Origin of the sequence: Crocosphaera sp. (assembly GCF_030064895.1) — a bacterium.
GTDB lineage: Bacteria > Cyanobacteriota > Cyanobacteriia > Cyanobacteriales > Microcystaceae > Crocosphaera.
Window position 1 is genome coordinate 1 of the sequence record NZ_JASJEB010000012.1, and the last position, 57,671, is coordinate 57,671.

Annotated in this window: 54 protein-coding genes (1 of these 54 running past the window's edge); 25 read left to right on the forward strand and 29 right to left on the reverse strand. The window is 36.5% G+C overall.

The genetic code is table 11. The annotated features are described in order from the left end of the window. Positions 1 to 365: 365 nt before the first annotated feature. The 5 genes from QNJ66_RS05175 to QNJ66_RS05195 all read left to right on the forward strand — a co-directional run bounded on the left by QNJ66_RS05175 (position 366) and on the right by QNJ66_RS05195 (position 7,655). Positions 366 to 1,862, forward strand: a complete 1,497-nt coding sequence (locus tag QNJ66_RS05175) for an ammonium transporter (RefSeq protein WP_300503688.1) — start codon at positions 366 to 368, stop codon at positions 1,860 to 1,862. A 174-nt stretch (positions 1,863 to 2,036) separates the two neighbouring features. Then, positions 2,037 to 3,221, forward strand: coding sequence for an aspartate aminotransferase (locus QNJ66_RS05180; RefSeq protein ID WP_300503797.1), 1,185 nt, complete (start codon positions 2,037 to 2,039; stop codon positions 3,219 to 3,221). 449 nt (positions 3,222 to 3,670) lie between these two features. Then, on the forward strand, positions 3,671 to 4,789 hold the full coding sequence (locus tag QNJ66_RS05185; protein WP_300503689.1) for an alanine--glyoxylate aminotransferase family protein: 1,119 nt from the start codon (positions 3,671 to 3,673) through the stop codon (positions 4,787 to 4,789). A 222-nt stretch (positions 4,790 to 5,011) separates the two neighbouring features. Further along, positions 5,012 to 6,523 carry a hypothetical protein gene (locus tag QNJ66_RS05190; RefSeq protein ID WP_300503691.1) on the forward strand — a complete coding sequence of 504 codons (1,512 nt, stop codon included), beginning with the start codon at positions 5,012 to 5,014 and terminating at the stop codon, positions 6,521 to 6,523. A gap of 259 nt (positions 6,524 to 6,782) precedes the next feature. After that, a complete protein-coding gene (locus QNJ66_RS05195) occupies positions 6,783 to 7,655 on the forward strand; it encodes an MnmC family methyltransferase (protein ID WP_300503693.1) in 873 nt (290 codons plus the stop codon). Positions 7,656 to 7,699: 44 nt separating this feature from the next. Here the strand turns inward: QNJ66_RS05195 and QNJ66_RS05200 are convergent, their stop codons facing one another. From QNJ66_RS05200 to QNJ66_RS05220, 5 genes are all read right to left on the reverse strand, one after another. Continuing rightward, positions 7,700 to 7,981 carry a DUF3288 family protein gene (locus tag QNJ66_RS05200; protein WP_300503695.1) on the reverse strand — a complete coding sequence of 94 codons (282 nt, stop codon included), beginning with the start codon at positions 7,979 to 7,981 and terminating at the stop codon, positions 7,700 to 7,702. Positions 7,982 to 7,984: 3 nt separating this feature from the next. Beyond that, positions 7,985 to 9,016, reverse strand: coding sequence for a WD40 repeat domain-containing protein (locus tag QNJ66_RS05205; protein WP_300503697.1), 1,032 nt, complete (start codon positions 9,014 to 9,016; stop codon positions 7,985 to 7,987). A gap of 120 nt (positions 9,017 to 9,136) precedes the next feature. Beyond that, complete coding sequence (locus QNJ66_RS05210; RefSeq protein WP_300503700.1) at positions 9,137 to 9,424, reverse strand: hypothetical protein; 288 nt, start codon at positions 9,422 to 9,424, stop codon at positions 9,137 to 9,139. Positions 9,425 to 9,693: 269 nt separating this feature from the next. Beyond that, on the reverse strand, positions 9,694 to 9,870 hold the full coding sequence (locus tag QNJ66_RS05215) for a hypothetical protein (protein WP_300503702.1): 177 nt from the start codon (positions 9,868 to 9,870) through the stop codon (positions 9,694 to 9,696). A gap of 161 nt (positions 9,871 to 10,031) precedes the next feature. After that, positions 10,032 to 10,760 (reverse strand): Bax inhibitor-1 family protein, encoded by a 729-nt coding sequence (locus tag QNJ66_RS05220; RefSeq protein WP_300503704.1) that lies wholly within the window; start codon positions 10,758 to 10,760, stop codon positions 10,032 to 10,034. A gap of 368 nt (positions 10,761 to 11,128) precedes the next feature. On the opposite strand from QNJ66_RS05220, the gene QNJ66_RS05225 reads away from it, so the two are divergent. The 3 genes from QNJ66_RS05225 to QNJ66_RS05235 all read left to right on the forward strand — a co-directional run bounded on the left by QNJ66_RS05225 (position 11,129) and on the right by QNJ66_RS05235 (position 14,785). Then, positions 11,129 to 11,911 carry an RNA polymerase sigma factor SigF gene (locus tag QNJ66_RS05225; protein ID WP_300503706.1) on the forward strand — a complete coding sequence of 261 codons (783 nt, stop codon included), beginning with the start codon at positions 11,129 to 11,131 and terminating at the stop codon, positions 11,909 to 11,911. 203 nt (positions 11,912 to 12,114) lie between these two features. Further along, entirely contained in the window at positions 12,115 to 12,327 is a 213-nt protein-coding gene (locus QNJ66_RS05230; RefSeq protein ID WP_300503708.1) for a hypothetical protein, read from the forward strand. Further along, positions 12,260 to 14,785: a mannose-1-phosphate guanyltransferase gene (locus QNJ66_RS05235; RefSeq protein WP_300503709.1), complete on the forward strand. Its 2,526-nt coding sequence runs from the start codon at positions 12,260 to 12,262 to the stop codon at positions 14,783 to 14,785. The genes QNJ66_RS05230 and QNJ66_RS05235 overlap by 68 nt, the downstream gene beginning before the upstream one ends. A gap of 34 nt (positions 14,786 to 14,819) precedes the next feature. Here the strand turns inward: QNJ66_RS05235 and QNJ66_RS05240 are convergent, their stop codons facing one another. The 3 genes from QNJ66_RS05240 to purE all read right to left on the reverse strand — a co-directional run bounded on the left by QNJ66_RS05240 (position 14,820) and on the right by purE (position 17,366). Continuing rightward, positions 14,820 to 16,391 (reverse strand): rhomboid family intramembrane serine protease, encoded by a 1,572-nt coding sequence (locus QNJ66_RS05240; protein ID WP_300503711.1) that lies wholly within the window; start codon positions 16,389 to 16,391, stop codon positions 14,820 to 14,822. A 106-nt stretch (positions 16,392 to 16,497) separates the two neighbouring features. Next, positions 16,498 to 16,674: a hypothetical protein gene (locus tag QNJ66_RS05245; protein WP_300503713.1), complete on the reverse strand. Its 177-nt coding sequence runs from the start codon at positions 16,672 to 16,674 to the stop codon at positions 16,498 to 16,500. A gap of 161 nt (positions 16,675 to 16,835) precedes the next feature. Next, complete coding sequence (gene purE, locus QNJ66_RS05250; protein WP_300503715.1) at positions 16,836 to 17,366, reverse strand: 5-(carboxyamino)imidazole ribonucleotide mutase; 531 nt, start codon at positions 17,364 to 17,366, stop codon at positions 16,836 to 16,838. A 174-nt stretch (positions 17,367 to 17,540) separates the two neighbouring features. Between purE and nagA the strand changes: the two genes are divergently transcribed. Next, positions 17,541 to 18,701, forward strand: a complete 1,161-nt coding sequence (nagA, locus tag QNJ66_RS05255; protein ID WP_300503717.1) for an N-acetylglucosamine-6-phosphate deacetylase — start codon at positions 17,541 to 17,543, stop codon at positions 18,699 to 18,701. Between the two features lie 85 nt (positions 18,702 to 18,786). Further along, entirely contained in the window at positions 18,787 to 19,890 is a 1,104-nt protein-coding gene (locus QNJ66_RS05260; protein WP_300503719.1) for a pentapeptide repeat-containing protein, read from the forward strand. A 54-nt stretch (positions 19,891 to 19,944) separates the two neighbouring features. On the opposite strand, the gene QNJ66_RS05265 is transcribed toward QNJ66_RS05260, so the two are convergent. Beyond that, positions 19,945 to 20,310 (reverse strand): hypothetical protein, encoded by a 366-nt coding sequence (locus QNJ66_RS05265; protein WP_300503721.1) that lies wholly within the window; start codon positions 20,308 to 20,310, stop codon positions 19,945 to 19,947. A gap of 23 nt (positions 20,311 to 20,333) precedes the next feature. Beyond that, the gene (locus QNJ66_RS05270) at positions 20,334 to 21,833 is read right to left on the reverse strand and encodes an FAD-dependent oxidoreductase (RefSeq protein WP_300503723.1); all 1,500 of its coding nucleotides are present in this window, start codon (positions 21,831 to 21,833) and stop codon (positions 20,334 to 20,336) included. A 422-nt stretch (positions 21,834 to 22,255) separates the two neighbouring features. On the opposite strand from QNJ66_RS05270, the gene QNJ66_RS05275 reads away from it, so the two are divergent. Together QNJ66_RS05275 and QNJ66_RS05280 are read left to right on the forward strand one after the other, a co-directional pair. Further along, a complete protein-coding gene (locus tag QNJ66_RS05275) occupies positions 22,256 to 22,561 on the forward strand; it encodes an SH3 domain-containing protein (protein ID WP_300503725.1) in 306 nt (101 codons plus the stop codon). Positions 22,562 to 22,602: 41 nt separating this feature from the next. Next, positions 22,603 to 23,775, forward strand: coding sequence for an ABC transporter permease (locus QNJ66_RS05280; protein WP_300503727.1), 1,173 nt, complete (start codon positions 22,603 to 22,605; stop codon positions 23,773 to 23,775). Between the two features lie 18 nt (positions 23,776 to 23,793). Here the strand turns inward: QNJ66_RS05280 and QNJ66_RS05285 are convergent, their stop codons facing one another. Then, on the reverse strand, positions 23,794 to 24,528 hold the full coding sequence (locus QNJ66_RS05285; RefSeq protein WP_300503730.1) for an ABC transporter ATP-binding protein: 735 nt from the start codon (positions 24,526 to 24,528) through the stop codon (positions 23,794 to 23,796). A gap of 209 nt (positions 24,529 to 24,737) precedes the next feature. Between QNJ66_RS05285 and QNJ66_RS05290 the strand changes: the two genes are divergently transcribed. After that, complete coding sequence (locus QNJ66_RS05290) at positions 24,738 to 26,129, forward strand: TolC family protein (RefSeq protein WP_300503732.1); 1,392 nt, start codon at positions 24,738 to 24,740, stop codon at positions 26,127 to 26,129. Between the two features lie 6 nt (positions 26,130 to 26,135). On the opposite strand, the gene QNJ66_RS05295 is transcribed toward QNJ66_RS05290, so the two are convergent. Continuing rightward, entirely contained in the window at positions 26,136 to 27,587 is a 1,452-nt protein-coding gene (locus QNJ66_RS05295; RefSeq protein WP_300503734.1) for an efflux RND transporter periplasmic adaptor subunit, read from the reverse strand. Between the two features lie 422 nt (positions 27,588 to 28,009). Here QNJ66_RS05295 and QNJ66_RS05300 point away from each other — a divergent pair, with 422 nt between their 5' ends. After that, positions 28,010 to 28,138 carry a hypothetical protein gene (locus tag QNJ66_RS05300; protein WP_300503735.1) on the forward strand — a complete coding sequence of 43 codons (129 nt, stop codon included), beginning with the start codon at positions 28,010 to 28,012 and terminating at the stop codon, positions 28,136 to 28,138. A gap of 16 nt (positions 28,139 to 28,154) precedes the next feature. On the opposite strand, the gene QNJ66_RS05305 is transcribed toward QNJ66_RS05300, so the two are convergent. The 5 genes from QNJ66_RS05305 to QNJ66_RS05325 form a co-directional block, all read right to left on the reverse strand. Continuing rightward, positions 28,155 to 28,829: a hypothetical protein gene (locus QNJ66_RS05305; protein WP_300503736.1), complete on the reverse strand. Its 675-nt coding sequence runs from the start codon at positions 28,827 to 28,829 to the stop codon at positions 28,155 to 28,157. Continuing rightward, positions 28,823 to 29,650 carry a hypothetical protein gene (locus tag QNJ66_RS05310; protein WP_300503738.1) on the reverse strand — a complete coding sequence of 276 codons (828 nt, stop codon included), beginning with the start codon at positions 29,648 to 29,650 and terminating at the stop codon, positions 28,823 to 28,825. The genes QNJ66_RS05305 and QNJ66_RS05310 overlap by 7 nt, the downstream gene beginning before the upstream one ends. A gap of 6 nt (positions 29,651 to 29,656) precedes the next feature. Then, positions 29,657 to 31,099: an ABC transporter substrate-binding protein gene (locus QNJ66_RS05315; RefSeq protein ID WP_300503740.1), complete on the reverse strand. Its 1,443-nt coding sequence runs from the start codon at positions 31,097 to 31,099 to the stop codon at positions 29,657 to 29,659. A gap of 170 nt (positions 31,100 to 31,269) precedes the next feature. Further along, complete coding sequence (locus QNJ66_RS05320; RefSeq protein ID WP_300503742.1) at positions 31,270 to 32,262, reverse strand: ABC transporter substrate-binding protein; 993 nt, start codon at positions 32,260 to 32,262, stop codon at positions 31,270 to 31,272. A 303-nt stretch (positions 32,263 to 32,565) separates the two neighbouring features. After that, positions 32,566 to 33,897 (reverse strand): AAA-like domain-containing protein, encoded by a 1,332-nt coding sequence (locus QNJ66_RS05325; RefSeq protein WP_300503743.1) that lies wholly within the window; start codon positions 33,895 to 33,897, stop codon positions 32,566 to 32,568. Between the two features lie 125 nt (positions 33,898 to 34,022). On the opposite strand from QNJ66_RS05325, the gene QNJ66_RS05330 reads away from it, so the two are divergent. Together QNJ66_RS05330 and QNJ66_RS05335 are read left to right on the forward strand one after the other, a co-directional pair. Next, positions 34,023 to 34,211, forward strand: a complete 189-nt coding sequence (locus QNJ66_RS05330) for a hypothetical protein (RefSeq protein ID WP_300503745.1) — start codon at positions 34,023 to 34,025, stop codon at positions 34,209 to 34,211. Position 34,212: 1 nt separating this feature from the next. After that, positions 34,213 to 34,629: a hypothetical protein gene (locus QNJ66_RS05335; protein WP_300503746.1), complete on the forward strand. Its 417-nt coding sequence runs from the start codon at positions 34,213 to 34,215 to the stop codon at positions 34,627 to 34,629. Positions 34,630 to 34,695: 66 nt separating this feature from the next. Here QNJ66_RS05335 and QNJ66_RS05340 read toward each other — a convergent pair whose 3' ends face one another. The 3 genes from QNJ66_RS05340 to cax all read right to left on the reverse strand — a co-directional run bounded on the left by QNJ66_RS05340 (position 34,696) and on the right by cax (position 37,359). Then, entirely contained in the window at positions 34,696 to 35,313 is a 618-nt protein-coding gene (locus QNJ66_RS05340) for a class I SAM-dependent methyltransferase (protein WP_300503747.1), read from the reverse strand. Between the two features lie 11 nt (positions 35,314 to 35,324). Next, positions 35,325 to 36,065, reverse strand: a complete 741-nt coding sequence (locus QNJ66_RS05345; RefSeq protein WP_300503749.1) for an HAD family hydrolase — start codon at positions 36,063 to 36,065, stop codon at positions 35,325 to 35,327. Positions 36,066 to 36,267: 202 nt separating this feature from the next. After that, positions 36,268 to 37,359: a calcium/proton exchanger gene (gene cax / locus QNJ66_RS05350; protein ID WP_300503751.1), complete on the reverse strand. Its 1,092-nt coding sequence runs from the start codon at positions 37,357 to 37,359 to the stop codon at positions 36,268 to 36,270. A gap of 136 nt (positions 37,360 to 37,495) precedes the next feature. On the opposite strand from cax, the gene QNJ66_RS05355 reads away from it, so the two are divergent. After that, positions 37,496 to 38,380 (forward strand): ABC transporter permease, encoded by an 885-nt coding sequence (locus QNJ66_RS05355; RefSeq protein WP_300503753.1) that lies wholly within the window; start codon positions 37,496 to 37,498, stop codon positions 38,378 to 38,380. Between the two features lie 310 nt (positions 38,381 to 38,690). Further along, on the forward strand, positions 38,691 to 40,142 hold the full coding sequence (gene gltX / locus QNJ66_RS05360; protein WP_300503755.1) for a glutamate--tRNA ligase: 1,452 nt from the start codon (positions 38,691 to 38,693) through the stop codon (positions 40,140 to 40,142). A gap of 246 nt (positions 40,143 to 40,388) precedes the next feature. On the opposite strand, the gene QNJ66_RS05365 is transcribed toward gltX, so the two are convergent. Continuing rightward, the gene (locus QNJ66_RS05365) at positions 40,389 to 41,345 is read right to left on the reverse strand and encodes a glycosyltransferase family A protein (RefSeq protein WP_300503757.1); all 957 of its coding nucleotides are present in this window, start codon (positions 41,343 to 41,345) and stop codon (positions 40,389 to 40,391) included. Between the two features lie 321 nt (positions 41,346 to 41,666). Between QNJ66_RS05365 and QNJ66_RS05370 the strand changes: the two genes are divergently transcribed. Then, a complete protein-coding gene (locus QNJ66_RS05370) occupies positions 41,667 to 42,536 on the forward strand; it encodes a tetratricopeptide repeat protein (protein ID WP_300503759.1) in 870 nt (289 codons plus the stop codon). Here QNJ66_RS05370 and QNJ66_RS05375 read toward each other — a convergent pair. Both QNJ66_RS05375 and QNJ66_RS05380 read right to left on the reverse strand, forming a co-directional pair. Next, a complete protein-coding gene (locus tag QNJ66_RS05375; RefSeq protein WP_300503760.1) occupies positions 42,526 to 43,461 on the reverse strand; it encodes an SGNH/GDSL hydrolase family protein in 936 nt (311 codons plus the stop codon). The genes QNJ66_RS05370 and QNJ66_RS05375 overlap by 11 nt on opposite strands. Before the next feature lie 166 nt (positions 43,462 to 43,627). After that, positions 43,628 to 44,365, reverse strand: coding sequence for a thioredoxin domain-containing protein (locus tag QNJ66_RS05380; RefSeq protein ID WP_300503761.1), 738 nt, complete (start codon positions 44,363 to 44,365; stop codon positions 43,628 to 43,630). A 101-nt stretch (positions 44,366 to 44,466) separates the two neighbouring features. On the opposite strand from QNJ66_RS05380, the gene QNJ66_RS05385 reads away from it, so the two are divergent. Further along, positions 44,467 to 44,949: a CRR6 family NdhI maturation factor gene (locus QNJ66_RS05385; RefSeq protein ID WP_300503763.1), complete on the forward strand. Its 483-nt coding sequence runs from the start codon at positions 44,467 to 44,469 to the stop codon at positions 44,947 to 44,949. A 285-nt stretch (positions 44,950 to 45,234) separates the two neighbouring features. Here the strand turns inward: QNJ66_RS05385 and QNJ66_RS05390 are convergent, their stop codons facing one another. Next, positions 45,235 to 45,804, reverse strand: a complete 570-nt coding sequence (locus QNJ66_RS05390) for a PEP-CTERM sorting domain-containing protein (RefSeq protein ID WP_300503765.1) — start codon at positions 45,802 to 45,804, stop codon at positions 45,235 to 45,237. A 549-nt stretch (positions 45,805 to 46,353) separates the two neighbouring features. On the opposite strand from QNJ66_RS05390, the gene QNJ66_RS05395 reads away from it, so the two are divergent. Continuing rightward, positions 46,354 to 47,661, forward strand: coding sequence for an ABC transporter substrate-binding protein (locus tag QNJ66_RS05395; RefSeq protein ID WP_300503767.1), 1,308 nt, complete (start codon positions 46,354 to 46,356; stop codon positions 47,659 to 47,661). A gap of 216 nt (positions 47,662 to 47,877) precedes the next feature. Here the strand turns inward: QNJ66_RS05395 and QNJ66_RS05400 are convergent, their stop codons facing one another. Then, positions 47,878 to 49,068, reverse strand: a complete 1,191-nt coding sequence (locus QNJ66_RS05400; protein ID WP_300503769.1) for a cation:proton antiporter — start codon at positions 49,066 to 49,068, stop codon at positions 47,878 to 47,880. 195 nt (positions 49,069 to 49,263) lie between these two features. On the opposite strand from QNJ66_RS05400, the gene QNJ66_RS05405 reads away from it, so the two are divergent. After that, positions 49,264 to 49,422, forward strand: coding sequence for a hypothetical protein (locus QNJ66_RS05405; RefSeq protein ID WP_300503771.1), 159 nt, complete (start codon positions 49,264 to 49,266; stop codon positions 49,420 to 49,422). 9 nt (positions 49,423 to 49,431) lie between these two features. Here QNJ66_RS05405 and QNJ66_RS05410 read toward each other — a convergent pair whose 3' ends face one another. After that, a complete protein-coding gene (locus QNJ66_RS05410; protein WP_300503772.1) occupies positions 49,432 to 50,475 on the reverse strand; it encodes an FUSC family protein in 1,044 nt (347 codons plus the stop codon). A 7-nt stretch (positions 50,476 to 50,482) separates the two neighbouring features. Then, the gene (locus QNJ66_RS05415) at positions 50,483 to 51,583 is read right to left on the reverse strand and encodes a hypothetical protein (RefSeq protein ID WP_300503774.1); all 1,101 of its coding nucleotides are present in this window, start codon (positions 51,581 to 51,583) and stop codon (positions 50,483 to 50,485) included. Positions 51,584 to 51,757: 174 nt separating this feature from the next. Between QNJ66_RS05415 and QNJ66_RS05420 the strand changes: the two genes are divergently transcribed. Together QNJ66_RS05420 and QNJ66_RS05425 are read left to right on the forward strand one after the other, a co-directional pair. Then, positions 51,758 to 52,060, forward strand: a complete 303-nt coding sequence (locus QNJ66_RS05420) for a type II toxin-antitoxin system HigB family toxin (RefSeq protein ID WP_300503776.1) — start codon at positions 51,758 to 51,760, stop codon at positions 52,058 to 52,060. Beyond that, entirely contained in the window at positions 52,020 to 52,256 is a 237-nt protein-coding gene (locus QNJ66_RS05425) for a hypothetical protein (protein WP_300503778.1), read from the forward strand. Before QNJ66_RS05420 ends, QNJ66_RS05425 begins: the two co-directional genes overlap by 41 nt. Positions 52,257 to 52,265: 9 nt before the next feature. Here QNJ66_RS05425 and QNJ66_RS05430 read toward each other — a convergent pair whose 3' ends face one another. Continuing rightward, on the reverse strand, positions 52,266 to 53,765 hold the full coding sequence (locus tag QNJ66_RS05430; protein WP_300503780.1) for an NHLP bacteriocin system secretion protein: 1,500 nt from the start codon (positions 53,763 to 53,765) through the stop codon (positions 52,266 to 52,268). 506 nt (positions 53,766 to 54,271) lie between these two features. Here QNJ66_RS05430 and QNJ66_RS05435 point away from each other — a divergent pair. Next, on the forward strand, positions 54,272 to 56,896 hold the full coding sequence (locus QNJ66_RS05435; protein ID WP_300503782.1) for a DNA polymerase III subunit alpha: 2,625 nt from the start codon (positions 54,272 to 54,274) through the stop codon (positions 56,894 to 56,896). Between the two features lie 74 nt (positions 56,897 to 56,970). On the opposite strand, the gene QNJ66_RS05440 is transcribed toward QNJ66_RS05435, so the two are convergent. Beyond that, positions 56,971 to 57,671, reverse strand: the 3' portion of a protein-coding gene (locus tag QNJ66_RS05440; protein WP_300503784.1) for a mechanosensitive ion channel domain-containing protein. Its footprint extends 322 nt past the window's final position; the window shows 701 of its 1,023 coding nt (coding positions 323–1,023); the start codon falls outside the window, past its right edge; the stop codon is at positions 56,971 to 56,973.

Below are 57,671 nucleotides of genomic sequence, written 5' to 3' on the forward strand. Positions count from 1 at the left end.
TATCATTTATCATTCGTTTGGAAGTAGGCTTGAAACCTCTCCCAAACTTCTTTCTCCCTAAAGGGAGAGGCTTGAAACCAAAATGTTCAATGTTTAATGTTCAATGTTCAATGTTTGGTAAATGGTTAATTTCCTGTTCTCCCCAAGACGCTCTGACTAAGAAATGACGCAAACTATGGTAAGAGACATCGGAAAAAGTTAAAGATTTTTAGGAAAATCTAGGGAAAATCCTTAAGTGACCTTGAGGAAATCCAGAAATTCTCTTTAGAGTTTATACACTAAAGAAGGAAATAACTGAACCAGAGATCCTTAACTCAATATTCAGTCATTTCCGGTGTTAATGATTTTCTTAATCATCTCCTAAAATGGTATCAACACGAACAAAAAAAGATGTCCCGGTCTGGCAACCGTTAAAAACAATCGCCAGATCCTTCTCTCCATATTGGATTGCTTGTATTCCCTTAGCAGCTATTATTACTATTGTTTGGAATAAGGCTGTTGTCGCTGAAAGTGTAGAAATCAACGTCCTAGAAGTTACTACGGAAAATGCTGACGCAGTTCTCCAACTACAAGGAACCCTCGACGCTATCTGGGTACTGATTGCAGCGATCCTCGTTATTTTCATGAATGCAGGTTTCGGGATGTTAGAAACCGGCTTTTGTCGTCACAAAAACGCCGTTAACATTCTCTCCAAAAACCTGATTGTTTTTGCCCTAGCAACTCTCGCTTATTGGGCGATCGGTTATTCTCTAATGTTTGGCGGCCCTGAAAATCCCATTATTGGGTCTGGAGGATGGTTCCTCAGTGGAGAACCGGCAACCTACGGACTCGACCCCTTCCCTGCTGGACTGCCTGTTTCCGTAGCCTTCTTGTTCCAAGCAGCTTTTGCTGGAACCGCAGCCACCATCGTTTCTGGGGCAGTTGCCGAACGGATCAAGTTTAATGATTTCATAGTTTTCAGTTTATTGTTAGTAGGTATTTCCTATCCCATTACCGGCCACTGGGTTTGGAGTGGCGGTTGGTTAGGAAGCCTTGGCTTTAGTGACTTTGCTGGCTCTACAGTGGTTCACTCCGTTGGGGGTTGGGCTGCACTGATGGGGGCAGCTATCCTCGGGCCTAGAATGAATAAATATATTGATGGTCGTCCCCAAGCGATTCCCGGCCACAATATGAGTATTGCAACTTTAGGCTGTCTCATTCTTTGGATCGGCTGGTTTGGGTTTAACCCAGGTTCTCAGTTAGCTGCTGATGAAGCTGTTCCTTACATTGCTGTTACAACCAACTTAGCGGCCGCTGCCGGTGGTGTTGCAGCTACTTTCGTCGCTTGGGTTAAAGACGGTAAACCCGACCTCTCCATGATTATCAATGGTATTTTAGCAGGATTAGTGGGTATTACGGCCGGTTGTGATGGGGTATCCTACTGGGGTGCTGTGATCATCGGTGCTGTTGCTGGTGTAATCGTTGTTTATTCTGTTAGCATTATTGATTCCGTTCTCAAAATCGATGACCCCGTTGGAGCGATTTCTGTCCACTTAGTCAATGGTATCTGGGGAACCCTAGCAGTTGGCTTATTCAACACAGAAAGTGGCCTATTCTACGGTGGTGGTTTTGCTCAACTGGGAAGTCAAATCGTTGGTATTGTCGCCATTGGTGCATTTACAGCCATTTTCAGTGGCATTGTCTGGACGGCTCTCAAGGCAACCATGGGTATCCGTGTGAGTGCTGAAGAAGAACTCGAGGGTTTGGATATTGGAGAACATGGAATGGAAGCTTATGCTGGTTTTGCTAAAGAAACCGATGGTTTTGGCGGTTCCGGTTCTTCTACGGTTAATGAAGATGTTACCACAGGGGCTGGAATTTAGTTAATTTAACCCTTAAAGTAACCTAAGTCCGCTATCACTGCGGACTTTTTTTATCAGAAATGTGGAAAGACAATTTAGCCGCGATAAATTCCCTGATGACAGCCAGAACAGGAGTTGTGTGACAAATTTTGCTATGATAAAAAGTTGCTGGTAATTTGTAAAACTCCTGTGACTATGAGTTTGAGTTGGATGCGTCGTGCTGATCGCCTAGAAGCTTTGCCTACCTATGTTTTTGCTAGATTAGATGAACTCAAAGCTAAGGCCAGAGAACAGGGATTAGATTTGATCGATTTAGGTATGGGAAACCCCGATGGTATGGCACCGCAACCTGTCATACAAGGGGCGATCGCTGCTTTACAGAAGCCTCAAACCCACGGTTATCCACCCTTTGAAGGAACGGCAAGTTTTCGGGAAGCTATTACCGCTTGGTATCGTCGCTGTTATCGGGTGGATCTCGACCCCAGTAGCGAGGCGTTACCTTTAATCGGCTCCAAAGAAGGGTTAGGCCATTTAGCCTTAGCTTACATCAATCCGGGGGATGTTGTCTTAGTTCCTAGTCCTTCTTATCCAGCGCATTTTCGCGGGCCTTTAATTGCCGGGGCTGATCTTTATCCGCTTATTTTATCAGCCGAAAATGACTGGTTAATTGATCTTTCTACTATCCCTGAAAATGTTGCTCAAGCAGCGAAAATTTTATACTTTAATTATCCCAATAATCCCACTACAGCAACCGCACCCAGAGCTTTTTTTGAAGAGATTATTCAGTGGGCAACCCATTACGAAATTATGTTAGTTCATGATTTATGTTATGCGGAATTAGCTTTTGATGGTTATCAACCTACCAGTTTATTAGAAATTCCTGGGGGAAAAGAGATTGGTGTAGAATTTCATACCCTTTCTAAAACCTATAATATGGCTGGTTGGCGTGTGGGTTTTGTGGTAGGAAATTCGGAAATTATCCAGGGTTTAAGAACGTTAAAGACTAACCTAGATTATGGTATTTTTTCTGCGGTTCAAGCTGCTGCTGAGACTGCTTTAAACTTACCTCATAGTTATATTAAAAAAGTTCAAGAACGTTATCAAACGAGAAGAGATTTTTTGATTAAAGGGTTAGGAGAACTCGGCTGGAATATTAAACCCTCTCAAGCAACTATGTATCTTTGGGTTCCTTGTCCCACTAATACTAATTCTACAGATTTTGCTCTTGATGTTTTGCAAAAAACGGGTATTGTTTTTACTCCTGGAAATGCTTTTGGAGAAGGGGGTGAAGGGTATGTAAGAATTAGTTTAATTGCTGATTGTGATCTATTAGGAAAAGCGTTAAATCTTCTCAAGCAAGCAGGGATTTATTTTCAATAATAAATAATTACTTTATTGGAGAGATTTAAAATAAGTCTCGATGTATTTGGATCAGTACCTGCTCCAAAACTAAGAGATGGTTGGTACAAAAGCTCTATAATATTAACTTTACTTTAATTTTTCATGATATCAAATACTAATATAGTGTAGAAAAACATCAGAGAATAGTATGAATATGTCTTAATATAGCCTTTCTCGGACTCATGAGGTAAACCTAATATCTAACTCCGAACTCCGAACTCCGAACTCCTAAAACTAGAAAACTCTGTACCTCACAAGTATGAGAATTGCTATATATAGCTTTTACAGTTGAGTCGTGAACAGTGTAACACAAGCAGGATAATGGTTATAGCTTAGAAAGCTGTGTTACTGTTTGTCTATTAAATGTAAATACTATAGAGACTCAAAAAATTTGATAAAATATTCCTACTATTTAACCATAAGTTAACATGACTATTCCTTTTCAACCCCAACCCTTAAACATTCCTCCCCGTTTACTTCTGGGTCCTGGTCCATCTAATGCTAACCCCCGTATTTTATCAGCAATGAGCCTTCCTCCTATTGGCCATCTTGATCCCTTTTATTTACAAATGATGGACGAGATCCAAACTTTATTACGGTATGTGTGGCAAACTGAAAATGATTTAACCATCTCTATTAGTGGAACAGGAAGCGCGGGAATGGAGGCCAGTTTAGCTAATGTGGTTGAACCTGGAGATGTGGTATTAATAGGGGTGATGGGTTATTTTGGTAACCGTTTAGTAGATATGGCCACCCGTTATGGTGCAGATGTTAGAAAAATAAGTAAACCTTGGGGCGAAAATTTTAGTTTAGCAGAATTAAAAGAAGCATTAGAAACCCATAAACCTGCTATTTTAGCGTTAGTTAATGCAGAGACTTCTACTGGGGTCAGACAACCCTTAGAAGGGGTAGGGGAGTTGTGTCGAGAACATAATTGTTTATTATTAGTTGATGCAGTTACCAGTTTAGGAGGAGTTCCTTTTTATGCGGATCAATGGGGTGTTGATTTAGCTTATAGTTGTAGTCAGAAAGGGTTAGGTTGTCCCCCCGGACTTTCACCTTTTACTATGAGCGATCGTGCTTGGGAAAAGTTGCAAAAACGTACCACTCCAGTGTCTAATTGGTATTTAGATATGAACCTCTTAAATCAATATTGGGGAGAACCCAGAAAATACCATCATACTGCTCCTTGTAACATGAATTATGGCTTAAGAGAAGCATTATCTTTGATCGTAGAAGAAGGAATCGAAAATAGTTGGCAACGACATCAAAAAAATGCAGAATTATTATGGGAAGGGTTAGAAAAGTTAGGCTTAGTTTGTCATGTAAAAAAACAGTTTCGTTTACCAACTTTAACTACCGTTCGTATTCCTGAAGGGGTTAACGGAAAAGCAGTTTCTAGTTATATTTTAAAAGAGTACAATATCGAGATTGGAGGAGGTTTAGGTGAATTAGCTGGGAAGGTTTGGCGCATCGGTTTAATGGGTTATAATTCTCGCCCAGAAAATGTTTTATTATTGTTAGAAGCTTTAAATAAAGTTTTATAACTTTCTAATCTTTCAAAAATCTAAGTAGTCGGACATAAATATAGTTAACTGTCTTAAGAAATGTAAATAAGCGGTAACCCCTATCCCTGCTCCCTTCTCCCCGCTCCCCCGCTCACTTTGCAGTAACGTTTATTTTTGTCCAGGTACTTAGTATGGTGTGTGATTTTTTTGAGTTAAGTGGGAATAATCATAGTAAACAGTAAGTTAAACTTGTGAAATTCTATGAATATAACAACCCAGACTGATACCAGTTTGATCACTTTTTTTCTCAACACTCGTCTAGACTGTATTTCTGCAACTGTTTCTGAAGTCTCTGTCAAAGACAATTTTCTGATGATCATGATAGAATCCATTGATATCCCTGATCAAGAAAAATCAATAAAAATCATCCAAGAAAATTGTTTTAAACTCAACCTTAAATCCGTAGAAAGGGTAAAAGTTTATGGAAAAAAACAAGGAAATACTCTACCCGACTGGGATCAAGAATTGGGTTTAAAATTATCAACAACACAGACAACGACTTCCCAAAATCTTATTCACACACCTTCCCCAAAAAAGCATAAAAATCAGAATATTTCTGCAACAACGACCGATTATGTAGAGGATTCTCAAAAGTCTTGGTGGCATTCTATCACTCAAACCGCAACATCTACAAGTAATGCGATCGGTGGTGCGATGACACAAGCAGGAGGTGTCATAGCTGATAATGCTATGGAAATTGGCAAAACAGTAGCAGATACTACCGTCAATGCAGGATCAGCAATGGGAAAGGCAGCTTTATCAATACCAGGTGGTGTTGGTTATTTATACGATGTAGTCAGCAACAATCCTCAACTCCAAGAATTAACAAAAGGATGTAAAATTGATTGGTTAGTTGCAATTATTGAAAACGTTGATGTCGTTAAAGCAGAGACAGAAGTTAAACAATTAAAAGAAAAATATCCTCATGAAACCTCATCTGAAATTGCTCATCGTATTATCGTAGATAAAGCAATATATTCAGGTGGGACAGGATTAATGAGTAGTCTAGTTCCGGGTGTTGCTGCTGCCATGTTTGCTGTAGATTTAGCAGCAACGACTTTGTTACAAGCAGAAATGGTTTGTCAGATAGCTTGTGCTTATGGTTTAGACTTAGAAGATAGTGCAAGAAAAGGAGAAATTTTATCAATTTTTGGCTTAGCTTTAGGAGGGAGTCAAGCAGCTAAATTAGGTGGAAAATATGCTCTTAAAGCAGGATTAGGATTCTTAAGAAATATTCCTGCTGCTGGTGCTGTAATTGGAGCAAGTACCAATGCGCTTATCATTTACGCTTTAGGACATAGTGCTTGTCAATTTTATGAAGCACAATTTAATCCTTTAGAAATAGAAGCAACCCTTGAACAAATGCAATTGGAAGGAACAGAATATCTTCAAAAAGCTATTACTCAAGAAGTAATTATGGATCAAGTTTTAGTTCATCTATTTTTAGCTGGTAATCCTCAAATAACACAAGAAAAAATGCTTCCAGAATTACAAACTTTGAATCTTAGCCCTGCTTCTTTAGAAAGCATTACCCAAAATTTACATAATCCGCCTTCTTTAGAGCATTTACTGTCACAATTAAATCAAGATTTTGCTGTTGCATTACTTGCTCAATGTGAAAAAGTTGCTAAATTAGATGGAGTGATTACCCTAGAAGAATTGGCTATCATCAAAATAATAGCTAATCATTTTAATTTGCCCATAAATTTATAAAATAGTATTGGCGATCACTAATTAATGTAAGGGGGGAGAATAGATTAATTTAACAGATTTGTTAAAATTATGACTTCCCTAAAAAAACGGTACACTTTTTTATATCTAGCAACGATTTAATAATTGATGTTTGATAATAGAGAGTTTACATTTTAGTATTCAATAGTGTAACATAGGCATTACTTCTACACGATCAGTACAAGAAAGATTTTTACATCCTAGAAGGCTGTGTTACTGTTTATTAATATATATTCAGAAGATGTTAACTAAAACCTTCATACCTAAACTAACTGATGATGGATCTTATACCTTCTTTTCCGATGAGTTTGAAGAGTTATTTCATTCCCATTCAGGAGCAAAACAAGAAGCAAAATATAAATTTATTGAACCTTGTAAAATAAAAGAAAAAGTAACTATTAAAAATACAATAAGAATACTTGATATTTGTTACGGATTAGGTTATAATACAGCAGTTGCTTTAGAAAATGTTTGGTCAATTAATCCTAAGATAAAAGTAGAACTATTTGCCCTAGAAAAGGACATAAATGTACCCTTGCAAACTATAAATTCTAACTTGTTAGATAATTTTTCAGATAATGTTATTGATAACTTAAAAGGTTTAGCAAACCATCAAAAAATCAAAAATAATCGTTTAAATGCTCAACTATTACTAGGAGATGCAAGACAAACAATAAAAACAATAATTAATCAAACATTTCTAGCAGATGCTATATTTTTAGACCCATTTTCTCCTCCAAAATGTCCTCAACTGTGGACAGTAGAATTCATAAAATTAGTATCTCAATGTTTAGGAAAAGATGGACATCTGGCAACTTATTCCTGTGCAGCTTCAGTGAGAACTGCTTTACAATTAGCAGGGTTAAAAATAGGAGCAACTAGAAGTGTAGGAAGGCGATCGCCTGGAACTATTGCTAACTGGAAAGGTAATAATTTACCTCCAATATCTCAACAGGAAAAAGAACATCTACAAACCCGTGCAGCTATTCCTTACCGAGATCCTAACCTAACAGATATGGCGGAAACAATTAAAACTAGAAGAGAAAAAGAACAAAGTAAAAGTGATTTAGAATCTAGTAGTCACTGGAAAAAAAGATGGTTAAATAATGGATAATTAAGTTGATAGAAAAAACTGGTAACTGGTAACTGATAACTGAATTAACTCCAGTCTTGTCCACCTTCTCCAGAAGACTTTTTATAAACCTTTCCTTTTTGGTGAAGCTGACGAGTTTTCTCGAATAATTCTGCTTCCGTTAACTCCCATTGTTCTAAAATTAAATCTAAATCTTGGGTTAATTGTCGGGCCCCAGGAAAATTACCATAACGAATACGAAGTCTAGCTAATTCCGCTAAATTATAGTCAGTGGGGTCAGCTACTAATAACTCATTAACAATAACGCGATCGCTTTTTTCTTGGGGATGCTTTTGATCTTGCGCCATATATCAAAAAGTGCGACGTAATTTTAGAGATTCATAAAAAGCAGGAGAAATCTCCCAGAGATTAACCACTCTGTCAAATCCACCAGAAGCTAAATATTGTCCATCAGGACTAAAAGCAATGACATTAACTCGATCGCTATGCTCTTGAAAATGCCGTAATAAGCGGCCAGTTTGCGCATTCCATAACCTAATCCCATCATGACCCGCACTAGCTAAAACTTGACCATTAGGACTAAGGGCCATCGCTTGAATTGGGCCTCTATGACCAGTCCAAGTATCCAATAAATCCCCTGTTGCCAAATCCCAGACCTTAATAGTGCGATCGCGACTTGCAGTAATTAAGCGTTTTTGGTCAGAAGTAATGACCAAACCAGAAATAGTTTGAGAATGTGCGTTAAACTCTGAGACAACTGTTTTATCCCTTAAATTCCAAAATCTAACAATTCCTTGATTATCTCCACTAGCAACTAAAAATCCGTTAGGGTGTATTGCCAAAGCGTGAGCAGGTATACCAAAATCTTCCAGTTGATAGAGAAAACGAGGTGGTTCCAAGGTCCAAACGCGAATCCCATCCAAAGCACCCGTTACCACTAGCTGACTATCAGGTGTTACCACTAAATCTAAAACATGGCTGTAATGTTCAAAAGAAGTTACCTTACTATCTCTTTCTGGCCAAACCCAGAAGTGAATATCAGAGTCTTCCCCACTACTGACTAAAGTTTGACCATTAGGGGAAACTTCTAGGGTTAAAATTGCGGAACTCTGAGTGCGCAGGGTATTAATTTCATGTCCATCTTGAATAGACCAAAATTTCAAAAAAGGTTCATTACTGCTTCCACCACTGATCACCGTCCTTCCATTCGGACTGAACGCCAAAGAGCGAATGGGAGTAGTATGGCCTGTTAAACGATGTTTAAAGCGTATTCCTAAGTTAACCACGGGAATTTTTTGCTCAGATAAGGCTTCTCGTTGTTGACGAATTAACTGAGCATGACTAGGAAGTGTCCAGCCTTGTCCTAAAACAACTAACGTCATTAAGATGAGTTTTAGGGTTGTGATTAGCTGCTTTTGCTTTTTCTGATCCTTCATCGGATAATAAGGGCTTTTATGGTGTAATTTTTTAGCCCTATTGTATCGACTTTGCCAATTTCTTGCTTAGCGACGATATTTCTCATGGGTTAATAAAGGCAAAGGGACATTAGAAGAACTAGGAGGAAGATAGCGTCTAGGTTTATTCTCTGTGATAATCGGCTGCGCTTTTTGTACTTGCCACCAGCGTAAAATAATGGAAACAGAGACAATCAACAATCCGAAGGAGAATAAAGACCCGCTTTGACCAACCCCTCCCATCACCGCATCTACAGCCCCCACAACTAGAATAAAACTAGAAATGGGTTCTTTGCGATAAAGGGTTCTGAGAACACGAGGCAATAAAATCTTCATGCTAATTGGATCGATTAAGATATCTATTCTAATTTCAGCTTATCTTATGTGCCATAAAATGAACTGTATAAATTACGGAAATTAGATTAATTATTACGGTATCTCACTTAGGATAAGTTACGGTAGTTTATCCAATCTCTATCAAAAATGTCAATAATTAACTGAAAGTTTGAAGAGGATGGGGTGTAAGGGTGGCAGGGTGTAGATATAGAGATTATTTCTCAAGTCTCTCCTAGTCTCCCATTCTCCCAGTATCCCCAGTCTCAATATCACTGTAAGCCTAACCAGGATAATAAACCTTGTCCTGTAAAATATTCAATGGCCAAAATTAATAAAAAGCCCACCATAGCAGCACGACCATTTAACCGTTCTGCATAATCGTTAAAACCAAATTTAGGATCTTCGAGCTTAGGGGTTTCTGTGGGTTGGGTAGAAGGTTCACTCATGGGTTTTCTCTGTAATTATTTTCTTTACATTTCTTTACTTTACCAACTAAAGTCACAAAGGAGAAATCTCATTTTCATCGACTTAGACTACAGACGTTTATATTTTAGGGGTCAACGCCCGTTGACCCCTACAGAAATATCTTTAGCTGGGTTTTAAACTTCTAGTCACGGCCATTGATAGCAATGAGCAAGCGTAAAATGAAGATAAATAAATTGATGTAGGTGAGGTACATGGACAACGCAGCAGGAAGATACTGTTCATCTCGATAAGTACGAGGAAGGATGTAAAAATCTACTACCGCAGCCCCAACAAATAAGAGAACCCCTAACCCAGAAATAGCGATTTCTAGCCAGCTAGGGCTATAAACTCCAAAAAAGGAGAAGATTAATTGCCCGAAGATCACCACTAAGAGGGCAATCATACCTAAACCGATGGTTTTGGTTAAAGCCATACCATCTTGCTCAGAGAGATTAGACCCCACACTCTTAGCAAAAATGAAAGTGATGCCACAACCTAAAGCAGCGATCGCAATTCCTTGGCTACCCACTCCTTGAGTTCCCAAGGCGACAAAAACGAGTCCACTGAGGGTGTAACCGGATAAGAGGCTATACAAAGCCAATAAAGGTAAAGCGGTGCTGTTATTGCCCTTTTCAGCGATATTGCGGGCAACAAAAAATAGAACCAATTCCAAAACGATCGCCACGAAGAAAGTAGGGAAAAAGAGATTAGGGAAAGATTGAATCACCCCTAACCCTCCGTAGGTTCCCACTGCGGTTAAAACTAAGCCACCTCCAACAAAAGGTAAAGCATTCGCGATCACATTGGGCCCGACAAGATGTTGACTTTGGGCTTCGCGAATCGCATCACGAAAGTTACTGGTATTACTCATACAATCCCTCTTTATTGACTCAAAGAATAACTTAAACAACTACTTATGTTTATAGCGAAAAATTAACCCAAGTGGCTAGTAAAGAATACCGAATCAGGGAACTGGTCAAAATCAATAGTTGCTAAAGTACCTCAGGGTAAATCTGCGTATTTCTCCAGATTAATTGTGGAGAAGTGCCTCAAATTTCCGTGTAATACCCATAGTAGGGAATTTCTCTGAGAAAGATAATAAGGAGACATAGACAAGATTCCTTAGTAGGATTTTCAACCTACCAACTGATAGAGGCTGAGCCAAGACTGTTTTGTTAGGGATGTTCTCGTAACTCCTATTATTATTTTTCCCTTGAAAATTTGTTGGATGTAACAATTATGACTCACTATAACCAAAGCAATACGAAGAAACATAGAGATAGCATGGAGCTTTTGAGTGCTTATGCCCGTAATCCTTCTTTAGGGTTACGAAATAAATTGGTAGAGTGTAATTTAGGATTAGTTCGTCAAGTTGCCCATCGCATTAATTGCCAGTGTTCAGAACCTTACGAAGATTTAGAACAGATTGGTTCTTTAGGTTTAATTCGTGCCATTGAACGTTTTGACCCTCAACAGGGTTGTGCTTTTAGTTCCTTTGCCATTCCCTATATTCGCGGAGAAATGCTCCATTATCTTCGGGATAAAGGCAGTGTCATGAGAATTCCTAGAAGGTGGCAAGAACTATATAACAAAGGCAAAAAAATACGTAAAAAGTTGACGGTCAGTTTAAAGCGTTCTCCTTTTGATTGGGAAATTGCAGAAGCTTTAATGGTTCCCTTAGAAGAATGGAATGAATGTCAACTGGCACTGCAAAACCGTCTTTTAGTGAGTTTAGATGCAACCATCAGCCAAAATATGGATTGTTCTATTAGTTTTGGGGATACTTTGCCAGATCATCATTACCAAGCGAAACAAAAATTAGAAGAAGATCGCTTACAATTACAAAGGGCTTTGAGTCAACTAGAGGATAAAACCAAGGCGGCCATCGAGTGTGTCTTTTTGCATGAACTTCCTCGCAAAGAAGCAGCCAAACAGATTGGTATTAGCCCCATGACGGTGACGCGCCATCTTAAAAAAGGCATTGAGCAGTTAGGCTCTCTGTTAGAACCTCAAGTGGCTTAGGAGATGATATGTTTAGGGCTATTTTTCCATTGGTTGAACCAGTTTCTAGCAATTCTCATAAGGTGTAAAATCTAATGAAGCAGCAAATTGCCAGTATTTACGCCCTGATTCTAAAGTTTTCTCTCAATATAAAAAGCTTTTGTAATGGGAATTTAACTAGAAGCTGACAGCAATTTTGCGCCAAGATGTACGGAGGTAGATATATGTTACTTCTTCTTCCCACACTCCCCACACATCCCGTCACCCCCTCACCTCCTGCAACCTCCGAAAATAAGCTATGGTATAAGAAAGAAATTTTAGCTGAAATTGTCAAAAAAGGTGACAAAAATCAACCATTGAGGAGAATTTATGCGTGCAGTGCTAATGGCTGGTGGATCGGGAACTCGGCTACGTCCATTGACCTGCGATTTACCTAAACCGATGGTACCGATATTAAATCGCCCCATTGCAGAACATATCATTAATCTACTAAGACGAAATAATATAACAGAAATTATCGCTACGTTGTACTATCTTCCCGATGTTATGCGGGATTATTTTCAAGATGGCAAAGAGTTTGGAGTGGAAATAACGTACGCTGTGGAGGATGAACAACCTTTAGGGACTGCTGGTTGTGTGAAAAACGTGGAGGATCTTTTACAAAATACCTTCTTAGTCATTAGTGGCGATAGTATCACCGATTTTGACCTGCAAGCTGCCATCGCCTTTCATCGTCGAAAAAAATCTAAAGCTACTCTCGTCCTTACCCGTGTGCCTAACCCTATGGAGTTTGGGGTAGTTATTACCGATAAACAGCAAAAAATCAGCCGTTTTATGGAAAAACCTTCCTCCAGCGAAATTTTTTCCGACACTGTTAACACCGGCACCTATATTTTAGAACCAGAGGTCTTACAATACCTCCCAGTCAACCGAGAAAGCGACTTTTCCAAAGATTTATTTCCCCTTCTCCTAGCCAAAGGAGAACCCATGTATGGTTACATTGCCGAAGGATATTGGTGCGATGTCGGCAATTTAGATGCTTATCGAGAAGCGCAATACGATGCCTTAGAAAAAAAAGTTAACCTGGATTTTGCTTATAGTGAACAGTCTCCGGGGATATGGTTAGGACAAAATACTTACATTGACCCGACAGCTACAATTGAACCCCCGACACTGATTGGTGATAACTGTCGCATTGGTCCAGGGGTGGCTATCGAGCAAGGTTGTGTCATGGGTGATAATGTCACTATTGGGGCTGCTTCTGACCTAAAACGGCCAATTATTTGGAATGGTGTTACCATTGGCGATGAATCTTATCTGGCTGCTTGTGTTATTGCCAGAGGAACCCGTGTTGACCGTCGGGCCCAAGTATTAGAAGGGGCAATTATTGGCCCATTGTCTATTGTGGGAGAAGAAGCACAGATTAGCTCAAATGTGCGAGTTTGGCCGAGTAAACGTATCGAATCAGGAGCTATCTTGAATATTAACTTAATTTGGGGTAGTACCGCTAATCGCAATTTGTTTGGTCAACGGGGTGTAACGGGATTGGCCAATATCGATATTACCCCGGAATTTGCTGTAAAATTAGGGGCGGCCTATGGATCAACCCTCAAAGCTGGATCGCAAGTGGTGGTATCACGGGATCAACGGGGGTTTTCTCGCATGATTAGCCGTTCTTTGATTTCTGGGTTGATGTCGGTGGGTATCGATATTCAAAACCTGGAAGCTACGGCCATTCCTATTTCTCGTACTATGACCCCTAAGTTGGGGGTATCTGGTGGGGTTCATTTACGGGCCCATCCGGATCGCACGGATCATATTTTAATCGAATTTTTTGACCACGAAGGTATTAATATTTCTAAGTCCCAAGAAAAGAAAATCGAAGGGGCTTATTTTAAGGAAGATTTACGACGGGTGGGTATTGCTGATATTGGCAGTATGGCCTATCCTGCACAAGTTATTGAAACTTATCGTCAAACTTTTGAAACCCAATTGGATCTTGACAGCATTAGTAACAGTGAACCCAAAATTGTCATTGACTACGCTTACGGGGTGTCAGGGGCGATTTTACCGCAACTTCTGAGCAAATTTGGCTGTGATGCTATTGTCCTCAATGCTAGTCTCCGTCAAACTTCGGTTTCTACTGAGGAGAGAGAGTCTCTACTTCATCAACTGGGCCAGGTGGTTGAAGCAGTGAAAGCTAATTTAGGGGCCCAGGTTTCTGCTAATGGAGAACAGTTTATCCTAGTTGATGAGTCTGGCCTGCCTATTCGTGGAGAATGGTTGACTGCTTTAATGGTCAATACTATTTTTACCGCCTATCCTCGTAGTATTGTGGTTGTTCCGGTGGAAGCTTCTAGCGCGGTTGAACAAATTGCCCGTCGTCATGATGGTAGGGTTATTCGCACTAAATCTAACCCCACTGCTTTGATGGAGGCGGCCCAAGCTAATCCTAACGTTTCTTTGGGGGGAAGTGGAGACACTGGCTTTATTTTTCCTCAGTTACATCCTGGGTTCGATGCTATGTTTAGTTTAGCGAAACTGTTGGAAATGCTGGCTACTCAAGGGCGATCTCTTGTACAAATTCAAGCAGAATTACCTCGTATTTGTCATAAATCTTACGTTTTACGCTGTCCTTGGAAGATTAAAGGGGCGTTGATGCGTTATTTGGTAGAAATTCATCATCATGAACAACTGGAATTAATTGACGGTGTGAAAATTATTAATCGTCAAAATGATAATTGGATCTTAATTTTACCGGATGCTGGAGAAGCTTTTGTCCATATTGTCGCTAACAGCGATGATCGAGAATGGGTAGATGTTAATCTTAGAGAATATCGTCACAAAGTACAGAACTTTATCGAACATGAGCAAGATAATTTGAGTAGTATGTAGAGTTATCAGTTATTGTTTTTCTATTACTGCTATATTAGGTTTTTCGAGTGCTAAAAACTCCTATGAAACTCTCGATCATAAAACCGATTAATAAACCGAATAAATGACTTAACATACTGACTTGAGGAATGAGGTAATCAGAGATTAATTGTACAGTAATAATTATTAGCATCATTGATAGTCTTTTACTGTTAATAGAGGACTTTTCATTTAACCATCTCCTTAAAAATATTGCTGTTAAACTGCCTACTAAACCCATAACTGATGCTGAAGCACCAACTAAAATATAATCTAGTTTATTAGTATAATTAGCGAGTAAGGAAAAGGCAAACATTGAACCTATTCCACTGAGAAAATAAATAATAATATAGTGATATTTATTACTAATAGCTTCTACTAAATTTCCTAGGAAATAAAGTGCTAACATATTCATTAAAAAATGTCCCCACCCATAGTGAAGAAAATTAGCTGTAATTAATCGCCAAAATTCACCTTCCCAGACAACAATAGGAACTAAAGCACCTAGTTGATATAAGGTTTCCAGGTTTTCACTACCACCAAACCTGATTTGTGTAACAAATACCAAGAAATTGATAGTGATTAAAAATAGAGTGATTTTTTTATTTTTGCTCCTCAAAATATTAGTATTTATATTTGTTTTTTTATTATTAATGTGAATCTGATAAAGATTTTTATAAGCACTATTTTTTATCTTTTCTAATAAAGGAATTGATGTTTTTTTGATTCTCCACTCAACTGATGCTCTCAAAATGTTATGATTCATCGAATATTTTTTTAGTAAAATTTGGTAATAATCCTTATTTTTATTCATAACCGTTTTAGCTGTCACTAACCAAAATTGTTGTAAGTATTCTGGATAAAATGACAATTCAGAGGCAAATAATTGTTTAAGGGCTGATATTTGACCAGAAAAAGCAAATCCATATAATTTAATACGAGAAATATAAGTGTATTTTTTTTGTTTTAATAAAATAGATTGCACTTTTGAAATATTTTCAAATAGTTGATTTAGTTTTCCTGTTTCTCCTAATGCTCTGAGGTAATAAGTCAATAAAAGAGGGTCCGAAAATAAGATTTTTTTATCAATTTCATGTTCAAAAAGCTGTAAACATTTTTGCCAATCTCCTAAAATTTCATAATAAAAAAGTCCATAGTAATAATTAAAAATAGGAAGACAAGTATTGTTTTTGTTTAAAATATTAATCCCTTTGTTTATATTTCCATTATCAGCTAATTCTAATCCTAATAATAATTGGTAATAATTTTGACAATATTTCGTAAAATGTAAGCAGAGTATTATAGATAAAATTTGACGAGATTTTTGATAGTTTTTTACTTCAAATAAACGATCAAAACGATATAATAGCCACCGGGGAATTATCAAGAAAAGAGTTAGTAAAATCCCCCCTATCCAAGCACTTAAACTCAAATTAATAGTCAATAATAAACCAGTTACTAAAATAATTAATACACTAATGGTTATCCAGCCATCATTTTTAGGAATAATCTCTTTAATAACTTGAATAATAGTAGCTAAACAAGTAGAAAAAACTGTTATAATGATAAAGACATTGATATCTATCATACTTAATTTATGCTGAAAGAAAAAACCTAAAGGCAACATAAATAAGATAAAAAATGTTGCTTTTAGGGACAAGAAAGATATAAAAGAAAATTGCTAGTTTCTTTGATTAAGAATTATTAGGAAAAGTTTCTTCAAATTCCTCAATCAGTTCGTCTAGTTCTTCAAGAGCTTGTTTAACATCGACTCGTAAGATTCCTAAATCTGGTTTTTCCAAAAGTTCCACTAAAAATCCTCGTTTACCTTCAATCAATTTGACCTGTTCCTGGATTGTTTCCTTATCCATTATTTTGAACCTAAAATAAACACCAACTCTAGGATAAACAATCTTGATACTTCTAGTCTAGTGTTATAATGTCATTTTAGCAAGATTGATTAAGATATGAAGAGGTTTAACTATACTTTTATCTACTTATTAGTACCTCCTAATCATAATCCGTACTGCTATCAAGTTGACATCTGTTTCAAATAAGCTTCATAACCTAATTTTTCTAGATTTTCTTGTTTATCTAACACCATTTGTTCTAATTCTTGTCGATATTTTTGTACTTTTTTCAACAAAATAGTATCGTGAGCAGCTAACATTTGAATGGCTAATAGTCCTGCATTTTGGGCGTTATCAATAGCTACCGTAGCAACGGGAATGCCTCTCGGCATCTGTACAATGGAATAGAGAGAATCTACGCCCTGTAGGTGACGAGTGGCAACCGGAACCCCAATGACAGGTAATGGGGTCAAAGAAGCCACCATTCCTGGAAGATGTGCCGCACCTCCAGCCCCCGCAATAATCACTTTTAATCCTCGTTCATGGGCGGTTTGAGCGTAGTTAACCATACGTTGCGGCGTTCTATGTGCTGACACAATGGCCACTTCCCAACCCACTTCAAACCTTTGGCAAACAGCGATCGCTTTTTCCATTGTGGGCAAGTCCGAATCACTACCCATGATAATACCGATTGGGGGAGACGAAGAACTCATCAGAATTTAATAGTAAAATAAACTTCCATTTCATGCTATCATCTTAATAGAAATTACTTAATATTGGGAATATAACATTTACCTATTTAGACTCAATATATTTCCATTATACAAAATGTTGTTTCATGATTTTGGTCAAATGTCAAGAAAGCTAACCATTATTTTGAAGGCAAAATGTTAAAAGATATTACCATTATTAACGCTAAAATTCACGGATATCAAGAGCAACAAAAAATCTTGATCAACGAGCAAGGATTGATTGAAGATATCCGCTCAATGGGAGCAATTAATTCAACTCAACAGCGGGATAAAATATACGATGCCCAAGGTGACTGGATTTCCTTGGGAGGGGTTGATTTACAAATTAATGGAGGTTTAGGATTAGCCTTCACAGACATCCAAGAACAACACCTACCCAAATTGCACCAAATTTGTGAATTTTTATGGCAGGAAGGTATTGATGGTTTTTTGCCTACTTTAGTAACAACTTCTGTAGAAAATGTACAGAGATCGCTCTCAATTTTTGAGCGGTTTATGAAGGTACAAGAGGAAGAAAATATGGAAACTGCTAGAGTTTTAGGTGTTCATTTAGAAGGACCTTTTTTAAACCATGAAAAAAAAGGAGCGCATCCTGCTCAATATCTTTTAACTCCTTCCGTAGAAGCAATAGAATGGTTATTAGAAGGACATGAATCCATAGTTAAAATTATTACCCTAGCTCCAGAATTAGACCTAACTGATGAAGTGATTCCTTATTTATCTTCACAGGGAATTATTGCTAGTTTAGGTCATTCCCAAGCCAATGCCAAACAAGCCAAAAAAGCCTTTGAAAGGGGTGCATCAATGGTAACTCATGCCTTCAATGCTATGCCTACTTTACATCATCGGAAACCTGGATTATTAGGGGAAGCAATGATTAACAATAATGTTTATTGTGGCTTAATTGCTGATGGAAATCATGTTTGTCCAACGATGATCGAATTATTATTAAGAAGTAGTTTTTATGAACAAGGTGTTTTCTTAGTAAGTGATGCCTTAGCACCCATCGGTTTAGGGGATGGGGTTTATCCTTGGGATGATCGACAAATCCAAGTCAAAAAAGGCACTGCTAGACTAGCTAATGGGACATTAGCAGGAACAACATTTCCCTTATTAGTTGGGGTTAGAAATTTAGTTAAATGGCAATTATGTCCTCTAGGAAATGCCATCGCTTTAGGGACAGAATCTCCTAGAAAAGCCATAGGTTTACCAGGAATTTCTCCTGGGCAATATGCTAGTTTATTACGATGGAACTGCCAACAAGATAATAATCAAGTCTATTGGAAAAGACTATAAATAATAGTTAACAATTGATAATTTATAATATTTTTACTACTATTTAGTGCTATGATTTTAAGTAGGAATTGATTATTATTTTACTATGTCAGAGTCCTCTCCATCCCTCCACCTCCAAACTGCGTATAATCCTTATGGTAGATGCGTTTTTTTACAAGTCTTAGCAAAACCATCAGTCACATCTTGGGGGGAGTTTACCCTAGACTTAAATTGCCGTTTCAATGAACAGGAAAAGTCATTACTAGATGGTCAAATAAAGTTTGGTATCAAAGGAGGTAAACTTAACCTCGAGGTACAACAAGGAAAAATCATCAAATCGCAGTTAAATAGTGATATTCCCTTTAAGTTAATAGAATCTTATGATCACACCGTTGTCTGGCATTTAATAGCCCAAACGGGACAATCTACCGTTAAAATTGATCATTCATCTCCTTTAGCAACCATTCAAATTAGGGATGAATCTGCTGTTGTTACTGTCTCTTATACAATTAATTTAGCAGATGTCTCCATTACCGATGTAACAGGGTTATGGCGACACGATATCCACCCCAATAAACACAGTATTTTAGAGAGAAAACTGGCTCAATTTTTGTGGAAAGAAAGATTATCTCCTGAAATTTCTCTGATTCAATTAACCTCTAATTTATCAGAAGAAGTCAAAAAAATAGATAGTCCAATCACTAATATTGAACCGCAACAATTGACTGAGTTACATCAATTAATTGATAAGCTTTATGAGATTAAACATAACGATTTATTAGAATTACTGGGAATTGCACAGTTAAACTCTCAAACTGATTTAGCAGGAGGCAATTTTTTAGCCACTGAATTAAGTGGGATTGAGTTAAGTGGGGCTAATTTAACTCACAGTAATTTTCGGGGTGCAAACTTGACCGATGCCGATTTGAGTGAGGCAATGTTAGGCTATAGTAGGTTTAGTGGGGCCGATTTGAGTGGGGCTTATTTAGGTAATGCCAACTTACAGCAAGCCGATTTTTATCGTAGTAGTCTGGCCTTAGCCAATTTGATTGGTGCTGATTTAAGAGGGGCAAATTTACAGGATGTTAACTTAAGTCAAACCAATTTAAGTGGTGCGTTAGTTAAAGGTGCTAAATTCGGTAATAATGAAGGCATGACGACAGAAATGAAAACAAACCTCATGGAAAGAGGGGCAGTTTTTTCTGAGTAATTGAACAGAATAAGATTACTGTTTATCTTGGAATGATAATTTCCAAAATGTTTTTTATTCATCTGAGGTTAATCCCTCTTTAATGTCTAAGAAAAATTCGACAATATCGGTCAAGGAAATCCTCAACAAAGAGAGTATGCCAATAGCAATTAAGAGAATTCCTAACAGGAAGTTATCATCAGATAAAATCAGTCCTACAACTACGATAAAATAAGGAGAAACAATCCCACTAATTTTTTCAACAATAGTAACAATTTCAGGATTTTCTGTAGTAACTGATAATTGCTTTCTATTGGTGATTTTGCTTAATTCTGTATCATCTTCAGCAGTTTCTTCTAATTCAGATTCTGAAGGAAACATAATATCAGGAATCTCCATATTTTCTGGAGATTGATCTTCTTTGGGTTGTCTTCCAAACATAATTAACCTCTGATTTTATTGATTTAGGGTAACCAAAACTGGGGAATTAAATTATTAACAAATTCACGCAAATTTTGGTTAATTACTCTCCCTAACTTGATATGGGGTTCGTCGGGTTCTACAGGAATAATCTTAGCAGGATTTCCTCCTAATTTTTCTATAACTAAATTAGCAGCTTCTAATCCAGTGACGTAAGCTTTTTCCTGTGACCAAGAACCATGATTAGTAATCACCCAATCTCCACTCAAATATAAATTAGCGATAGGAGATTTTGCTGGGAGTAAATATTGATAGCTACCAGGGGCAAAATGGGTGACTCCTTGACGGACTTTAATCACACGACTATCCATTATATTAGCATTAGCAAAGCCTGGAACACAAGTAGTTAAATCTTGATGAACTTTTTTAATAATTTGTTCATCATTCATGGTTAATAATTGATTAGCGTGGTAAAAATCTGCCTCGATAACAGTTCCAGGTAAATCTTTATATTCATCATGAAGATTATTGAGATCAAAAAATGTCCATCCTGTGGTTTTATCAAAGCCAAAACAAGCATTAGAAGGGAGGGGAATATTAACTTTTTTATCAAACCATAAACGGGTTGCTAAAACATCAATTGCCCCTAAATTAGATAGATTAGAAAATTCTGGGTATTGATTTAAGACTTTACTTTGAGTAACTATTTTTTTAATCCCACTAATACTGACTCCTAAAATAACAGCATCGGCATCAAAAATTTCGTTATCACAGCTAACCCCTTTAGCTATCCCTTGATTATTAACAATAACATCAGTCACTCGCTTATTAGTTAAAATTTTACCACCCAAACTTTCTATCTTATCTACCCAAGGTTTAAAGATCATTTCTCCTACAGTTCCTCGACACCAAACTACATCAAAATCAGGTTGATGAGCTAAGATAAAATAATAAAGCATTCCTAGAGTTGCTGCTGCACTACATTGTTCTCCAGGAGCAAATAAACCCACTAATAACATCGGTTCAAAAGCATCTTTATAAAGGCGAGAAGAAACCCCAAATTGCTTAAATAACTCCCTAGCTGTTACTTTATCATAGCGTTTCCAAGCTTCAGGGGAATTATCAAAATCAATCAAGCTATAAAGTAAAGGTAAAGCCGATAAGCGATCGCTGAAAGGTAGCCGTTTAAACTTAGTATAAAGAAAAGTTCCTAATGGGGTAGGTAAAAGAGGTTCATCTTGAAAAATAGGAGATTCTACCTCTAAACCGGCTGGGGAATATTGGGAGGAACGAGTCCAATTTGTAAAGGGATTTAACTCTAGTTCTTTGACTAATTGAAATATGTTTTGATAAGGATACCAAAACCCATGAATTCCTGCTTCTATAGATTTGCCATCCTCAGTTTTCCAGCCAGCAACTAAACCCCCAGGATAAGGAGATGCTTCTAATAAAGTGACATCATAACCTTGTTTTGCTAAGTGATAGGTTGCCCCTAAACCTGCCCAACCGGCACCCACAACCACTACTTTTTTGGGTTTTGACATTTTCTTACCTTGAGTATTTTAAATGTTTTTTTGATTGATTATGTTATAATCAAAGGTATATCCATTTTGGAGGAAGAAAGATAAAAAATTCTGTTAACTTAACTTTTCAGAACTATCTAGAATACGATGATAACACAAATTGTATTTATTAACTGGCGAATTGATAATTAATATTTATGACTCCTGCTAGTCCTTTACCGAATAATTAATCTTTAAAGCCTCCCCTTTCAAGGAGATAAATCAAAAAAATTTCCTTTTAGCCAATCTCCTTCTTGAAAGAAGAGGTAATTATTAATTCTTTATTTTTAATTGCTGAAGAATAATCAAATTCTTGTTTCTCAGACTTCCCCTAATCTAAAATTAACAGTGGACAAAATTTTATTTTTAAACTAAAAACTTAATAGTAAAAGCTAGTTAGAATCATGTTGAAACCATCTAAAATGCTATTATTTTGCTTCCTATTATTTCTCTGGCAGCCCTTATTTAAGATTGCCAAAGCTGAACAAGTTTGTAAAGTCACCGATCCCACTGGAACCCCTCTTAATGTTCGGGAAACCCCCAATGGTAGAATTGTTGGTACATTAAAAAATGGTGTGGAAGTTTATATTATTAAAATTAATTATGACTCTCAAGGCCGTCCTTGGGCTTTAGTGAGACGATCTTCTCAAGGCCAAAGTGGGGCCTTTGGTTGGGTATTTCGAGAGTTTATTAGTTGTTTTAATCGTTAAAATTTCAAAACATTAGTTAATTATCAAAAAATTTTCATCAAATGAGTATCTCATCCCTTGACTTACTAGCTCTAACTTATAACTCTTTACGAAGTAACCCCTTGCGTTCTGTTCTGACAATGCTAGGTGTGTTTATGGGGGTAGCTTCAGTCAGTGCGACTCTAAACATAGGTAGCATTTCTCGATCTGTCATGGAACAGCAACTGGCCGAGCGAGAAGCTCCTCAGTTGCTTATCCAATTTCGGCTCAATGATGGGAGAAAACTTCAGCTAGATGATATGGAATTTTTAAAACAGAGGATGACAGGTTTACAAGCCATTAGTGCCGATAATTGGTTCTCTAGGGGTCAAGTTATCTTCCAAGATAGGCGGGCAAGGCTTTCTCTCGTTGGGGTTTCCCAAGACTACCTATTAACTAAGGGAGAGTCAGTTCTACAAGGGCGTTTCTTTAATGCTGATGATTTTGCCAACTATCAGCCGTCAGTCGTTATCGATGAATTTTTGGCAAAGCAACTTTTTCAGGGACAAAACCCTATCGGTAAGCGCGTTTATGCAGCAGACAAGCCCTATATCGTAATTGGGGTGGTAGAAACCAAACTTAGATCAGCAGATGACCAACCAAGGGGTGAGATATTGGTCTCGATGTCCATATCCAGAGTTTTGACAGGTAGTTCCGAGATTGGAACAATACAGTTACGTCCCAACAACATCGAAGATATCAAATACCTGGAAAAACAGGCCAAGGAACTATTATTGCAACGCTATCCTGGTGGAAGGTTTTGGTCTAACAACAATATGAACGATATCTTGGAGCAAAGGGAAACACTGACATTTGTTTCCCGAGGTCTGCTACTCTTGGGGATAATCACCCTGTTGGTTGGTGGTGTTGGTGTTGCCAATATTACCCTCGCTTCAGTGGCTGAGCGCACTCAAGAAATTGGACTTTTGCGAGCTATAGGAGCAACTCAGACAGAAATTGCGCTGATCTTTATCCTGGAAGCAATCATGCTCAGTTTAATTGGGGGAACAGTGGCCATCACCACTGTGCATGGAGCAACAATTATCATAGCCCATCGGTTTGAGTTGCCCTATGAATTTCAACTAGAGACTGCTGCTTTGGCCTTAGGATCATCCTTAACAGTGGGATTAGGAAGTGTTTTCTTTCCTGCCGTTCAAGCTACTAAGCTAGATCCAGTTAAAGCACTGCGATCTTAGATGTTGTTTGTCTAGGTTTTAAGAAGCACCAACAGCTATGTCAACCATGGCCTCTGGAGTGAGATGGGAATGCAGCACTTCCCCATCCTGAAACCAAACGATGCGCTGGGTTAGACGTGCTACTTCTATCTCATGGGTTACCATCACCACAGTAATGCCATTACTATTGAGTTCGTCAAAAAGTTCCATAACCTCGTTCGTGGTACGAGAGTCGAGTGCGCCAGTGGGTTCGTCCGCTAACAAAAGAACCGGTTGGTTAACAATGGCACGAGCGATGGCCACTCGTTGCTGTTGCCCTCCAGATAATTGATTTGGTTTGTTCTGCATTCGATTAGCCAAACCAACTCGCTTCAAGGCTTCTGCGGCGCGATCGCGTCTTTGCTTTTTGGGTACCCCGGCAAAAATCATTGGTAACATTACATTTTCTAGTGCCGACATGTGGGCCAACAAGTGAAATTGCTGAAAAACAAAGCCAATTTTGAGATTGCGGATCTTGGCTAACTCTACCTCTGGTAACGCAGAGACATCGACATTATCCAGATAATAGCGTCCTGAAGTTGGTCTATCAAGACAACCAATCAGGTTCATAGTTGTGGACTTTCCTGATCCCGAAGGACCCATAATTGAGCAATATTCGCCCTTTTCTACTATTAGGTTAATCTTAGAAAGAGCATGGACTTTTGTATTGCCACTTCCATAGACTTTTTCTATATTCTCCAGACGGATAACTAAAGATTTGTCTTGATTGGTCATTTCATTTATCATTTAACATTTATCATTTATCATTAGTTTGATGGTATTTCCATACAATCTATTTAGAAAGCTCATTTTGCTAAAATTTTACTACTATGGTATTTCCATACAATCTATTTAGGATAATTATAGTTCTCCTGTCGGCAACTTCAGGAATGTTTTGTACTGTTTCTTTGATTTTTATTCAACCAGTTCAAAGTAATCTTATAATGCAGATTGATTCCCAGCCAACTGAGCAGGAAATTGAAACCATAGAGCAACCAACCCAGCAGAAAGTAAATTTAACACTTGCGGATGCTGTTAACCTGGCCCTGCAAAATAACAGAACTATTAAAAATAGCTACCTTCAGAGAATAATTGACAGACAGGAATTGGCCGTAGCTGAAGATGTATTTGTTCCTAATTTCATTCCCGAACTATTTTTTGGATTTAATCAAAGATTAGAGCGAGATACGCAAGAATTGAGTCTCTCTGGAAATTTAGAGGTCAAAACCCCTATCGGTGGCACCCTGGAAATAACCTCCGAGAGTCTAGACGAAGGGATAGGAATAAACAATTTAGATTTTCGAGTAACTTTTGACCAACCCTTATTAAGGGGATTTGGAACAGAAATCAATCGAGTTCCCATTGAGGTTGCCAGACTTGAAGAAGGGGTCAATATTTTTGCCTTAAAATCAACCCTAATTGATACTATTACCGATACCATTGAAACATACTTGAGTTTACTCCAAGCTCAGGAACAAGTGAAAATTCAGGAACTTGCCCTTAATAATGCTAAAAGGCAACTAGAGATTATCCAGGTATTGATTGATGCTGGCAGACGTGCGCCAATTGAACTGGTCCAAAGCAAAACAGATGTTGCTAATCGAGAGGTTCGTGTCTTAGAGGCTCAAAATAGACTAGCTCAAGCTCGTTTAGATATCATTGATATTCTTGATATTGAAAAAAACCTACAACTTGTAGCTACAGATATTGAGGATGGAGTAGAATCAATTACTCTGGACAGAGATAAACTTACTCAGTTAGCTTTTGCCAATAACCCAGAGTATTTGCAATCTTTAAAAGAATTACAAATAGCAAAATTTAACCTATTGTTGGCAGAAAATGAAAAACGTTGGGACTTGGATTTACAGGTAAGTTATGGCTTAACCACTAGGAGAGATATAGATGATAATCAAACAGATGTCAGAGCCGGAATAAGAGTGAGCCGTGAATTTGGTAATCTTTCCCTGGAACAGTCAGTGGAGCGAAGTCAAGTCAACCTTGAGCAAACAAATAACAGTCTAAACGAAGCACGTGAAAGCCTGAAAATTGAGCTTAACAACAGAATTAGAGACGTTAAATTTAATTCTCAGCAAATAGAACTCGCGAAGAATGCTAGAGAGTTGTCTGAGCAACAACTGGAAAACGAACAAGAGAAACTAAGATTGGGAGTCAGAGGGGTTCGACTGATTGATGTTTTGAGATTCGAGAATGACTTGGTACAAGCAAAAAATAGAGAACTTAATGCCATGATTGACTATCTAAATGCGTTAACAAGGCTTGAGCAAACCCTTGGCATCACATTGGATAGATGGAATATCAAAATCAACGAAACCTGATAATCCTCACTTATCACTAACTACTTTTAGAGGCATTCCTGGCTTTAGAGAGGAATCAGGCGAGGGGACAATGACCTGTTCTCCGATGTCCAGACCGGAAGTCACCTCTACCTTTATTAAGCCCTCTAGTCCTAGACTGACTGGCTGCTTCTGAGCTTTACCTTGAGCGTCCTGCACCCACACAAAAGCATTAGCTCCAGAGCCTTGAATTAAGTCTCGGTTCAAAACTACTGCATTTTTGCGCGCAGCTAAAACAATCTCGGCATCCACCCTGCTACCGGGAATTAGAACCTTGCTGGGTTTGTCCAGTTCCACCGTTGCTGTCACAGTGGCGTTAGAGTTATTCTTATTTAAATTAGTGGCTACCTTTGATATAGTTTGTACTCGCCCAGTGTAACTTTTGGCTTGGGGACTTATAGGACTAATGCGGACTGGCTGGTTAACTTGTACTTGATTGGCATCGAGAGGAAAGAGTTCGAGTGTCACTAGCTCTTGTGAGGTATCACCCAAAGTTAATAGAGGTTCGCCTAGCCTAACCACATCTCCAGCCTTGATGTTAATTTCAAGCACTTTTCCAGTAAAGCTGGCCCTAATAAAATTGTCCTGGATTTTCTGTTCAAATTTCTGCTTCTCGAGTTGAAGGCGTTTCAATTCTCGAGTATTGGTGTTTACTTCTGATTGAGCGTCCTGAAATTGAGCTTGAGCAATCAGGACTTGCTTTGAGAGTTCTCGCTGTTTACTTTGTCTTTGGTTCTGAAGACTCTGGAATTCGAGGGTAGCAAGTTCAACCGCTAATTCAGCATCCCGTAATTGAGATTGAGCGACGAGAACTCGGTCTTTCTGCTGTTGAAATTCATTGTCTGGAATGAAACCTTTTTCCAGTAAAGTCTCAAGTTCTTGGAGTTCTTCTTGAGCAGCATTTAGTTTTTTTGTATATTCAATAACTTTCTCGCCATTACGTTTGAGTTGGAGTTCTTGTTTTTGAATCTCTATTTGTTTGACAGAAAGTCCTTCGACTTCTTGTCGAGCTACTGTTAGCTTACGGGAGGCTTCAATAGTTTTCTCCCGATTACGCTCAAGTTGTAGTTCTTGTTTTTGAATCTCTAACTGCTGTTGAGCCAGAGCAGTTTGCTGTTCTGGGTCTCTCAGCATAACCAATATTTGACCAGATTCTACCCTCTCACCTACTTGCACCAGTACCCGCTCTACTATACCTCCTCCATCAACTGGGGATTTGAGAGTTTGTTGATTGGCTAATTCAACAATGCCGCTCTCATTAATCAAATTTTCAACAGTATCTTTCTTCACCGTAAAAGATTGGACAGCTAGTGGCTCTAATGCTCGATTCCGCATCGAGTCATAACCCAACCAGCCACCAGTACTGATAACTAACAGCATTGTTGAAGAAGCTATCCATTTAAGGCCCGTGTTGAATTTTTCTTTTGCCACTGTTTCCATAACTTATTATTCGCTAAAGACATTTGCCAGAGACCCATCAATACTTTAGGATTATGGCACATTTACGGCTCTGATTATAACAAAAGACTATGGACAATTAGAAAAATAAAGAATCTAGCTAAGTTAATTCTGTTATTACTTGTGCTTCAAAACTTAAATAAACTATATATTATTTTACATAAATAATCATTATTAAGAATATTTGTTAAGATTTTGAGAGAAGACTATAACAAATTTATTGTAGTTTAATTATCCTAGAATTATAGCAGGACAAAAATATATCTTTGACATTTTTCTATTCCCTATTTATTTTCACTCAAACCTATTGTCAATACGATTATATCCTGTCTTAGAGTCACAATAAACAGTTATCTTAAGTATCAATACTTAAGGATCATTTTAAAGCATTCGGAGGTAATTTTATGAACACTGACTTTTCACAAGGCTTAGAAGTGATTGGCTTAATTATCCTTGCTTGTGCCATTATATCACCTATTTTACTCTGGTTATTGAATTATAAATCAGAAACAATCCAACACACTGACGGTTGAATGCTTATAGTTAAAATTAGGGAGAAACCACTACTTTTCTCTCATCACTAACTTGAGTTTTCAACTCATATCCCCCTGCTTTAACTTGTAATTTTCTTTCTTTGTAATCTAAAAATATAGGAGATTTATCTTTTGTTTGACTATTGTAAAGTATTAAAAGGTTACGATATTGCCCTATTTGATATCCTCTTTTTTTTCCTCTTCTCACCAAATTTTTACCCGTATTAGCCACAAAATAATCAACTCCTCTTTGGGAATTATAAGCCATTAATTTAAACGGGGCAACATCCCCATCAGCAAATTTTGCAACCAAACTACCCATTTGATAATTATGACTAAAAAACTGAGTTTCCCAGTAGCTAGGTTCATCAGAATTGCCAGGTTCCCAATTTTCATATAAAGGTTTAGTGCTGAAAATTTCCAGAGGTTTCTTAAACTTTTTATGGGCTAACGCTACAGCAGCTAATGGGGGACGATAGGAACTGGTAATCAGAAATAAACTATCAGTCTCAGGATAATTATTAGGTAAGGGAGTGTCTCCAAAATATAACCAAAAAGTCTGTGAAGCATCGGAACCTAAAGCCACATTTCCTCCTCCGTAGTCTCGTTTCACTGGTCCTCCCCAACCTCCTCGATAATATTTAATTCCAGCAGCTATAGACATCCAATCTAAGGCCGCTTTTGCTAACAATTTGACTCGGGATCTTTGGCAAAATCATAAAGATTTAGATAGGGAGCAAAAGTGTGTCCATGATATACTTCTGAGTCCCATTCTCCCATACCAATATGATATAATGCCCATACATATCGCTGGATTTTCTCTTTATAAATTAAGCGTGTTTTTTCGTTACCCGTTTCTTCGGCCATTAAGTAAACAGATGTTTCTCTCATTGCCCTTAAATTATCTGTATTTCGTCCATCAACCCATCTTCCTCGACGACTAATATCCCAGTCTCTACCACTACCATCTCCTAACCCATAAACAGGGTGAGGACGGATTAAAGGATCTTCTTGTGTCCATTTTTTTGCCCCTTCAAACATCCTTTTTTTATAGTCAGGATCAAGAAATTTTCCATATAAAAAATACTTACGAATTTGTCCTTTTAAAGTAAAAGAATAGTAGTAATCAATACCATCGGTGTGTTGATGTTTTTCAGCTTGTGGATCTTCTTGTTGTAAAAATGCGATCGCTTTGTCTTCATTTCCTGCTAAAAAATCAAACATTGCTCTAGGATAAGAGCGTTTTTCGTTTTCACTATAGCCATTACCGTAACTTTCTATATCTGCAAATTTATCAATAACTTCTAATGATCTTTTTTGAAAGTTTTTCTCTAGTTCTTCTGTCCATTGATTGCGATATTTTGGAGCAAATTCTGGTAATTTTAAAGAAGATATTTGACTAATTTCTTGGGTGACTTGTGTTGTTTTTCCTAGAGGAGAAGAACAACTGATTAATGTTATACCAAAAAAGATGAAAAAACTGAGAGGATAACTAAGTATAGATGGTTTCATAACTAATTAATCTTTGATAATTTCAAAATCGTATTCAGAAAAATTACTACTTTTCTGAATTACTCTCACTAATAAAGGATCTGTATTGCGATCGCCACTTTTGAGAAATTGTAGGGGATCTCCTGACGTTTCAGAGGGAGATAAATTGGTTTGTTGTAACTTAGTTAAGACGCTATTTCTAGTAGCATTTTCAGATAATGCTTTTGTAAAAGCTTTGGTTGCATCATAACTGGTTGCTGTGCGCCAACTGACTCGCCCTCCCCATCGTTTTGCTGCTAAGTTTGTATAAGGATAAGTAGGTTGAGCAAACCAAGGAACTGCTAATACTAAACCGTTTACGCCCCCTCGACTTAATTGTAACGTAGCAGGGTTATATAACGCATCACCTCCCAATAGTTTTTTAGGGTTTGTTAAACTAGCATTAGCCTCAGCAACCTGTAAAGAAAGATTAATAATCTTATTATTAGTATTAGGAAATATAACAAAACCATCCACTTGATTTTGTAATGCTCTTACTGTGTTTTTAGGATCAAAACTAGGATCACTCATATCTAAAACTTCTGTTGAACCTAACAATTGAAACCCATTAACAAAAGCTTGCTTAAGACTTTGACTATAATTGCTGGTAGAAGTGTAAAAAACAGCTACCCTGCTCATATTATTTCTGACAGCATATCTAGCTAAAAATTGTCCTGACTTTCCATCTGATGGCACTGTTCTAAAAAAGACATTACCAGATAAACTGGTACTGGTGCTAGTAGGAGAAATCATAGCTATTCCTGCTGTTTCATACTCTTTTAAACCTTCGGCACTGGCACCACTAGAATTATGACCAATAACTCCTAAAATATCATTATTATTGACAATTTTATTGGCAACTTGTTGAGCATATTTTTTATCATTACTATCATTAACAATGATGATTTCTAATAGTCTCCCATTGATACCTTGTTGATTAAATTGAGTTTGTGCTTGTGCAACTCCCCGTAACATTTCTAGGGCGTTGGTTTGTTTTGTATCTACGGGAACAACAGCAGCTAAAATGAAGGGGTTTCCTGATTTTCTTGCTTGGGAATTATTAAGATAAATTTGAACTTCTGGATCACTTGGTGCAGTATTGATTGCTTGTCTAAACTGTTGATAAGCTTCCTCATAGTTTCCTGCCTTAAATGCTTCTATACCTCGATCAGAATTGAAATTTACTTGATTAGTAAATAAACGGCGATCGCCACTACTAAATCTTTGTTCTAAGGGAATACCTGTTAAATTAGGGTTAGTAGGAGACGAAGTTGGTGTTGGGGAGGGAGATAGGGTAGGAGTGGGGTCAGGAAGACGGTTATTATCAGTAATAATAAGGGGTTTAAGTGCTAATTCCCAAAGGACAATAATAATAGTTAGAGTTCCAATAGTGCTTAAGGTAGCGAAAATTATTTTTAAGGTGTTATTCATGAATAATCGTAAGTTAACTTGTAATTTTACTTATTTTTGCTTAATGATAGCTTAATTTTTAAACTGATAACAATTCCCTCTTACCATAATAGGTATTATATCTACATAGCGATCAATAATTTATAATGCTCTTTTTTTAGGTAATAAGTAACTATAGATAATTTTATGACTCATTTATCTTCGATAATTTCAAAATCGTATTCAGAAAAATTACTACTTTTCGGAATTACTCTTACTAATAAGGGAGCGGTATTGCGATCACCACTTTTGAGAAATTGTAAGGGTTCTCCTGATGTTTCTAAGCCAGATAAATTAGTTCGTTCTAAATTACTTAACACACTATTCCTTGTGGCATTTCCAGATAATGCTTTAATAAACGCTTTGGTTGCATCATAACTGGTTGCTGTACGCCAACTGACTCGTCCTCCCCATCGTTCTCTTGCTAAATTTGTGTAAAGATAAGTTTGCTTAGTAAACCAAGGGACTGCTAATACTAAACCTGCTACTCTCCCTTGATTTGATTGTAAGGTTTTAAAGTTATATAAAGCATCACCTCCTAATAGTTGTTTAGGTTTTGATAAATTAGCATTAGCATCAGCAATTTGTAACGAAAGATCAATAATCTTGTCATCAGCATTAGGAAATAAAACAAAAGCATCTACTTCATTTTGTAGTGTATCCAGTATTTCTTTTGCATTAAAATTAGGCATATTCATATCTAAAACTGTTGGTGAATCGACCCCTGTAAAACCATCAACAAAAGCCTGTTTAATACTTTTACTATAATCGCTAGTTGATGTATAAAAAATAACAACTTTACCCATATCCTCTTTGATAGCATATCTAGCTAAGAATTGTCCTGATTCTTCATCAGGTGGCACTGTTCTAAAAAAGACATTACCGGATAAACTGGTACTGGTGCTAGTAGGAGAAATCATCGGTATTCCTGCTGCTTCATATTCTTCTAAACCCGCAGCAGTAGCATCACTAGAATTGTGACCAATGACTCCCAAAATATCAGTGTTACTGACAATTTTTTGAGCAACTTGTTGAGCATAATTCTTATCATTACTATCATTAACAATGATAATTTCTAATAGTCTACTATTATTATTCTGTTGTTCATTATATTGAGTTTGTGCTTGTGCAACTCCCCGTAACATTTCTAGGGCGTTGGTTTGTTTTTTATCTACTGGAACAACAGCAGCTAAAATGAAGGGATTTCCCGATTTTCTCGCTTGGGAATTATTAAGATAAATTTGAACTTCTGGATCATTACGTACTTTCTTGACTGCGTGGGTAAAGTTTTGATAAGCTTGCTCATATTTTCCTTCCTTAAATGCTTCTATTCCTTGAGCAGCATAGGAGTTTTCTTGATTAGTAAATAAACGGCGATCACCACTACTAAATCTTTGTTCTAAAGGAATACCTCTTATTATTGGTTGAGGGAGGATTAAATTCTATATTCATTGTCTTTCCTTGAGATTCTTCTCAAAGTATAAACGATATAATTGACATCGTGGCTCTATTTTGCCATTTTTACGTTTGATAAAGCCTAAATCTTCTAATTTATTTATCTCATCAAAGCTCAATTCTTTTGACTCTGGTTTGTTGAGATTTTCTTGAAATGCTTCATATAAGTCTTGATTATTTTCTCTTCTTAAGATAGAGAACTGTTGTCGTAAAAATTGACTATAAATTTCCCATTCGGTAGATGCTTTATCGAGAATATTATTGAGACTTTCTGCATTAGTTGAAATTTTTTGAAAAGTTAACTCAAATAAATAGGGATGACCACCTGTTAAAGCTTTGAGTTTATTAATATCATCTGCCTCTAGTTTTAGTTGATATTGTTGAGCAAGTTTATTTATTTGTAAATCATTAAACTCTTTTAATTTAAGATGTATCCCTATGTTAAATGGAGATTGATTAATATCTAAATCGGTATAGTCCCCAACATGGGCTAACACTAACCTTAACTTACCCCAAGTTGGATTAATGTTTGCTGTTTCATGCCAACTTCTAAGCATAGTCAAAAAACCCCCTGCTACTTCTGCATATTCAGGCTCAAATAATTTATCTAATTCATCTAATCCTAATATTAAAGGTGCTTCATCATCAGATAATACATACTTTTCAAAAAAACTCGTTGCTTTGAGCTTACTATTCCCTGGATGTTTTTCCCATTTATATTCTTTAAATTTTTCTTCTAATCCTAACATCTGGGCAACACTAATACAAAAAAATTGCAAAAAATTATCTAAGGAGCTAAAATCATCTTTTTCTGCTAAGCTCATAGATATATTAATGCCTCTTAATCCTTTGTTCTGTCCATAGTTGATTAAACGGGATAAGAAAGTGGTTTTACCCATTTTAGGCGAGCCTTTAATTCTCAATAAAGAACCAGGTTTCAGTATTTCTTTCTTAGCTATTGTTTCCAGGATAGGGTGTTCAACATAGTGATTTATACTGAGTCTTTGCTTTTTAGGTACAAAAGTTGTTTGGGGTGAATCAGGTTTAAGTGTTGCTTGGAATCTTATAATCGCCCCCTTGAAACTGCGCTTACTGACTTTCTCCCCTAAAGCATTTGACAGGTCTTCCCAGAACTTATGGCCAAGATCACCTTTAAAATAATTTGCTGTGTATGATGTATCTTTTACCATGTCATCATAAGTTAAACCTTGCCAAGAACCTTTAAATAGAACAGTCTCAGCATCACTTAATCCCCTTCCATTTTTGGAAAGCATAGCTTCATTCACAGTTTTTAGTGCTGTTTTTAGTTCTGCCTCTAGTTCCATTTAGATAAAGATAATAAATTTAATTCTTTTGTTTTACCATGATTAACCATGACTTAGCTATAATGATATGAGATAGTAAAAGTTAAGACTTGAAAAACCTTGTCATCATGGGAAATAAAACTACTATGGAATTCGTTGCTGGCAAAAACTCATCCGCTTTGATCAGAAAGGTAGCCAAAGAATTGGATCTTACAGAAGAGGAGGTTGTGCAAAAAGGGATAACTTTTATGAAATTGTATGCCGGATTACAAAAATCGAAAAGAGGACGTATTCTTTTAGAAGCAGACGGCAAAACACAAGAAATAATTGTTTAGAATGACTTCAGATCCATCCGAAAAACCTGAACAAAAAAGAAAAACTGACTCGGAAAATTTAGAATCATTTGCTGAGGAGTATGATCCTGATAAGTCTAATAATTCACAAGCGGAGTCCAGCAAAGATGATGATACAGATTTTCGGCTTAGGAATAGAAATAATTGGATAGCCTCTATTTTAGCTCTTGCTTTGTGGGCGACCCTTATCTTTACTATAGTTTATCATTTGATTTCTACTGTTAAGTTTTCTAACTATCTTGTAGATTCAAATACTCCCATAGAACTTGAAAAAGTCCAAACTGCTGTCACATTGGTAGATGATACCGCTAAAACCCTCTATTCTTTTTTGGGGACTTTGGTAACTGCTGTCACTGCGTATTATTTTAAAACGGTTGCAGATGAGGGCAATAATAGATAAATCTTATCAAAAAGCGAAATCTTAAACAGAATTTGAAACCATTAAACCTAGTTGAAATTCTAATTTTCAGATTGTTTTAGTGGCAACTCCTTGATACATATAGCCTGAAACTTTAGGCATATCCTCTGCATAAAATTCTTGGATCTCAACTTGATTAAATTGAGTTTCAATTAATTGCTTCATATTGCGATTTAAGTGACAACCATCAGCAATAATTTTTTGTAGGGGAGTTAAACGATTTTGCCAAACTTGGATAGTAGCTTCATCACTTAATCCGTGTTCAATAAAATAGAATTTTTGTCCGGGTTTTAAAACACGATAAATTTCTGATAACGCTTTTTCAATGTTAGGAATACTGCACAATGTCCAGGTACTAACCACAGCATCAAAACTATTATCATCCATCGGTAAATTTTCTCCTCCTAACACTTTATTTTCAACAGGAATAACACTAGATTCAATCCTTTTTTTCGCATAACGATTCATGCCTTGATTGGGATCGATAACTGTTAATTTTGTTACGCTTTCTGGATAATAAGCAAGATTTAATCCTGTACCAAAACCAATTTCTAGAACTTCTCCTGAAACATCTTTTAATAATTCTTTTCTATACTCAGAAAAAGGAGAACCAGACATCATCATTTCAATTCCATAAGGAAAAATAACATCAGAATAAAAACCCATTTCATTTCCTCCTAAGTTAAAACTTTTGCTAATTCTAGATCAAAATAACCTTTGTTTGGGAAGTCACCTCTAATAACTGTAAAATTATTATGGGGTTCTCCTAAATTATTTAATACTAAACTAGCTAAAGAAAAATCTTGATTTTTTGTGTAATCATGTAAAGTAATTATTGTTTTTAAATTAGCTTGAGCAGCAGCTTGTAGGCCATGAAAAGAATCTTCAAAAACTAAACATTCTTCTGGGTTTAAATCCATCTTTTCTAAGACATAATTATAAATATCAGGAGATGGTTTTTTATCAGCAACAATATCCCCGGCCGCAATCACTTCAAACCAATGAGGATTTAAGTGTTTTTCCAATAAAGCTAAAGCATTGGGTAATGCGCTAGTAGTTGCGATCGCTAATCTTATTTTTTGATTATAAGCTTCTTCAATTAAGCGTTTTACTCCTGGACGTAATTGAATTTCTCCTGATGATAATAAGTCACAATAATGAGTTGTTTTTGCTTGATGAAGTTGAGGTATTAAGGTTTCTAAACTCTCCTTGATTTTAGGGTGATATTGTTGTATGTAATGTCTAATTCTTTCCTTACCCCCAGAGATTTCTAATAACTCACCATAGAGATTTTCTGACCAATACCAATTTAAATCAGCCTCAGAAAAAGCACGATTAAAAGCAATTCTGTGGCCATCTCTTTCTGTTTCAGCCAATGTTCCATCTACATCAAAAATTAAAGCTTTTAGTTGTGTCATAATGAATTTTATTTCATCAAAAAATTAGGTAATTAGTACCTGGACAAAAATAAACGTTAAAGTTGAGAAGAGGCAGAAGGCAATCCCCTATAACCCCTAAACTTAAGGGTTCAGCTAGGAGATGAAACCTAATATCAAATCTTCCTTCTAACACTCCCCACATTCACTTAAACCAATAGTTAAATGCTTAAGTAATTGTTGCTTAAAGTCCATCTACCAGAGGATGGAAATAGAAAGCAAAACCAATGACAATATAAGTTGCTAATAATAAAGTTCCTTCTAACCAATTAGAACGACCATCAGAACTAATAGAATTAGTAATTAACACAGCCACCGCTACAGACACTAATTCAAAAGGATTAAAATCTAAATCCATCGGTTGCCCTAAAAACCAACCAGCAATCACTAAAACTGGGGCAACAAATAAAGCAATTTGTAAACTTGAACCCACCGCTACCGACATAGATAAATCCATTTTATTTTTCATAGCAACAGTAACCGCCGTTGCGTGTTCTGCCGCATTACCAACAATAGGTAATAAAATCACGCCAGTAAATAAAGGAGTTAAACCCAAAGAGGAAGTGGCTTGTTCTAAAGAATTGACCAATAATTCTGATTCTATCGCAACCCCAAGAGTCACTAACAAAAGAATTATCACCCATTTACTAACATTAATATCACCGCCTTCTTCTTTTTTCGTTTCATCTTCGGCCGCTACCCCAACATCATAAAGATAAGCATGGGTTTTCATAGAAAATAATAAAGTTAAGCCGTAAACTAAAATTAAAACAATAGCCACAGCAACCGACAAATTTTGTAAAGTTTGTTCTTCAATACCAGTAGAAGTATATTGCACCGCAGTGGGTAATAAAATAGCGATGACAGCTAAATTCATAGAAGAGGCATTCATACGGGCCGCCACGGATTGAAATTCCTGTTCTTTGTAGCGAAGTCCCCCCAACAACATAGAAAAGCCCACCACCAATAATAAATTACCGATAATTGAGCCGCTAATGGTTGCTTTGACCACACCAATTAAACCTTCCTTTAAAGCCACTAATGCCAAAATTAATTCTGTAGCATTGCCAAAGGTCGCGTTTAATAGCCCTCCTAAATTGGGACCGACCACCACAGCGATTTCTTCTGTCGCTTGGCCCATCAAGGCAGCTAGAGGCACAATAGCCAAGGCCGCCATAATGAAAGTCAGGGTTGCTCCCCATTCTAGATATTCAGATCCTAGAGATAAAGGGATAAAAATCAATAAAATTGACAAAATAGCACTTTTATTCAGCATGATCGTCCTCAGCGATAGGTTCCGATTTTGAAGTCCGTTTCTTAGTTTAGGCCATCAATGAGCTTGACATCTTCTCGTAATCTCAAGTTATATGATAAAACTATTGCAATGCTTTAGTAATATTCAGTGTCTATTCATGAGCCAAGCTAACCCTCATAAAACTCAAGATAAATATAAGAAATCCTTGCCTGTAGTGGTTTATCAACCGGAAAGTCGTGTCAAGCACCCACTTCTGTTAGTCAAGGAAATGTGGTACGATTTGCTGGCTTCTCGTGATTTAGCGTGGCAACTATTTCAACGAAATATTCAGTCTCAATATCGTCAGTCTATACTTGGCATCCTGTGGATTTTCCTTCCTCCTTTAATCACTGCTCTGGGTTTAACGGTTCTCAGAAAAACGAATGTTTTGAATATAGGAGAAACCCCCATCCCCTACCCTGTTTATGTTGCTTTGAGTATGACTCTCTGGCAAACCTTCATTCAAAGCTTTAACAATACCATGGGAGCCGCTCGAAAGGCCAAACAGATGTTGATGAAATTGAATGTCCCTCCAGAAGCCTTTGTAATCTCGACACTGGCACAAATTTTATTTAATTTTCTCATTCAACTAATTCCCATTGTTTTCATGTTTGTCTGGTTTAAAGTAGCAGTCAGTTGGACAATTATTTTAGCTCCGGTTGCCTTTATCCATATGCTAATGTTTGGTACTGGTATCGGATTAATCTTAAGCCCTTTTGCTTGTCTCTATGGTGACGTTAATAGAGGAATCGGTTTTGTAAATAAGTTCTGGATATTTGTGACTCCTGTGATTTATCCTCAGCCTAGAGAGGGTATCTGGGCAATTTTAGTCGCAATTAATCCTGTTACTCCCCTATTAGTAACCACAAGAGATTTGATAATCACTGGAGACATTGCTAATATCTCAGGGTTTTGGATCGCTAGTGGTGTAGCCTTGATTACTACATTTTTCGGATGGATATTCTATCGCTTATCTTTGCCATTTTTGGTTGAAAGAGCCTAAATGATTAGAGTAAGCAAAAATTAAGGGAACAATCGGCTAAAAGAGGGTTTTATCTCCCTCTCTCTGATTGTTCTGGAACTAACATCTCTTTGCATTTTCAAACCTTTTATAACAAGAAAAAATACTATCAATTGAAAGTTTTTCCTCATGCCAATTTTCCATTAGTTATCATTATTTTTAATCACAAAACATTCCCTGATAAAACCCGGTCGTTAACAACGGGGTTTGAAAATAATTAGTTGATGAGTTAACCAAAAATCAATTATGATCATAAGTTGAACTAAATAATATTGACTACAGGGAAAATTTTGTGACAGTCAGAGTTCGGATCGCCCCTAGTCCTACAGGGAATTTACACATAGGAACCGCCAGAACCGCCGTTTTTAACTGGTTATTTGCTCATCATAACCAAGGCCAGTTTATCCTCAGAGTTGAAGATACCGATCAAGAGCGATCGCGTCCAGAATATACAGAAAATATTAAATCAGGTCTCGCCTGGTTAGGTTTGAGTTGGGATGAAGGACCCTTCTTTCAAACCCAACGCCTCGATCTCTATCGTAAAGCCATTCAAACCTTACTGGACAAAGGATTTGCCTATCGTTGTTATTGTACCCCAGAAGAATTAGAAGAGATGCGAGAGGCTCAAAAAGCCAAAAATCAAGCTCCTCGTTATGATAACCGTCATCGTCATCTCACAGAAGAACAACGTCTTGCTCTTGAAGCGGAAGGAAGAAAACCAGTCATCCGCTTTATGATCGATGACGATCGCGAAATTGTTTGGCAGGATCTCATCCGAGGTCAAGTTACTTGGAAAGGAAGTGATCTCGGTGGAGATATGGTGATCGCGCGTATTGCTGATAACCCAGAACAACCTTTTGGTCAGCCTTTATATAACTTGGCCGTGGTGGTGGATGACATGGATATGGAGATTACCCAAGTTATCCGAGGAGAAGATCATATTGCTAACACCGCTAAACAAATTCTCTTATACGAAGCTTTCGGGACAACCGTTCCAAGCTTTGCCCATACCCCCTTAATTTTGAACCAGGAAGGACGAAAATTGTCCAAACGAGATGGAGTGACTTCCATCGATGACTTCCGTAAAATGGGCTTTTTACCCCAAGCTTTAGCTAACTATATGACCCTCTTGGGATGGACTCCCCCAGACTCCACTGAAGAAATTTTCACCTTGACAGAAGCTGCTGAGAAGTTTAGTTTGGAACGGGTTAATAAGGCCGGGGCTAAATTTGATTGGGATAAACTCGATTGGATTAATAGTCAATATTTACACAAAATGTCGGGGGATGAATTAGTGGATCTTTTGCTTCCCTATTGGCAAGAAGCCGGTTATTCTCTCAATTTAGATAGCGATCGCCCTTGGTTAGAACAAATGGCTACCCTGATCGGTCCTAGTCTCACCCGTTTGAGTGATGCAGCTAAAGAAAGTGTCTTATTGTTTGGTGAAACTGTAGAATACAGTGAAGAAGCTATAGCCCAAATGCAGCAAGAAGGGGTTAGGGAAGTTTTGCAAGCTGTTTTGCAGAAGATTGTTGAATCTTCTCAGTTAACACAAGACGAAGCTAAAGATACCATCAAACAAGTGACAAAAACCTTTAAAGTGAAAAAAGGATTAGTAATGCGATCGCTTCGTGCTGGTTTAATGGGTGAATTACACGGGCCAGATTTAATTCAATCTTGGCTTTTACTTAATCAAAAAGGGTGGGATAAAAGTCGTTTGAGTCATGGCTTAGATTCATTATAATTGTTTCAACATCTCTCCATAAACCTTGGGGTGGGCAAAGCAGATAGGTATTTAAAGCCAGGAAAAATCTGAAATCTTTGCTCACCTTAGAAAAACAAAATTGATAAGGATCACATCTATATTTTCCTAATATCATAATTAACTCACTCTTAAGATTGTTATCATTAAGTAATGATAATTCTGTTGGATTACAACTTTCTAGCAATTATAGGTAGACCCATTAATGCGTAATCGTTAGAAATTTTTTTAGGATTGATTAGAAAATGGTATCAGTTTTAAAAATGTCTCTTTTCTAGGTTTGAGTCTCACTAACCTTCTGAGACTACCAAGAACTAAGTTCCAAAGATATCCATATTGAGGATATAGTTTTACCAAAAAAACTTCAGCTAAAACATACCGTCGGTTGGTGGTCTTATACTGGAATTCTGGAGGATTACTTTCTGTACGAAACTGTTCAGGAAAGGGTAAAATATGTCCAATAATGTCACCTTTCTTGACAAGGCCTTTCGTGTACAATTTAGCTTGCACTCCTAAACCAAGCAGTCGATCAGCACACCAAAAAGGAATATATTTGAATGGTCCGAAAAGGGTGAATAATTTAACCACATCATTAATGCACTCTTGGACTAAGCTATTTTTCCATACTTTTTTGTCAAAATTTTCTTGATGGGGTCCATGATGATCTTTACGATCTTTGATAAGACACAGCAAATTTAATTTATTTTCTAAAGGAGAAATAGGAACTTCTTGTAGAGTTTCTGTTGTTTCTAAATGTCGATCTTCTCCCCTTCTAACTTGAACGGCTTCTAAATTAGTAAATGGTTCCCATTCTTCTAATAGTTTTTCTTGGCTACCGTAAGGATAAAATTTTTGTCTAAGTTTGAACATATAGCTATTAGGAAAAATTCTAAAATATTCAAGAACAACCTCTTCTATTTTCGGGTACAAATATTCATCACAATTAATGGATAAAACATAAGTTCCTGACGCATTTGATACAGCGGTAATCCTTTGTATCACTTCTCCTCTGATGGGACTGGTGATTTGACGAATACGAGGATCATCATTATTCAGTAAGGGAACTTCAGGGGGATAAACCAAAATAAATTCAACATTTCCCTCAACTTTTGCCAATGCTTCTATCCAAACTTGAGGAACATTATCCCGCATAGGAATAATAACTGATAAGGTAGGTTTTTTCATTGGTTTAATATCTAGCTAAACTATAATACAATTAATTTTTTAATAGATTGTATCAATTTTATACATTATAATGCTTGCTCTGTCAAGGAATGAAACTCCTAATAATTTGTAAGCGTTGAATTAACTATTAAAAATCTCATATTTATATTATAAAAATTTACTCAAGTATCCTTAGGTTTCCTTAATCTTTGACCGTCTGTCTATGGAAAAATTTTGATATTTTTTCTAGCATTATTGAAACCACGGAAATTATTATCTGAAACTGAAACGATGAACAATATAGTTAAGAATTCCTTCAAGTTTTTGCTCTTAGTTACAGCCATGTTATTTTGTTTAGGTTTTTCTTCAGCGAGTGTAGAGAAATCAACAATTTCTCCTAATTTTTCTCAAGGAATTTACTATTTAAGACAAGAAAAGTACCAAGAAGCTATTGGGGAATTTACTCAGGTTATTAATGATAAGAATCAGTGGATTGCTTCTGCTTATAGTAATCGTTGTCTGGCTTATTTACAATTGAATAATAATCAAGCTGCTAAAAGAGACTGTCAAGAAGCTTTAGAGATGAATTCAGATAATGTTGAAGCTTATCTTAATAAAGGATTAGCTGATTATAGACTGGAAAATTATTCTCAATCTTTAGCTGCTTATCAAGAAGTTCTTAAAAGGCAGGAAAATGATTATCGTGCTTATTATAATCAAGGATTAGTCCATTTTCAACTAGGGAATTATCAACAAGCTTTAAATAGTTATAATCAAGCTCTAAAAATCGATGAAGATGATTCTTTGGAGCATAAAACATTGATTTATCATGATCGTGCTTTAGCCCATTTACAATTAGAAGATTTTTCTGAAGCGATCGCTAATCTTACCCATGTTCTTATTTTAAATCCAAAAGACGAACAAGCCTATTATCAACGAGGTTATGCTTATCAAAAATCAGGAAATTATCAGGCTGCTTTTCAAGATTTTACAGAAGCAATTACCCTAAATCCTCAGTTAACTACTGCCTATATTAACCGAGGAATTTCTGCTGCGATTTTAGGATTTCAGACGGTTGCTTGGCAAAATTTTAAAATTGCTCTTACTCAGTTTCAAGAACAAAATAACCAGACAGGTTATCAGCAAACTCTCAATTTAATGCGTAAATTTAAAAAAGTTACTTCTAATACCTATGAATCTCCTATTGGTTAGTAGAATTAATAATTAATTGACTAATATGTTGACTAACTAATTGATCGCCTAAAGAACTCAGATGGATATGATCTCGATATAAATCATCAATATTTTCCTGTTTACTAAAAATAGGTAAAAAGTCAATAAACGCTACATTATTAGTATCTACCCACTCTTGTAAGCGTTTTCTAGCCACTTTTTCATAATCTCTGGGTTCTGGGTTCATTTCCCGTTTAAGAGGGGTTAAAACTATCATAAATTGACTCTCATTTTCAGTTGTGATCGCTTTCATTTTATCGATCGCTTCTAAATTAAATCCTACTCGATCTCCTCTTTCTCCCATTATTTCTCCTAGTCCTGGGATATTAGGATTACGATAAAACACTCTTTCTAAAATTTCTTCTATGGCTAAAATTGGTTGTTTATCAGGATAACTGATATCTTTTCCTACTCTTAAAGGGGTGGGTTTTGTAGCGAACAAATCATCTGTATTGATTACTAAAAGAATTACTTGGGACTCAAAAGTTCCAAACCGTTTTAAATAGGCCAATTGATTTCTTGGTCCCCAAGAGTTGGCAGAAGCGTTTAAAACCTCTATTGTTGGTGATAGTTTCTTGTCAATTTCTTCTTGTACTAATGCAGAAATAGTTTCTTTTTGATCGGTCCACCAAGCACCATTAACAATAGAATCACCGATGAAAAAAAGTCTTATAGTATCATTTAAAGGACTAGATTCAATGGCTTCTGTCCGCATAGAATATTGATTAATAATCGTCAATTTTCCGAGACGACGAACCTTTTGATTAGGGGCTAATAAATAGCCAATCTCATCATCAGCGATATAAAGGGGACGTTTACCTAATCCTAAAAATAATCTTAAGCTGCCTTCAAAAATTAGGAAACTAATGAGAATAATACCAAAACTGAGCAAAACAATTTTCATCGGTTTAATAAGAGATATAATTGTAGAATACTATAGCAGATAAAAATTAGTTAGGACATTGTTTGAATCTGTCGCTGTCATTGGTGAGGTACGAGGAATTTCTACTAATGTCCTAACCATAATGCTTAGTGCTATAGAAGCAGTAAATCAATTAATGAAGCTAATTTTACAAAGCTTCTTCTAGGGTAGATAAAGGAATTGCTCCTGAAAAAACTTGACCATTAAAAATAAATAAAGGGGTTCCTTGAATTCCAATTTTTGCAGCAAGTTCCATATCTTTTTGAATGGCAAAATCAGCATTTCTACTATTGCGATCGCGTTCAAATTGCTCAATATCAAGATCCAAATTTTCAGCAAGTTCAATATAGAAATCTTCTCCTAAGCTGTCTTGTTGCGTAAATAAAGCATCATAATAAGGCCAAAATTTTCCTTGTTGTTGTGCGGCCCAAGACGCTTTCGCAGCTCCCAAAGCTTGAGGATGAATGCCAATTAAGGGAAAATGTTTATACACTAAAGTAACCTCATCCTGGTGCTTAGCAATAAATTCTTCAACGGTTTCGTAAGCTTTTGCACAATAAGGACATTGAAAATCAGAAAATTCTAAAAGAATCTTTTTTTGACTTCGAGATCCGGTGGTGGGTGAGTCAGCGATAATGGTTTGAGGATTGGTTTTCAGTTGTGATGCAAAGGACTGTAGAGCCTGTTTTTGTTGTTCTTGTTGTTGTTTTTGATAAGCTTGAACCGACTCGATCACGACTTCTGGGTTTTGACGAATAATATCTAAAACTGTTTGCTCCAGTTTAGGGTCAATAACTGCTTGTGCAGAAGGTACAATGATAGTAGGTGTCCAAGTCAAACCTATTATCAATAATAATGCGATGAAAACATTTAGTGCTTTTTTCATGCAGTCCTACCAGTTGAGTTAATTACCTTATTGACGGTATTATATTAATGCTCCTAAGTCAATTAACAACGAATTCAAACTAAAATTTATATTAAAATTATATGACTAAAACTATTACTGTACAACTGGATCACATCACTGCTTTAGATATTACTCCTGTCAAAGAAATAATTGAGCCAATATTAGAAAAAAATGCGATCGCTTCCCTAGAACAAAGCTTATCTTTTGACATTCAATATCCCCGTGAACCAGATGATCCTAGAGAACTTTCAGAAGTTCCTGAGATTCGTTTATGGTTTGTTCGTTTGGACACTATTTATCCTTGGTTTCCTTTTCTTTTAGACGCAAAAGAAGGAGATTTAGCTAGATATTCTGCTATGTTAGTTCCCCATCAATTTAACCGTGTGGAAGGGATTCAATACAACCCCGAAGCGTTAGAAATTTTTGTTATGAATAAGTTATTTGTTCTTTCTGACTGGTTACAAACACAAGGTCTTTATTCTCAGTTTCGTTTGCAATCTCTAGCGCAACTGTTTGGTTATGATATCGATGATAGTTTTTTTGCTATGATAAAAAAAGGATGAAAATACTCAATAAATTATAAATAAACTATTGATAATTTAGGTTGTTAAACTCAATAAAAACTAAGGTTGATCTATTGATTTGGACTGGTTGAACATAATAGGTTTGGGCTTAATAATATTAAGCCCCTACAATTAAACAGCAAAACAAAATTATGATACTGTACAATTGATGAATAAGTTGCCCGTTTTCTACCTAAAATAATCACCCGTAGGGGTTTAACACTGTTAAACCAACACACTGTTAAACCCCTACAAAATATTATTATCTTCTCATTATTTGACGATTTATTTGGCTTGCTTTTGGCGTTTAGATAATAAACCTACTCCACCCATTAATAATAACCCGAAAATGGTAGTAGGTTCAGGGGTAGAAGTAGTAGCAGCAGAAGAATATACAAGGGTTGAATTATCCGAGTCAACAACACCAGTAAATCCATTACTACTACCGGAAACGTTTAGCAAACTGCCAGCACCAGGTACATTCAAAAATAGTCCATCTGTCTCATTTGCTGCTGTAAAGAAACTGGTTAAAGGGTCAATTGTTCCTCCAGTGACGGTAAAGCTATTTACCGCTACGGCTAAATTGGCGAAAACATCAAAGGGAGTAGTATATCCCAAGGCAGCAGGTGCAGAAGTGACGAAAACAGAAGTTGCAGCAAAGGTTCCGTCCCCATCAGGTAATTCAATGGTTCCTTCTACTGTACCGTTAACAGGACCATCTTCATTACTGAAAGAGAAATCAAAAGTAGCAGCATTTGCTACATCAGCAGTTCCGAAAACCGTAGCAACAGTCAACAAACTTGCACCTAAGACGGTGGAGGGTAAAACACTGGACAGAGAAAGATTCTTAATCATGACAATTTCAAAAATTTACTAAAAAACATGAGTAATTCTACCCCCCCCGATTATTTTGTCAAGTTAATAGTTGATTAAGATGATTTATGCTGATTTTAGAAGGTTTTTAGCAGTTTAACAGCACTCACTCAACCGAAATATTGATACACCCAATTGAAGTTTACTCTTGTTTCTATTGCGCAACAGTTAGATATGAAGATGAAAATATAGCAGTCGCCAAAGCTATTAGGACATTTTTCTGTTCCCTGTTCCCTGTTCCCTGTTCCCTTAAAATATAATTTATGTGTCCTAACTAGCCTGTCTATTGCTATATTTGAGTTTGTTTCTATTGCGCAACAGTTGGAGATGAAGATGAAAATATTTGAGTTTGTTTCTATTGCGCAATAGTTGGAGATGAAGAAGAAGATATTTGAGTTGGTTTCTGTTGCGCAACAGTTGGAAATGTCAATACTCCCCACACTTACTCAATTGAAAACTGCTATCAATTGCAACATTCCGTTAAAATTAAGGTCAATTTTAAGATGATCAATTATGTAGCGATCGCAGAATATGAACTCATTTTTAACAAAATATCGTCTCAAGTCCCCCCTAGCTTGGGGTTTAGCCCTTGCCTTTAGTAGTAGTCTCTTAGCCGGTTGTAATAACCCAACCCCCACCGACACCGGAACCACCCCCACAGCCAGTGGAAATGGGCTGAAAATAGGGGCTTTACTACCGGTTACAGGGGACCTCGCGTCCATCGGGGCAAATATGCCAGAAGCCGTTAAATTAGCCGTTGAAGAGATTAATGCTTGTGACGGGGTGAACGGTCAACCAGTTACCCTAGTTACCGAAGATACTCAAACCGACCCGGCTGCCGGTGGTGCAGCCATGACCAAACTAGCTGAAGTTGACCGTGTTGCGGGTGTAGTTGGGGCCTTTGGTAGTAGTGTTTCTGGTGCTGCTGTGGGTATTGCAGCGCAAAATAAAGTTATGTTGATCTCTCCAGGAAGTACCAGCCCGGTATTCACCGATCAGGCTAAAAACGGTGATTTTAACGGCTATTGGGCGAGAACCGCCCCTCCAGATACCTATCAGGCCCAAGCATTAGCAGCATTGGCCAAAAAACAAGGCTTTAACAATGTTTCTACCGTTGCTATTAATAATGATTACGGGGTAGCCTTTGAGCAGCAGTTTGTGGGGGCGTTTGAGAAGTCAGGGGGTGAAATCCTTTCTAAAGATAAACCCGTCCGTTACGATCCCAAAGCTGCTACCCTCGATAGTGAAGCAGCAGCCGCTTTTGCCGATAACCCCGATGCAGTGGCAGGGGTTCTTTACCCAGAAACCGGCAGTATTTTATTACAAGCAGCCTATAAACAAGGTTTAAGCGAAGGAGTTACCGTTTTATTGACCGATGGAGTTTATTCTCAGGACTTTGTGGAACAGGTGGGCAAAACTCCTGATGGTAGCTTTATCTTAGAAGGAGCATTAGGAACGGTTCCTGGTGCTGATGGTGAAGCGTTAGAAGCTTTTACCAGCAAATGGAACGAGAAAACGGGTAAAGATGTTACTGCTTTTGTTCCTCATAGTTGGGACGCAACAGTATTATTGATGTTGGCTGCCGAAGCTGCTAAAGCTAATACAGGGGAAGGAATACAAAGTAAAATCAGAGAAGTGGCCAACGCCCCAGGAACAGAAGTTAGTGACCCCTGTGAAGCAATCGCGTTAGTTCGGGATGGGCAAGATATCAACTATCAAGGGGCTAGTGGTAATGTTGATATTGATGAAAATGGAGATGTTGTGGGTAGTTATGATGTTTGGACAGTGAAAGCAGATGGGACTACCGAAGTTATTGATAAAGTGAGTCCTGCGGAATAGTTTTTCAGCCAACCTCGTCGTTAACGACGGGGTTTGAATCAAGTCAGAAGTAAACTGATATCTTGCACCAGTACAGAAAAACCAAATCAAGAAGCCTAGAAAATCAATTATCAAGCAGTTACAGTGAAAATTAATCCTGTTGCCCGTTCCCTGTTCCCTGTTCCTTCTCTAAACTAGCTAATTTTATCGAAGGTGCAAGATGTGAGTAAACCTATCCTAACCATAACGATTGGCCCAAGGATTGGCCGTTAGTCCATGGGCGATAATGCTTAAAAGAACAGTACAAGTAACTGTGGTTGTTAAGATATTACCACTCGGCAAATTACTATTAAGGACAATAACAGCAAAGACAATACTTGCCAGTCCTCGTGGTCCAAACCAACCCATAAACAGTTTACTTTCCAAGTCTAAACTAATATCAAAGAGACATAAAAAGACAGGTAAAATACGAACTATTGTTAAACTTAAAATCGAATACAAGATAATTGGGAAAGTAAGTTGTCCTATATATTTCCCTACAGAAGTTACTCCAAAAACAACCCAAGTCATTAAAGACATAGCATTACCAATTCCCTCGGAAACTTCTATCATTTCATGCTTATAAACTTTAATCATACTGCCAAAGAAAAGTCCACCCACAAACGAAGCAATAAAACCACTTCCTCCTAAACTTTGTGCAGTAGCAAAACAAGTAAATGCGATGGCAGGAAGAGAAATTTGTCGCCATGTTTTTGTAACCCAATTTTTTCTGACAGCAAAATGGCCTAATTGTGCGCCAAAAACGGCAATACTTGCCCCTACTAAGCCACCAATACCAATTTCTTCCACAAATAAATGCACCACAAGCTCAGATATACCACCTTCCATATTTCCAGGAATTACAATAGCTAATAAAACGAATAAGATAGGCACACAAATACCATCGTTTAAGCCACTTTCTACATTTAAAACTTGCCGAATTTGAGCAGGAACTTTCGGATTACTAACTACTGCTTTTCCCAAGGCCGCATCAGTCGGGGCTAACATAGTAGCTAAAATTCCTACTTCCAGCCAACTTACATTAGGAAATAACAATTTACCTACACCTACTCCAAAAATAATGGTAATAGGAAGTCCGATTAACAGTAAGCGAGATGGTAAACTCAGGCTACTTTTAAGTATTTTTAAGTCAGCACCAGAAGCATCTGAAAAAAGCACTAAAGCAAGGGTTAATTCAGCCAGTAAGCGAACTCCCTCGGATTCAATATCTAATGGTAAGATGTTTAGCCCATTTTGTCCCGATAAAAACCCAAAGACAACATATACCATTGCATCGGAAATAGAAGTGGATTCTAATCGTCCTGCAACGATACTATAAATAAAAGTAAAGGCTGCAATTATTGCTAAGATTTGATATAAACTTTCCATATATTAACTTTTTATATAAAACAAAATTTGGATTTTTCTGCAAAAAGTATCATTACTATGAAGATACTGAATTAATTAATCCCCCTGAGTATATCATAGAAAAATTAGCTGTTCTAGGTTAACTATGATAAATTAGTAGCGATGGTAAAATGAACTAAAATATCTGATTCATTTATTATTGATAGAAGGGGACATATGGGACTCAAATGGTGGTTTAAGTGGTGGACAATCGCAGGATTCGTTGTTTTAGGAATTACAGTTTTAAGTGAACCTCCTCGGTTATGGTTTTGGTTAGCTATTTTAGCAGCTTTAATTATTTATGGTTTTGAACGAGCTTTAAATGAAGATAAATAATTGAGAATGTTAATTCGTCAATTCTTGCAACTCTGATGCGATCGCTCTCAGTCCATAAATAGTAGCAGACATTCGTTTAATTTCACTAGGATTAATAGTAGATGAGGAAATATCCTCTTCAGAAATTTCTGTTAAGCGATCACTGATAGCTTGATTTAATTCTGATAAGTTATCTAAGGGAGTTTCTAACAGTAATGAAGATGAAGGTATGATAGTTTTACTCACAGTTTTAAAACTAACGTTAGTCGCTGTAATCAAATTATCTAGTTCTGTTTGTATGCGCCAATGAAGATTATCGTTGTCTCCTCCTTCTAAATTAATTCCTAAATTTAATACCAAACGAAAAAGTGACTTTATCTGCATAATTAGACTCTTTCGACGCTGATATGATGTTTCATCTACAAAGGGTAAAAAAATTTCACTTTCTGCATTTTCTAGTAAAGATTCAATTCCATTAATTTGCTTAGTTATATTATTAATTAATTGCTTACGAAATTGTGTATTTTCCATCAACTTTCCTTGTTTATAATCATTGATAATTTGTTGGTAGAGTTGACTAATACTTGCTATAATTTTACCCAAAGCAGGATCGATCTTTTCTACATCTCGATTCGGCCAGAAAGCAATATTAACAATAATTCCTACAATAGAACCGAGAAAAATGTTCCAAAATCTTAAGCCAATATATTCAAAGGGTTCATTACTGTAAGATCCGCTTAAGGCTATGATAGTAACAATAACCGCAAAAGATAATAAACGCTTCGGTAAATTAAACCAATATCCTGCTGTAATTAAGCTAACAATTCCAATAGGAAGACTAATAATAGAATTACCTTGGAAAGCAACAGTAACAATCATCCCAAATGATGTCCCTAATAAAGCAGATTTTAGTTTATCTAATACATAACTGATAGTATCCCCTGCAATGGGATGAATACAAAGTATAGAACCATAAAGAACATAGTTCATATTTCTGGTGTGAAGTGCATTACCAATAGCAAAAGCAAGGGCTGCACCAAGGGCAAGTTTTATAATATATATATTGCTATTCATAATTATTTTATTTATTATTTATTTGTTGAAATTTTAGGGTATTGAGGGACTGATTAATGATAACTTGAGTAGAAGATTCTTCTACTAAGGTGATACTTTCAGAGATGGTTTTAACTAAACCTTCTAAACTATATTCAATTAATGCGACATTGAGACGACTGATTAAATCAAAAGACTGAGTTTCTCCATTTTCTCTCATTTTATTTAAGTGATTTTTCCATCTTTGAAGATTAATATTAGGATTAGGTAATAACAGATTTGAAGTAGGGTTTAAAGTTACATTTGCTAATGTTAAGAGGGTTTCACTTAGAGTATCATTCAAGGGATAAATATCAGGTTTTATTCTATTTAATAGGAAATTATTTTTATTTGTATGGATTAATTTTCTTAATTCTTGTAGATGTAAAAAAGTTTTCTTTTGAAGTATAATCAATTGCTCCCATTTTTGTTGTTCTGTTACGGACAAACTATTAGTCATAACAGCAATTTTTAATGCTTTATTAATGCCCTTTATCTGTTTTTCTATTTGCAAATTTTGGGAATTAATTTTTGAATCATCTTCTTCAAAACCTAAAGCATCTTGACTTAAAATTTCTAAAGTACCAAAGAGTTGACTTACTTGTTTTTCTACAATTTGACTACTATATACCGGCCAAAAGAAACTATCAACAAATAGCCCAAAGGCAACACCTACTGATATTAAGACAAGCATATAAACAAGGGTAGTATAGGGTGAAGATGAGCGAAGAACTGCCATTGCAGTGAAGATTCCTATGGGAGTTAAACCCAGATTTACTGCAACTGGTATCCAATTTTTAATCCCCCATCCTGTTAGTAAAATAAACAAAAAAACGATAACACTATTGATATAAGAAAAGCTGGCAATAAACGCTGCTAAAATAGACGCAACTGCCATAACTAAGAGCATTTTTTTAACTATAAACCTTTTTAATTCAATAGGATCTGGAAAAAGCAAAATAACAACAAAGACAAATAAAGGTCCAAAAAAACTTAAGCTGGCCTGAATATCTAGTACCAGTGCAACACTAAATGCTAGTGGTATAGCGATCGCTAATTTAATTAATTTGTATCGATAGACTTTATCCATAGATATAATCTCATTTAAGAATCAAAAAACACAGTAACAACAATAATAGGTGTCGTATTTGGATTATAATCACTCTTCTGTACTTGATAATGATGGTAAGACAAAAAATGGTTATTATCATGTCGATAAATTTATTGGTGTCGGTGGGTTTGATAACGTTATAATCCCAAATAAATGCACATTATCACTCATAGACGACTCAAAGAATTTTGGGAAAAACATCCAAATGCTCAATCAAGTCTACAAATATGGTATTCCCGCACCAGAGAAGCAAGATGGGAAAATTTCAATCAGCTACGTAATATTTTTCCTCAAGCAGATCAAGTGGGCAATCTAACCGTCTTCAATATCAGTGGGAACAACTATCGCTTAATTACTCTGATAGACTATAGATATCAAAAAGTTTTTGTTCGTGCCGTCCTTACCCATGCAGAATATGACACAGACAAATGGAAAAAAGACCCTTGGTTCTCTTAAAAATCAAGCTTACCTGAAATTATTACAAACTTTTCCTCCTCGTCCTATTGCATCAGAAGAAGATTACCAAGCTACTCAAAAGGTTGTTGATAAATTAATTGATCAAGGCAGTTTAACCACCGAAGAACAAGATTATTTGAATGTTTTAGGGTGTTTAATCCGAGATTATGAGGATCTTTATTTTCCCTTTAACTAAGTTTATAATTTAACGCTGATATATACCTGTTATCCACCGTAAACTAGCTATTGCATAACTAATAAGCGATCGCTCTTGAACAGTCACCCGTACTTCACCTAATGCACCTTCAACAATCTGGGTGTTTGGCCCCTCGCTTTGTGTCCATTCATAACCAGAGGGATTATCAGGATTTTGACGTAATTCTAGCTCAACCTGGACAACAGGAAGGTTTTGCGCCCTCCCATTATCAGGAATGGTGTAGGGGACAGGATTTTGCACTAATGCGTTAGCTAACTCTGAATCGCCGACAATACTTGCTACTTCCTGCACAGTTACGGTTTTAGAGGAAACGGCAGTCACTGTGGAGGGAATCGCACCATATTCCTCACGCACACCCCCAAAACGTCGATTTGTGAGCAAATGGGGAGTCATTTTACCTACCATTCCCTGACGAATACGGTTTGCATCTTCTGGGGTGAAAAAGGCGTAAGCAGTAGCTATCGGTTTATTTTTACTGTCCATTATCTCTGGGGTATTGACTCGTAATGTTCCCAACGCAGTCCCTACTTGTATATATTCTCCTGCATTTCCACTAACGGTTACTACTGTGCCATTATAAGCAGAAATTACTAAGCTATCTTTGGCTATTTTGGCTTTGAGGTTATCAATATCTCGCTTTAAATTATCAATGGTATTTTGACGCTGCACATTCGCCTGTAAGTCGGTTAATCTTAGGTTAGCTGAATCTGTACGAAGTTTCTCTAGTTGAGCGCGTAAATTTTCATTTTGTGCGTTTAAATTGATGTTTGCTGAGGCTAATTCTTCTTCCACTGAGCTTAAATTTTCTAGCTGTGCATATAAATTAGTGCGTTCATTTTGGCTTTGTTGTAATTGGTTTTCAGAATTAACAATTTGGAAGCTTAAAGGAGCAACTGCACCTTCTGCGATTAAATCAGTATATGCTTCAAAACGGCGTTGAGTTAAGTCAATAAATTCATCGAGTTGAGTAATTCTTTCTTGATAAGCTTTACGTTGTTTTTTGACAGCAATAAGTTTAGTTTGATTGGCTTCAATTTCTTTAACATTGGCTGCAACTTGTTGAGGAAGAGAAACACTTTCTAATTGTAAAGTTTGTTGCTGCAAGTTACTACGAATTGTTTGAGCATTACTAATAGCTAAATTTTCTGCTTCATATTCTGCTAATTCCTCTTGTTGGTTGCGGAGTTGTTCTTGTAAGTCCGGAAAATCTAGAACAGCAATTACCTGTCCTACTTTAACACTATCACCGGGTTTAATCCTTATTTCTAATATTTGTCCACCTGTTCCTCTTGGTTGAAAAGAAATAATGGATCGCGGTTGAATTAAAATAGATTGACCAATAACACTGGTAGGAATACGTCCTACTACAGTCCACCATCCCGTTAAACCAACTAGGGTAATAGTTGGTAGTAGACGAAAAATTACATGGGGTTTATACGTTTTAGAAGGGGTTAAGGTTTGTTGTCTTTTTTCTTGAAATGTTGTCATTTTTAAAATTATAAATTACGATTCACATTGTATTAAGTTAATATCCTAATGCAATACTAACCGAATTGCAAGAATTATCTATTGATATAGAGAAAAAATAGGCGGCAATAGGTTATTTTTAATTTTTGGCTATAGTTGAGAGATAGATTTAATATTTTTCCTCAAGTTGACTATATCATTGAATCTCGAATAAAAACACTTATTTTTGTAATTTATATTTCAATCAATCACCATGAATCATTAATTTAAACTGTAATATTTAGACTATTTTCTACACTATTTGCCTCTGGTTAATCAGAAATAGTTAAATAAAGAATATCCTCTTGTTCAAAATATTTCATTTTTGGGTTATTCATAAATAGTATATATCTCAGTTGCTAAGGGAAATCTAATTTGTTGCCGTATCGTTGATCAACGCTATAATGTAAGACCCAAGGTAATCATTAAAATAACAAATTGTTACATTTGGGTGTAATTATTCATAATTAATCTAACAATATTTTACTATGTCTTTCGTTGGCCTACATATACACAGTGATTATAGTTTACTCGATGGTGCGTCTCAATTAAAAGCTTTAATTGATCGTGCGGTAGAATTAGAAATGCCAGCGATCGCTTTAACAGATCATGGAGTCATGTATGGGGCGATCGAATTAATTAAAGTCTGTCGAAATAAGAGTATTAAACCCATTATTGGTAATGAAATGTACGTTATTAATGGGGATATTGAAGAGAAGAAAAAGTATAAAAAATATCATCAAGTTGTCTTAGCTAAAAATACACAGGGTTATAAGAATTTAGTGAAATTAACCACACTTTCCCATCTAAACGGAATGCAAGGAAAAGGTATTTTTGCCCGTCCTTGTATCAATAAAGAACTATTAGAAAAATATCACGAAGGTTTAATTGTTACCAGTGCTTGTTTAGGGGGAGAAATACCTCAAAGAATTTTAGCAGGAGATTACAAAGAAGCAAAAGCAGTTGCTAAATGGTATCAAAAATTATTTAAAGATGACTTTTATTTAGAAATTCAAGATCACGGTTCTGTTGAGGATAGAATTGTTAATACTGCTATTGCTAAAATTGCCCATGACTTAGGGATTAAAATTGTGGCGACTAACGACTCTCATTTTATTTCTTGTTACGATGTAGAGGCACACGACGCATTATTATGTATTCAAACTGGTAAACTTATTACCGATGAAAAAAGACTTAGATATAGTGGCACAGAATATTTAAAATCTGCTGATGAAATGCGGTTATTATTTCGGGATCATCTTACGGATGAGATTATAGAAGAAGCCATTAATAATACCTTAGAAGTTGCAGAAAAAGTTGAACCTTATAAAGATATTTTGGGAGAACCCCGTATCCCAGACTATCCTGTTCCTGCTGGACATAATGCCGATAGTTATGTAGAAGAAATAGCTTGGGAAGGATTATTAACTCGTTTAAAATGTCGCTCTCGTAGTGAAATTCCTGATGACTATCGGGAACGGTTAGAATACGAACTAAAAATGTTACAACGGATGGGTTTTTCTACATATTTTTTAGTAGTTTGGGACTATATTAAATATGCTAGAGATAACCGTATTCCCGTAGGGCCAGGAAGGGGTTCAGCAGCCGGCTCTTTAGTTGCTTATTGTTTAAAAATTACTAATATTGATCCAGTACATCACGGACTATTATTTGAAAGATTTCTGAACCCTGAAAGAAAATCGATGCCTGATGTTGATACAGATTTTTGTATCGAAAGACGAGACGAAATGATTAAATATGTTACTAGAAAATATGGAGAAGCTAATGTTGCTCAGATTATTACCTTTAACCGCATGACATCAAAAGCAGTGTTAAAAGATGTGGCCAGAGTATTAGATATTCCCTATGCTGAGTCAGATAAAATGACAAAAATGATCCCAGTTTCAAGAGGAAAACCTGCTAAATTAAAAGTCATGGTTTCTGATGAAACACCAACCCCAGAATTTAAAGAAAGGTACGAAAATGATCCCGTTGTTCATCGTTGGGTTGATATGGCAATTCGTATCGAAGGAACTAATAAAACCTTTGGGGTTCATGCAGCAGGAGTCGTTATTTCTTCTGAACCTTTAGACCAAGTTGTTCCCTTACAAAAGAATAATGATGGGGCAGTGATCACTCAATACTATATGGAAGATTTAGAGTCCTTGGGATTATTAAAAATGGACTTTTTAGGTTTAAGAAATTTAACCACAATTCAACGCACTGCTGATTTAATTAAACAAAATCAAGGGGTAGAATTAGACTTAGATCAACTGCCATTAGATGAAAAAAAAGCATTAGAAATTATTGCCAAAGGAACTGCAAAAAAACTACCGCCTGATGTACAAAAAACTCATAAACTATTAGAAAAAGGAGATTTGGAAGGCATATTTCAGTTAGAATCATCGGGAATGAAACAGATTGTAAAAGATTTAAAACCATCGGGAATTGAAGATATTTCTTCTATTTTAGCTTTATATCGTCCCGGTCCTTTGGATGCCGGATTAATCCCTAAATTTATTAACCGTAAACATGGAAAAGAAGCTATTGTTTATCAACATAAACTATTAGAACCCATCCTAAAAGAAACCTATGCAGTATTAGTTTATCAAGAACAAATTATGAAAATGGCGCAAGATTTAGCCGGTTATTCTTTAGGAGAAGCTGACTTATTGCGTCGGGCCATGGGTAAGAAGAAAATTGCAGAAATGACCAAACATCGAGAAATTTTTATTGATGGTTCTACAAAAAATGGTGTTCCTCAAGCTATTGCAGAAGATTTATTCGAGCAAATGATTAAATTTGCCGAATATTGTTTAAGTTATGAAACTGAAATTTTAACCGTTGAATATGGACCCATGTGCATTGGGAAAATAGTAGAAGAAAACATCAATTGTACTGTTTATACAGTAGATAAAAATGGTTTTGTTTACACTCAACCTATAGTCCAATGGCATAATAGAGGAGAACAAGAAATATTTGAATATGTTCTAGAAGATGGTTCAAAAATTCGAGCAACTAAAGACCATAAATTTATGACAACAGATGGTAGAATGTTACCCATTGATGAGATTTTTGAGAAAAATTTAGACCTTAAACAAGTTACTCTATAAATATTTTTTTTGGAAGTGTTTTTATCGCACTATCTATCATAGAGATTCTGAGTACCTCGGAATGACAATTAAAGTTATAAACTTATAGGTGATTCAAAAGAAATAACAGGTTCATTAGTGGTAAATTTAAGTCCATGACTTATTAACTCATCAGCTATTTGTCTTTTCGATACTTCTACCATTCTTTCTCTTAATTCGATAGAACTTTCAGTGGAACCCAAAATAAAAAATGTGATTCTCGCACGACTCAATTTCTTATTAGGATGTTCCAGAAAAATTGTACTTGATGTATCAGGTTCTACACCAAAAAATGAGTTAATATATTTATTATTAATTTGCTTAACCAAAGATTTTTCATAGTCATTTAAAATATTATCAAAATCTAGATATATTAAGATCATAACCTTTTTTCCTCGGGTCACATTTTCAATTTGCCACTCAGCCATTTTTGAGTTTGGGACAATAACAAGGGTATTTTTTCCCACTGTTCTAATTTTAGTTGAACGTAACCCAATAGACTCAACTCTACCAAAGGTTTTATCATTATCTGGAAGGCGTATATATTCCCCTTGAATAAAAGGTTTGTCTAAAAAAATAATCACAGTTCCAAATAGTTGTTGTAAAGTATTCTGTGCTGCAAAACTAAGGGCTAAACCACTAATAGAAGCGCCAGCTAATAAACCAGTTAAGGGAACCCCGTATTGATAAGCAAAAATAGACAATGAAATTAGACCAAATATAATATTAAAAATTGTTTCAAGAGCAAGAAGAATTT

Excerpts from the sequence above, each read along its gene's own strand:
- QNJ66_RS05175 (WP_300503688.1), top strand. The coding sequence starts at position 366 with ATGGTATCAACACGAACAAAAAAAGATGTCCCGGTCTGGCAACCGTTA.
- QNJ66_RS05180 (WP_300503797.1), top strand. The coding sequence starts at position 2,037 with ATGAGTTTGAGTTGGATGCGTCGTGCTGATCGCCTAGAAGCTTTGCCT.
- QNJ66_RS05185 (WP_300503689.1), top strand. The coding sequence starts at position 3,671 with ATGACTATTCCTTTTCAACCCCAACCCTTAAACATTCCTCCCCGTTTA.
- QNJ66_RS05190 (WP_300503691.1), top strand. The coding sequence starts at position 5,012 with ATGAATATAACAACCCAGACTGATACCAGTTTGATCACTTTTTTTCTC.
- QNJ66_RS05195 (WP_300503693.1), top strand. The coding sequence starts at position 6,783 with ATGTTAACTAAAACCTTCATACCTAAACTAACTGATGATGGATCTTAT.
- QNJ66_RS05200 (WP_300503695.1), bottom strand. The coding sequence starts at position 7,981 with ATGGCGCAAGATCAAAAGCATCCCCAAGAAAAAAGCGATCGCGTTATT.
- QNJ66_RS05205 (WP_300503697.1), bottom strand. The coding sequence starts at position 9,016 with ATGACGTTAGTTGTTTTAGGACAAGGCTGGACACTTCCTAGTCATGCT.
- QNJ66_RS05210 (WP_300503700.1), bottom strand. The coding sequence starts at position 9,424 with ATGAAGATTTTATTGCCTCGTGTTCTCAGAACCCTTTATCGCAAAGAA.
- QNJ66_RS05215 (WP_300503702.1), bottom strand. The coding sequence starts at position 9,870 with ATGAGTGAACCTTCTACCCAACCCACAGAAACCCCTAAGCTCGAAGAT.
- QNJ66_RS05220 (WP_300503704.1), bottom strand. The coding sequence starts at position 10,760 with ATGAGTAATACCAGTAACTTTCGTGATGCGATTCGCGAAGCCCAAAGT.
- QNJ66_RS05225 (WP_300503706.1), top strand. The coding sequence starts at position 11,129 with ATGACTCACTATAACCAAAGCAATACGAAGAAACATAGAGATAGCATG.
- QNJ66_RS05230 (WP_300503708.1), top strand. The coding sequence starts at position 12,115 with ATGTTACTTCTTCTTCCCACACTCCCCACACATCCCGTCACCCCCTCA.
- QNJ66_RS05235 (WP_300503709.1), top strand. The coding sequence starts at position 12,260 with ATGCGTGCAGTGCTAATGGCTGGTGGATCGGGAACTCGGCTACGTCCA.
- QNJ66_RS05240 (WP_300503711.1), bottom strand. The coding sequence starts at position 16,391 with ATGATAGATATCAATGTCTTTATCATTATAACAGTTTTTTCTACTTGT.
- QNJ66_RS05245 (WP_300503713.1), bottom strand. The coding sequence starts at position 16,674 with ATGGATAAGGAAACAATCCAGGAACAGGTCAAATTGATTGAAGGTAAA.
- purE (WP_300503715.1), bottom strand. The coding sequence starts at position 17,366 with ATGAGTTCTTCGTCTCCCCCAATCGGTATTATCATGGGTAGTGATTCG.
- nagA (WP_300503717.1), top strand. The coding sequence starts at position 17,541 with ATGTTAAAAGATATTACCATTATTAACGCTAAAATTCACGGATATCAA.
- QNJ66_RS05260 (WP_300503719.1), top strand. The coding sequence starts at position 18,787 with ATGTCAGAGTCCTCTCCATCCCTCCACCTCCAAACTGCGTATAATCCT.
- QNJ66_RS05265 (WP_300503721.1), bottom strand. The coding sequence starts at position 20,310 with ATGTTTGGAAGACAACCCAAAGAAGATCAATCTCCAGAAAATATGGAG.
- QNJ66_RS05270 (WP_300503723.1), bottom strand. The coding sequence starts at position 21,833 with ATGTCAAAACCCAAAAAAGTAGTGGTTGTGGGTGCCGGTTGGGCAGGT.
- QNJ66_RS05275 (WP_300503725.1), top strand. The coding sequence starts at position 22,256 with ATGTTGAAACCATCTAAAATGCTATTATTTTGCTTCCTATTATTTCTC.
- QNJ66_RS05280 (WP_300503727.1), top strand. The coding sequence starts at position 22,603 with ATGAGTATCTCATCCCTTGACTTACTAGCTCTAACTTATAACTCTTTA.
- QNJ66_RS05285 (WP_300503730.1), bottom strand. The coding sequence starts at position 24,528 with ATGACCAATCAAGACAAATCTTTAGTTATCCGTCTGGAGAATATAGAA.
- QNJ66_RS05290 (WP_300503732.1), top strand. The coding sequence starts at position 24,738 with ATGCAGATTGATTCCCAGCCAACTGAGCAGGAAATTGAAACCATAGAG.
- QNJ66_RS05295 (WP_300503734.1), bottom strand. The coding sequence starts at position 27,587 with ATGGAAACAGTGGCAAAAGAAAAATTCAACACGGGCCTTAAATGGATA.
- QNJ66_RS05300 (WP_300503735.1), top strand. The coding sequence starts at position 28,010 with ATGAACACTGACTTTTCACAAGGCTTAGAAGTGATTGGCTTAATTATC.
- QNJ66_RS05310 (WP_300503738.1), bottom strand. The coding sequence starts at position 29,650 with ATGAAACCATCTATACTTAGTTATCCTCTCAGTTTTTTCATCTTTTTT.
- QNJ66_RS05315 (WP_300503740.1), bottom strand. The coding sequence starts at position 31,099 with ATGAATAACACCTTAAAAATAATTTTCGCTACCTTAAGCACTATTGGA.
- QNJ66_RS05320 (WP_300503742.1), bottom strand. The coding sequence starts at position 32,262 with ATGTTACGGGGAGTTGCACAAGCACAAACTCAATATAATGAACAACAG.
- QNJ66_RS05325 (WP_300503743.1), bottom strand. The coding sequence starts at position 33,897 with ATGGAACTAGAGGCAGAACTAAAAACAGCACTAAAAACTGTGAATGAA.
- QNJ66_RS05330 (WP_300503745.1), top strand. The coding sequence starts at position 34,023 with ATGGAATTCGTTGCTGGCAAAAACTCATCCGCTTTGATCAGAAAGGTA.
- QNJ66_RS05335 (WP_300503746.1), top strand. The coding sequence starts at position 34,213 with ATGACTTCAGATCCATCCGAAAAACCTGAACAAAAAAGAAAAACTGAC.
- QNJ66_RS05340 (WP_300503747.1), bottom strand. The coding sequence starts at position 35,313 with ATGGGTTTTTATTCTGATGTTATTTTTCCTTATGGAATTGAAATGATG.
- QNJ66_RS05345 (WP_300503749.1), bottom strand. The coding sequence starts at position 36,065 with ATGACACAACTAAAAGCTTTAATTTTTGATGTAGATGGAACATTGGCT.
- cax (WP_300503751.1), bottom strand. The coding sequence starts at position 37,359 with ATGCTGAATAAAAGTGCTATTTTGTCAATTTTATTGATTTTTATCCCT.
- QNJ66_RS05355 (WP_300503753.1), top strand. The coding sequence starts at position 37,496 with ATGAGCCAAGCTAACCCTCATAAAACTCAAGATAAATATAAGAAATCC.
- QNJ66_RS05365 (WP_300503757.1), bottom strand. The coding sequence starts at position 41,345 with ATGAAAAAACCTACCTTATCAGTTATTATTCCTATGCGGGATAATGTT.
- QNJ66_RS05370 (WP_300503759.1), top strand. The coding sequence starts at position 41,667 with ATGTTATTTTGTTTAGGTTTTTCTTCAGCGAGTGTAGAGAAATCAACA.
- QNJ66_RS05375 (WP_300503760.1), bottom strand. The coding sequence starts at position 43,461 with ATGAAAATTGTTTTGCTCAGTTTTGGTATTATTCTCATTAGTTTCCTA.
- QNJ66_RS05380 (WP_300503761.1), bottom strand. The coding sequence starts at position 44,365 with ATGAAAAAAGCACTAAATGTTTTCATCGCATTATTATTGATAATAGGT.
- QNJ66_RS05385 (WP_300503763.1), top strand. The coding sequence starts at position 44,467 with ATGACTAAAACTATTACTGTACAACTGGATCACATCACTGCTTTAGAT.
- QNJ66_RS05390 (WP_300503765.1), bottom strand. The coding sequence starts at position 45,804 with ATGATTAAGAATCTTTCTCTGTCCAGTGTTTTACCCTCCACCGTCTTA.
- QNJ66_RS05395 (WP_300503767.1), top strand. The coding sequence starts at position 46,354 with ATGAACTCATTTTTAACAAAATATCGTCTCAAGTCCCCCCTAGCTTGG.
- QNJ66_RS05400 (WP_300503769.1), bottom strand. The coding sequence starts at position 49,068 with ATGGAAAGTTTATATCAAATCTTAGCAATAATTGCAGCCTTTACTTTT.
- QNJ66_RS05405 (WP_300503771.1), top strand. The coding sequence starts at position 49,264 with ATGGGACTCAAATGGTGGTTTAAGTGGTGGACAATCGCAGGATTCGTT.
- QNJ66_RS05410 (WP_300503772.1), bottom strand. The coding sequence starts at position 50,475 with ATGAATAGCAATATATATATTATAAAACTTGCCCTTGGTGCAGCCCTT.
- QNJ66_RS05415 (WP_300503774.1), bottom strand. The coding sequence starts at position 51,583 with ATGGATAAAGTCTATCGATACAAATTAATTAAATTAGCGATCGCTATA.
- QNJ66_RS05420 (WP_300503776.1), top strand. The coding sequence starts at position 51,758 with ATGCACATTATCACTCATAGACGACTCAAAGAATTTTGGGAAAAACAT.
- QNJ66_RS05425 (WP_300503778.1), top strand. The coding sequence starts at position 52,020 with ATGACACAGACAAATGGAAAAAAGACCCTTGGTTCTCTTAAAAATCAA.
- QNJ66_RS05430 (WP_300503780.1), bottom strand. The coding sequence starts at position 53,765 with ATGACAACATTTCAAGAAAAAAGACAACAAACCTTAACCCCTTCTAAA.
- QNJ66_RS05435 (WP_300503782.1), top strand. The coding sequence starts at position 54,272 with ATGTCTTTCGTTGGCCTACATATACACAGTGATTATAGTTTACTCGAT.